Annotated in this window: 59 protein-coding genes and 4 tRNA genes (1 of these 63 cut by a window edge); 29 read left to right on the top strand and 34 right to left on the bottom strand. The window is 69.3% G+C overall.

The window, feature by feature from the left end; genetic code table 11:
* On the top strand, positions 1-287 hold the 3' portion of the coding sequence (locus BN39_RS10270; RefSeq protein ID WP_019202311.1) for a hypothetical protein. It extends 595 nt beyond the left edge of the window; the window shows 287 of its 882 coding nt (coding positions 596-882); its start codon lies beyond the left edge, outside the window; its stop codon occupies positions 285-287.
* A gap of 87 nt (positions 288-374) precedes the next feature.
* On the opposite strand, the gene tuf is transcribed toward BN39_RS10270, so the two are convergent.
* The 8 genes from tuf to BN39_RS10230 all read right to left on the bottom strand — a co-directional run bounded on the left by tuf (position 375) and on the right by BN39_RS10230 (position 8,121).
* Positions 375-1,565 carry an elongation factor Tu gene (gene tuf, locus BN39_RS10265; protein WP_019202310.1) on the bottom strand — a complete coding sequence of 397 codons (1,191 nt, stop codon included), beginning with the start codon at positions 1,563-1,565 and terminating at the stop codon, positions 375-377.
* Positions 1,566-1,712: 147 nt separating this feature from the next.
* Positions 1,713-3,818 carry an elongation factor G gene (gene fusA, locus BN39_RS10260; RefSeq protein ID WP_040766150.1) on the bottom strand — a complete coding sequence of 702 codons (2,106 nt, stop codon included), beginning with the start codon at positions 3,816-3,818 and terminating at the stop codon, positions 1,713-1,715.
* A gap of 89 nt (positions 3,819-3,907) precedes the next feature.
* Positions 3,908-4,378 carry a 30S ribosomal protein S7 gene (gene rpsG / locus BN39_RS10255; RefSeq protein ID WP_019202308.1) on the bottom strand — a complete coding sequence of 157 codons (471 nt, stop codon included), beginning with the start codon at positions 4,376-4,378 and terminating at the stop codon, positions 3,908-3,910.
* Complete coding sequence (gene rpsL / locus BN39_RS10250) at positions 4,378-4,752, bottom strand: 30S ribosomal protein S12 (protein WP_019202307.1); 375 nt, start codon at positions 4,750-4,752, stop codon at positions 4,378-4,380. Before rpsL ends, rpsG begins: the two co-directional genes overlap by 1 nt.
* A gap of 324 nt (positions 4,753-5,076) precedes the next feature.
* Positions 5,077-5,961, bottom strand: a complete 885-nt coding sequence (locus BN39_RS10245; RefSeq protein ID WP_019202306.1) for a DNA-3-methyladenine glycosylase — start codon at positions 5,959-5,961, stop codon at positions 5,077-5,079.
* 14 nt (positions 5,962-5,975) lie between these two features.
* The gene (locus BN39_RS10240; RefSeq protein ID WP_040766148.1) at positions 5,976-6,371 is read right to left on the bottom strand and encodes a DUF5313 family protein; all 396 of its coding nucleotides are present in this window, start codon (positions 6,369-6,371) and stop codon (positions 5,976-5,978) included.
* 50 nt (positions 6,372-6,421) lie between these two features.
* Complete coding sequence (locus tag BN39_RS10235) at positions 6,422-7,204, bottom strand: ABC transporter permease (protein ID WP_019202304.1); 783 nt, start codon at positions 7,202-7,204, stop codon at positions 6,422-6,424.
* On the bottom strand, positions 7,201-8,121 hold the full coding sequence (locus BN39_RS10230) for an ABC transporter ATP-binding protein (RefSeq protein WP_019202303.1): 921 nt from the start codon (positions 8,119-8,121) through the stop codon (positions 7,201-7,203). The genes BN39_RS10235 and BN39_RS10230 overlap by 4 nt, the downstream gene beginning before the upstream one ends.
* Before the next feature lie 117 nt (positions 8,122-8,238).
* On the opposite strand from BN39_RS10230, the gene BN39_RS10225 reads away from it, so the two are divergent.
* Positions 8,239-9,219: a hypothetical protein gene (locus BN39_RS10225; protein WP_019202302.1), complete on the top strand. Its 981-nt coding sequence runs from the start codon at positions 8,239-8,241 to the stop codon at positions 9,217-9,219.
* On the opposite strand, the gene BN39_RS23965 is transcribed toward BN39_RS10225, so the two are convergent.
* From BN39_RS23965 to BN39_RS10215, 3 genes are all read right to left on the bottom strand, one after another.
* Positions 9,181-9,303: a hypothetical protein gene (locus tag BN39_RS23965; RefSeq protein WP_019202301.1), complete on the bottom strand. Its 123-nt coding sequence runs from the start codon at positions 9,301-9,303 to the stop codon at positions 9,181-9,183. The two genes, BN39_RS10225 and BN39_RS23965, sit on opposite strands and share 39 nt — an antisense overlap.
* Complete coding sequence (locus tag BN39_RS10220) at positions 9,300-9,581, bottom strand: DUF2277 domain-containing protein (RefSeq protein WP_019202300.1); 282 nt, start codon at positions 9,579-9,581, stop codon at positions 9,300-9,302. The genes BN39_RS23965 and BN39_RS10220 overlap by 4 nt, the downstream gene beginning before the upstream one ends.
* Positions 9,582-9,745: 164 nt before the next feature.
* Complete coding sequence (locus BN39_RS10215) at positions 9,746-10,660, bottom strand: FAD-binding oxidoreductase (protein ID WP_040766144.1); 915 nt, start codon at positions 10,658-10,660, stop codon at positions 9,746-9,748.
* 32 nt (positions 10,661-10,692) lie between these two features.
* Between BN39_RS10215 and BN39_RS10210 the strand changes: the two genes are divergently transcribed.
* The 4 genes from BN39_RS10210 to BN39_RS10195 all read left to right on the top strand — a co-directional run bounded on the left by BN39_RS10210 (position 10,693) and on the right by BN39_RS10195 (position 15,237).
* Entirely contained in the window at positions 10,693-11,553 is an 861-nt protein-coding gene (locus tag BN39_RS10210) for an acyl-[acyl-carrier-protein] thioesterase (protein WP_019202298.1), read from the top strand.
* A gap of 179 nt (positions 11,554-11,732) precedes the next feature.
* Complete coding sequence (locus BN39_RS10205) at positions 11,733-13,064, top strand: MFS transporter (protein ID WP_040766142.1); 1,332 nt, start codon at positions 11,733-11,735, stop codon at positions 13,062-13,064.
* 15 nt (positions 13,065-13,079) lie between these two features.
* Complete coding sequence (locus BN39_RS10200) at positions 13,080-14,363, top strand: hypothetical protein (RefSeq protein WP_019202296.1); 1,284 nt, start codon at positions 13,080-13,082, stop codon at positions 14,361-14,363.
* Positions 14,364-14,397: 34 nt separating this feature from the next.
* Entirely contained in the window at positions 14,398-15,237 is an 840-nt protein-coding gene (locus BN39_RS10195) for an alpha/beta fold hydrolase (protein ID WP_040766141.1), read from the top strand.
* Here BN39_RS10195 and BN39_RS10190 read toward each other — a convergent pair.
* Positions 15,203-16,111, bottom strand: coding sequence for a phosphotransferase (locus tag BN39_RS10190; protein WP_159103239.1), 909 nt, complete (start codon positions 16,109-16,111; stop codon positions 15,203-15,205). The two genes, BN39_RS10195 and BN39_RS10190, sit on opposite strands and share 35 nt — an antisense overlap.
* A gap of 216 nt (positions 16,112-16,327) precedes the next feature.
* On the opposite strand from BN39_RS10190, the gene BN39_RS10185 reads away from it, so the two are divergent.
* From BN39_RS10185 to BN39_RS10175, 3 genes are all read left to right on the top strand, one after another.
* On the top strand, positions 16,328-16,879 hold the full coding sequence (locus tag BN39_RS10185) for a dihydrofolate reductase family protein (protein WP_019202293.1): 552 nt from the start codon (positions 16,328-16,330) through the stop codon (positions 16,877-16,879).
* 71 nt (positions 16,880-16,950) lie between these two features.
* Entirely contained in the window at positions 16,951-17,895 is a 945-nt protein-coding gene (locus BN39_RS10180) for a S9 family peptidase (protein ID WP_081585985.1), read from the top strand.
* 68 nt (positions 17,896-17,963) lie between these two features.
* On the top strand, positions 17,964-18,437 hold the full coding sequence (locus tag BN39_RS10175) for a hypothetical protein (RefSeq protein WP_019202291.1): 474 nt from the start codon (positions 17,964-17,966) through the stop codon (positions 18,435-18,437).
* Here the strand turns inward: BN39_RS10175 and BN39_RS10170 are convergent.
* Together BN39_RS10170 and BN39_RS10165 are read right to left on the bottom strand one after the other, a co-directional pair.
* Positions 18,434-19,096 (bottom strand): DUF1361 domain-containing protein, encoded by a 663-nt coding sequence (locus BN39_RS10170; protein ID WP_019202290.1) that lies wholly within the window; start codon positions 19,094-19,096, stop codon positions 18,434-18,436. The genes BN39_RS10175 and BN39_RS10170 overlap by 4 nt on opposite strands.
* Before the next feature lie 47 nt (positions 19,097-19,143).
* Positions 19,144-19,689 carry a hypothetical protein gene (locus BN39_RS10165; protein ID WP_019202289.1) on the bottom strand — a complete coding sequence of 182 codons (546 nt, stop codon included), beginning with the start codon at positions 19,687-19,689 and terminating at the stop codon, positions 19,144-19,146.
* A 70-nt stretch (positions 19,690-19,759) separates the two neighbouring features.
* Between BN39_RS10165 and BN39_RS10160 the strand changes: the two genes are divergently transcribed.
* Positions 19,760-20,386, top strand: a complete 627-nt coding sequence (locus tag BN39_RS10160) for a TetR/AcrR family transcriptional regulator (RefSeq protein ID WP_019202288.1) — start codon at positions 19,760-19,762, stop codon at positions 20,384-20,386.
* A gap of 27 nt (positions 20,387-20,413) precedes the next feature.
* Here BN39_RS10160 and BN39_RS22220 read toward each other — a convergent pair whose 3' ends face one another.
* A complete protein-coding gene (locus BN39_RS22220; RefSeq protein WP_081585984.1) occupies positions 20,414-21,340 on the bottom strand; it encodes an LppP/LprE family lipoprotein in 927 nt (308 codons plus the stop codon).
* 240 nt (positions 21,341-21,580) lie between these two features.
* Between BN39_RS22220 and BN39_RS10150 the strand changes: the two genes are divergently transcribed.
* The 3 genes from BN39_RS10150 to BN39_RS23465 all read left to right on the top strand — a co-directional run bounded on the left by BN39_RS10150 (position 21,581) and on the right by BN39_RS23465 (position 24,650).
* On the top strand, positions 21,581-22,114 hold the full coding sequence (locus tag BN39_RS10150; protein ID WP_019202286.1) for an SMI1/KNR4 family protein: 534 nt from the start codon (positions 21,581-21,583) through the stop codon (positions 22,112-22,114).
* 48 nt (positions 22,115-22,162) lie between these two features.
* A complete protein-coding gene (locus BN39_RS23210; protein ID WP_148281461.1) occupies positions 22,163-22,735 on the top strand; it encodes a hypothetical protein in 573 nt (190 codons plus the stop codon).
* A 1,120-nt stretch (positions 22,736-23,855) separates the two neighbouring features.
* Positions 23,856-24,650, top strand: a complete 795-nt coding sequence (locus BN39_RS23465) for a helix-turn-helix domain-containing protein (protein ID WP_159103238.1) — start codon at positions 23,856-23,858, stop codon at positions 24,648-24,650.
* 22 nt (positions 24,651-24,672) lie between these two features.
* Here BN39_RS23465 and BN39_RS10135 read toward each other — a convergent pair whose 3' ends face one another.
* Positions 24,673-25,425 carry an SDR family NAD(P)-dependent oxidoreductase gene (locus BN39_RS10135; RefSeq protein ID WP_040766139.1) on the bottom strand — a complete coding sequence of 251 codons (753 nt, stop codon included), beginning with the start codon at positions 25,423-25,425 and terminating at the stop codon, positions 24,673-24,675.
* A gap of 248 nt (positions 25,426-25,673) precedes the next feature.
* On the opposite strand from BN39_RS10135, the gene BN39_RS10130 reads away from it, so the two are divergent.
* Entirely contained in the window at positions 25,674-27,146 is a 1,473-nt protein-coding gene (locus BN39_RS10130; protein ID WP_019202282.1) for an aldehyde dehydrogenase family protein, read from the top strand.
* A 69-nt stretch (positions 27,147-27,215) separates the two neighbouring features.
* Here BN39_RS10130 and BN39_RS10125 read toward each other — a convergent pair whose 3' ends face one another.
* From BN39_RS10125 to BN39_RS10095, 7 genes are all read right to left on the bottom strand, one after another.
* Positions 27,216-28,445: a hypothetical protein gene (locus BN39_RS10125; RefSeq protein ID WP_019202281.1), complete on the bottom strand. Its 1,230-nt coding sequence runs from the start codon at positions 28,443-28,445 to the stop codon at positions 27,216-27,218.
* Positions 28,442-28,687: a hypothetical protein gene (locus tag BN39_RS10120; RefSeq protein WP_019202280.1), complete on the bottom strand. Its 246-nt coding sequence runs from the start codon at positions 28,685-28,687 to the stop codon at positions 28,442-28,444. Before BN39_RS10120 ends, BN39_RS10125 begins: the two co-directional genes overlap by 4 nt.
* Entirely contained in the window at positions 28,684-29,331 is a 648-nt protein-coding gene (locus BN39_RS10115; RefSeq protein ID WP_019202279.1) for a VOC family protein, read from the bottom strand. The genes BN39_RS10120 and BN39_RS10115 overlap by 4 nt, the downstream gene beginning before the upstream one ends.
* A 22-nt stretch (positions 29,332-29,353) precedes the next feature.
* On the bottom strand, positions 29,354-30,106 hold the full coding sequence (locus BN39_RS10110) for a maleate cis-trans isomerase (RefSeq protein ID WP_019202278.1): 753 nt from the start codon (positions 30,104-30,106) through the stop codon (positions 29,354-29,356).
* A 150-nt stretch (positions 30,107-30,256) separates the two neighbouring features.
* Positions 30,257-30,952 carry a TetR/AcrR family transcriptional regulator gene (locus tag BN39_RS10105; protein WP_019202277.1) on the bottom strand — a complete coding sequence of 232 codons (696 nt, stop codon included), beginning with the start codon at positions 30,950-30,952 and terminating at the stop codon, positions 30,257-30,259.
* A gap of 85 nt (positions 30,953-31,037) precedes the next feature.
* On the bottom strand, positions 31,038-32,576 hold the full coding sequence (locus BN39_RS10100; protein ID WP_040767309.1) for an FAD-dependent monooxygenase: 1,539 nt from the start codon (positions 32,574-32,576) through the stop codon (positions 31,038-31,040).
* A gap of 13 nt (positions 32,577-32,589) precedes the next feature.
* Complete coding sequence (locus BN39_RS10095; RefSeq protein ID WP_019202275.1) at positions 32,590-34,236, bottom strand: AMP-binding protein; 1,647 nt, start codon at positions 34,234-34,236, stop codon at positions 32,590-32,592.
* A 172-nt stretch (positions 34,237-34,408) separates the two neighbouring features.
* Here BN39_RS10095 and BN39_RS10090 point away from each other — a divergent pair, with 172 nt between their 5' ends.
* Positions 34,409-35,680, top strand: coding sequence for an aromatic acid/H+ symport family MFS transporter (locus BN39_RS10090; RefSeq protein WP_019202274.1), 1,272 nt, complete (start codon positions 34,409-34,411; stop codon positions 35,678-35,680).
* Between the two features lie 55 nt (positions 35,681-35,735).
* Here BN39_RS10090 and BN39_RS10085 read toward each other — a convergent pair.
* The 4 genes from BN39_RS10085 to BN39_RS10070 form a co-directional block, all read right to left on the bottom strand.
* Positions 35,736-35,812, bottom strand: a tRNA-Phe gene (locus tag BN39_RS10085).
* 45 nt (positions 35,813-35,857) lie between these two features.
* Positions 35,858-35,934: transfer RNA gene (locus tag BN39_RS10080), tRNA-Asp, on the bottom strand.
* 25 nt (positions 35,935-35,959) lie between these two features.
* A tRNA-Glu gene (locus tag BN39_RS10075) sits at positions 35,960-36,032 on the bottom strand.
* A gap of 108 nt (positions 36,033-36,140) precedes the next feature.
* A complete protein-coding gene (locus tag BN39_RS10070; protein WP_192814844.1) occupies positions 36,141-37,835 on the bottom strand; it encodes a GMC family oxidoreductase in 1,695 nt (564 codons plus the stop codon).
* A gap of 55 nt (positions 37,836-37,890) precedes the next feature.
* Between BN39_RS10070 and BN39_RS10065 the strand changes: the two genes are divergently transcribed.
* From BN39_RS10065 to BN39_RS10055, 3 genes are read left to right on the top strand one after another with little or no spacing between them, the layout of a single operon-like run.
* Positions 37,891-38,484 (top strand): TetR/AcrR family transcriptional regulator, encoded by a 594-nt coding sequence (locus BN39_RS10065; protein ID WP_159103237.1) that lies wholly within the window; start codon positions 37,891-37,893, stop codon positions 38,482-38,484.
* Between the two features lies 1 nt (position 38,485).
* Complete coding sequence (locus BN39_RS10060; RefSeq protein WP_019202271.1) at positions 38,486-39,925, top strand: NAD(P)/FAD-dependent oxidoreductase; 1,440 nt, start codon at positions 38,486-38,488, stop codon at positions 39,923-39,925.
* The gene (locus BN39_RS10055) at positions 39,916-40,539 is read left to right on the top strand and encodes a hypothetical protein (protein ID WP_019202270.1); all 624 of its coding nucleotides are present in this window, start codon (positions 39,916-39,918) and stop codon (positions 40,537-40,539) included. Before BN39_RS10060 ends, BN39_RS10055 begins: the two co-directional genes overlap by 10 nt.
* A 17-nt stretch (positions 40,540-40,556) precedes the next feature.
* Here BN39_RS10055 and BN39_RS10050 read toward each other — a convergent pair whose 3' ends face one another.
* Entirely contained in the window at positions 40,557-41,417 is an 861-nt protein-coding gene (locus BN39_RS10050) for a sigma-70 family RNA polymerase sigma factor (RefSeq protein WP_019202269.1), read from the bottom strand.
* Between the two features lie 79 nt (positions 41,418-41,496).
* On the opposite strand from BN39_RS10050, the gene BN39_RS10045 reads away from it, so the two are divergent.
* The 3 genes from BN39_RS10045 to BN39_RS10035 are packed head-to-tail and all read left to right on the top strand — an operon-like array spanning position 41,497 to position 42,725.
* Positions 41,497-41,883, top strand: coding sequence for a DoxX family protein (locus BN39_RS10045; protein ID WP_019202268.1), 387 nt, complete (start codon positions 41,497-41,499; stop codon positions 41,881-41,883).
* Between the two features lie 39 nt (positions 41,884-41,922).
* Positions 41,923-42,252: a helix-turn-helix transcriptional regulator gene (locus BN39_RS10040; RefSeq protein ID WP_019202267.1), complete on the top strand. Its 330-nt coding sequence runs from the start codon at positions 41,923-41,925 to the stop codon at positions 42,250-42,252.
* Entirely contained in the window at positions 42,249-42,725 is a 477-nt protein-coding gene (locus tag BN39_RS10035; protein WP_019202266.1) for an SRPBCC family protein, read from the top strand. Before BN39_RS10040 ends, BN39_RS10035 begins: the two co-directional genes overlap by 4 nt.
* Positions 42,726-42,762: 37 nt before the next feature.
* Here BN39_RS10035 and BN39_RS10030 read toward each other — a convergent pair.
* Both BN39_RS10030 and BN39_RS10025 read right to left on the bottom strand, forming a co-directional pair.
* A tRNA-Lys gene (locus BN39_RS10030) sits at positions 42,763-42,835 on the bottom strand.
* A 30-nt stretch (positions 42,836-42,865) separates the two neighbouring features.
* Positions 42,866-43,282 (bottom strand): VOC family protein, encoded by a 417-nt coding sequence (locus BN39_RS10025; RefSeq protein ID WP_040767299.1) that lies wholly within the window; start codon positions 43,280-43,282, stop codon positions 42,866-42,868.
* A gap of 100 nt (positions 43,283-43,382) precedes the next feature.
* Between BN39_RS10025 and BN39_RS10020 the strand changes: the two genes are divergently transcribed.
* Entirely contained in the window at positions 43,383-44,624 is a 1,242-nt protein-coding gene (locus tag BN39_RS10020; RefSeq protein ID WP_081586071.1) for a glycosyltransferase, read from the top strand.
* Here the strand turns inward: BN39_RS10020 and BN39_RS10015 are convergent.
* From BN39_RS10015 to BN39_RS10000, 4 genes are read right to left on the bottom strand one after another with little or no spacing between them, the layout of a single operon-like run.
* Entirely contained in the window at positions 44,538-45,608 is a 1,071-nt protein-coding gene (locus tag BN39_RS10015) for an ABC transporter ATP-binding protein (RefSeq protein WP_019202263.1), read from the bottom strand. The genes BN39_RS10020 and BN39_RS10015 overlap by 87 nt on opposite strands.
* Positions 45,609-45,651: 43 nt before the next feature.
* The gene (locus BN39_RS10010) at positions 45,652-46,962 is read right to left on the bottom strand and encodes an ABC transporter substrate-binding protein (protein WP_019202262.1); all 1,311 of its coding nucleotides are present in this window, start codon (positions 46,960-46,962) and stop codon (positions 45,652-45,654) included.
* Positions 46,963-47,000: 38 nt separating this feature from the next.
* A complete protein-coding gene (locus tag BN39_RS10005) occupies positions 47,001-47,780 on the bottom strand; it encodes a carbohydrate ABC transporter permease (protein WP_237741683.1) in 780 nt (259 codons plus the stop codon).
* 50 nt (positions 47,781-47,830) lie between these two features.
* On the bottom strand, positions 47,831-48,763 hold the full coding sequence (locus tag BN39_RS10000; protein ID WP_019202260.1) for an ABC transporter permease subunit: 933 nt from the start codon (positions 48,761-48,763) through the stop codon (positions 47,831-47,833).
* 236 nt (positions 48,764-48,999) lie between these two features.
* On the opposite strand from BN39_RS10000, the gene BN39_RS09995 reads away from it, so the two are divergent.
* The 7 genes from BN39_RS09995 to BN39_RS09965 all read left to right on the top strand — a co-directional run.
* Positions 49,000-49,287, top strand: coding sequence for a hypothetical protein (locus BN39_RS09995; RefSeq protein WP_019202259.1), 288 nt, complete (start codon positions 49,000-49,002; stop codon positions 49,285-49,287).
* Positions 49,284-50,234, top strand: a complete 951-nt coding sequence (locus BN39_RS09990; protein WP_019202258.1) for an ABC transporter ATP-binding protein — start codon at positions 49,284-49,286, stop codon at positions 50,232-50,234. The genes BN39_RS09995 and BN39_RS09990 overlap by 4 nt, the downstream gene beginning before the upstream one ends.
* Positions 50,231-51,052 carry an ABC transporter permease gene (locus tag BN39_RS09985; RefSeq protein ID WP_019202257.1) on the top strand — a complete coding sequence of 274 codons (822 nt, stop codon included), beginning with the start codon at positions 50,231-50,233 and terminating at the stop codon, positions 51,050-51,052. Before BN39_RS09990 ends, BN39_RS09985 begins: the two co-directional genes overlap by 4 nt.
* On the top strand, positions 51,052-52,197 hold the full coding sequence (locus BN39_RS09980; RefSeq protein WP_019202256.1) for a sensor histidine kinase: 1,146 nt from the start codon (positions 51,052-51,054) through the stop codon (positions 52,195-52,197). The genes BN39_RS09985 and BN39_RS09980 overlap by 1 nt, the downstream gene beginning before the upstream one ends.
* Positions 52,194-52,826 (top strand): DNA-binding response regulator, encoded by a 633-nt coding sequence (locus BN39_RS09975; RefSeq protein ID WP_019202255.1) that lies wholly within the window; start codon positions 52,194-52,196, stop codon positions 52,824-52,826. The genes BN39_RS09980 and BN39_RS09975 overlap by 4 nt, the downstream gene beginning before the upstream one ends.
* A 186-nt stretch (positions 52,827-53,012) precedes the next feature.
* On the top strand, positions 53,013-53,999 hold the full coding sequence (locus BN39_RS09970; protein WP_019202254.1) for an acyl-ACP desaturase: 987 nt from the start codon (positions 53,013-53,015) through the stop codon (positions 53,997-53,999).
* A gap of 115 nt (positions 54,000-54,114) precedes the next feature.
* A partial coding sequence (locus BN39_RS09965) for an acyl-ACP desaturase (protein ID WP_159103236.1) occupies positions 54,115-54,598 on the top strand: 484 nt, incomplete at its 3' end.

Raw genomic sequence — 54,598 nt, 5'->3', positions numbered from 1 at the left:
AGGAGGCGCGCGCCGAGGCACGGCGGTTCCTCGGGTCGGGCCGCGAGGTGCCGACGGCGGTGCTGGCGCAGTTGCACCGCGATGAGGAGGCCCTCGACGACGCGCTGGCGCTGGGCCGGATCGACCCGCGGGTACCGTCGCCGGGCGCTCCCCCGCCGTCCGGCCGCGAGTTGCGGGACCGGCTGCTGGAGCGGGCGGTGCTCGCGGCGACGATCGCCGGCGCGTACCACGACGTGGAGTCCGCGGTGTACGCCTGGACTTTCGCCCGGCACCTCGCCCGGGCCTGACCCCCGCCCCGAACGCAGAGCCCCCGAACGCAGAAACGGCGCCCCTCCCCGAAGGGAGGAGCGCCGTTTCTCGGCTGACTACCTAGATCACTTGACGATCTTGGTGACGCGGCCGGCACCCACGGTGCGGCCACCCTCGCGGATCGCGAAGCGCAGGCCCTCGTCCATGGCGACCGGCTGGATGAGCTTGACGCTCATCTCGGTGTTGTCGCCCGGCATGACCATCTCGGTGCCCTCGGGGAGGGTCACGACGCCGGTCACGTCCGTGGTACGGAAGTAGAACTGCGGACGGTAGTTGTTGAAGAACGGGGTGTGGCGGCCACCCTCGTCCTTCGACAGGATGTACGCCTGGCCCTCGAACTCCGTGTGGGGAGTCGTGGTGCCCGGCTTCACGACGACCTGGCCGCGCTCGACGTCCTCACGCTTGAGGCCACGGACCAGCAGGCCGACGTTGTCGCCCGCCTGGCCCGAGTCCAGCAGCTTGCGGAACATCTCGATGCCCGTGACGGTGGTCTTGGTCGACTTCTCGCGGATGCCGACGATCTCGACCTCCTCGTTCACGTTGATCACGCCACGCTCGACGCGACCGGTGACGACGGTGCCACGACCGGTGATGGTGAAGACATCCTCGACCGGCATCAGGAAGGGCTGATCGGTGGCGCGCTCCGGGTCCGGGATGGACTCGTCGACGGCGTTCATCAGCTCGACGATGCTCTCGGCCCACTTCTCGTCGCCCTCGAGGGCCTGGAAGCCCGAGACGCGGACGACGGGGGCGTCCTCGTCGAACTCCTGCGAGGCCAGCAGCTCGCGGACCTCCATCTCGACGAGCTCGAGGATCTCCTCGTCGTCGACCATGTCGCACTTGTTCAGGGCGACCAGGATGTAGGGCACGCCGACCTGGCGGGCGAGCAGCACGTGCTCGCGGGTCTGCGGCATCGGGCCGTCGGTGGCGGCCACGACCAGGATCGCGCCGTCCATCTGGGCGGCACCGGTGATCATGTTCTTGATGTAGTCGGCGTGACCCGGCGCATCGACGTGAGCGTAGTGACGCTTCTCGGTCTGGTACTCGACGTGGGAGATGTTGATCGTGATACCACGAGCCTTCTCCTCAGGCGCCTTGTCGATCATGTCGAAGGCCGAGGCCTCGTTCAGATCCGGGTACTTGTCGTGCAGCACCTTCGTGATCGCGGCCGTCAGGGTGGTCTTGCCGTGGTCGACGTGACCGATGGTGCCGATGTTCACGTGCGGCTTGGTCCGCTCGAACTTCGCCTTCGCCACTTGATGTCCTCCTGGACTTGCGTAGCTTGCGGGGCCGGTTGCCCCGCAAGGGGTTATCTTTCGGTTGTTTTCGACGCCGTGTCCGAGCCGTCGGCTCGGTGATGGGACCTCCCGGCCCCGGGCGCCTCGCTCCGGAGAGCGGGGAGATTACTCCCCGTTCACCTTCGCGATGATCTCCTTCGACACGTTCGCCGGAACCTCGGCGTACGAGTCGAAGACCATGGAGTAGTTCGCTCGGCCCTGGGTCTTCGACCGGAGGTCGCCGATGTAGCCGAACATCTCCGACAGCGGAACCTGCGCCTTGACGACGCGGGCACCACTGCGTTCCTCCATGGCCTGGATCTGGCCACGGCGGGAGTTGAGGTCGCCGATCACGTCACCCATGTAGTCCTCAGGGGTGGTGACCTCGACAGCCATGATGGGCTCCAGGATGACCGGTCCGGCCATCCGCGCAGCCTCCTTGAAGGCCTGCGCGCCCGCGATCTTGAACGCCATCTCCGAGGAGTCGACGTCGTGGTAAGCACCGTCGAGCAGCGTCACCTTGACGTTGACCAGCGGGTAGCCGGCGAGCACGCCGTACTGCATCGCGTCCTGCGCACCCGCGTCGACCGAGGGGATGTACTCCTTCGGCACGCGGCCGCCGGTGACGGCGTTGACGAACTCGTAGGTCGCGCCGTCCTCGGCCTCCTCGAGGGGCTCGAGCTTGATGATGACGCGCGCGAACTGGCCGGAGCCACCCGTCTGCTTCTTGTGGGTGAACTCGTGCTTGTCGACGGTCTTGCGGACCGTCTCGCGGTAGGCCACCTGCGGCTTGCCGACGTTGGCCTCGACCTTGAACTCGCGACGCATGCGGTCGACGAGGACGTCGAGGTGCAGCTCGCCCATGCCGCCGATGACGGTCTGGCCGGTCTGGTCGTCGAGCTCGACGGTGAAGGTGGGGTCCTCCTCGGCGAGCTTCTGGATCGCGACGCCCAGCTTCTCCTGGTCGGACTTGGTCTTCGGCTCGATCGAGACGTTGATGACCGGGTCCGGGAAGCTCATCGACTCGAGGACGATCGGGTTCGCCGGATCGCACAGGGTGTCACCGGTGGTGGTGTCCTTGAGGCCGATCATCGCGTAGATGTGGCCCGCGGCGGCGTCCTCGACCGGGTTCTCCTTGTTGGAGTGCATCTGGAACAGCTTGCCGATGCGCTCCTTCTTGCCCTTGGTCGCGTTGAGCACCTGGGTGCCCGGCGTGACGTGGCCCGAGTAGACGCGCACGTAGGTGAGCTTGCCGAAGAACGGGTGCACGGCGATCTTGAAGGCCAGCGCCGAGAACGGCTCGTCCTTGCTCGGCTTGCGCGCGATGATCTCCTCCTCGTTGCCCACGACGTGGCCCTCGATGGAGGGGACGTCGAGCGGGCTGGGGAGGTAGTCGATCACGGCGTCGAGCATGGGCTGCACGCCCTTGTTCTTGAACGCCGAGCCGCACAGCACCGGGTAGAGCTCGCGGTCGACCGTCATCTTGCGGATGGCGCCCTTGATCTCCTCGATCGAGAGCTCCTCGCCGGCGAAGTACTTCTCCATGAGGGCCTCGTCGGACTCGGCGACGGTCTCGAGCAGCTTCTCGCGGTACTCGGCGACCTTGTCGACCAGGTCGGCCGGGATCTCCTCGAAGGTCGGCTCGGCGCCGATCGCGACGGTGCCGCGCCAGGTGATGGCCTTCTGCTCGATGAGGTCGACGACGCCGTCGAAGGCATCCTCGGCACCGATCGGGAGCTGCAGGACCAGCGGCTTCGCGCCGAGGCGCTCCTCGATGGTGCGCACGGTGAAGTAGAAGTCGGCGCCCAGCTTGTCCATCTTGTTGACGAAGCAGATGCGCGGCACGTCGTACTTCTCGGCCTGACGCCAGACCTGCTCCGACTGGGGCTCGACGCCCTCCTTGCCGTCGAAGACGGCGACCGCACCGTCGAGCACGCGCAGCGAACGCTCCACCTCGACGGTGAAGTCGACGTGCCCCGGCGTGTCGATGATGTTGATCTGGTTCTTCTTCCAGAAGCAGGTCACGGCGGCGGAGGTGATGGTGATACCCCGCTCCTTCTCCTGCTCCATCCAGTCGGTGGTCGAGGCACCGTCGTGGGTCTCACCGATCTTGTAGTTGATACCGGTGTAGAAGAGGATGCGCTCGGTGGTGGTGGTCTTACCGGCATCGATATGCGCCATGATGCCGATGTTGCGGACCTTCGTGAGGTCGGTAAGCACTTCCTGTGCCACGGTGGTAAGCCTCGTTCTCTTGAGAGGATGGATGGTCTTCCGGTGACCCCGCCGGCCGGGCCTCGCGGTCCGGCCCGGCGGGGGTCAGATCACCAGCGGTAGTGCGCGAACGCCCGGTTGGCCTCGGCCATCTTGTGGGTGTCCTCGCGACGCTTCACGGAAGCGCCCAGGCCGTTGCTCGCGTCGAGGATCTCGTTGGCGAGGCGCTCGACCATGGTCTTCTCGCGGCGCTGCCGCGTGAAGGTCACCAGCCAGCGCAGCGCGAGGGTGTTGGCACGGCCGGCCTTCACCTCGATCGGCACCTGGTAGGTGGCGCCACCGACGCGGCGGCTCTTCACCTCGAGCGACGGCTTGACGTTGTCCAGCGCGCGCTTGAGCGTGATCACCGGATCGGTGCCGGTCTTCTCGCGCGTCGCCTCGAGGGCGCCGTACACGATGCGCTCGGCGGTGGACTTCTTCCCGTCCAGCAGCACCTTGTTCACCAGCTGGGTGACGACGGGCGAGCCGTACACGGGGTCATTGACGACGGGGCGCTTGGGCGCCGGTCCCTTACGAGGCATCAGCCCTTCTCCTTCTTCGCGCCGTAGCGGCTCCGCGCCTGCTTGCGGTTCTTGACACCCTGGGTGTCGAGCGAACCGCGGATGATCTTGTAGCGAACACCCGGGAGGTCCTTCACACGACCGCCGCGGACGAGCACCATCGAGTGCTCCTGAAGGTTGTGGCCTTCACCGGGGATGTACGCGGTGACCTCGACCGAGCTCGTGAGACGGACGCGGGCGACCTTACGGAGAGCCGAGTTCGGCTTCTTCGGGGTCGTGGTGTAGACGCGGGTGCAGACGCCACGACGCTGCGGCGAGCCCTTGAGGGCCGCCGTCTTCGTCTTGGCTGCCTTGTCCCGGCGGCCCTTACGGACCAGCTGGTTGATAGTCGGCATAGAAGCGCTGATTCCTTCTTCGTTTCGGCTTTGTGTAGTACTGCGGTTGTAGCTCCGGGCAAGTCCCGCGCTCTCGAGAGAGAACGAGACCTCCGCAGCGCGGCCCCACCTGCGATTCCGGCTCGCACCGTTTCCGCTGGTCAGTCCCGTTTCCGGGAAGTAGCTACCCGCCTCGCGCGTACCCCGAGGTCGGGCGTGTCGTGTGCCGCACGGTTGGTTCCGGAGGTCCGGCCTGACCATATGGACACGAGAGATCGTCCTGGCACACCAGGCACGGCGACCAAGCTTACCTGCATCAACTCACGGCGGTCAAAAAGGTTCCCGTCACAGCCTGCGGTAGTCCCGGACCGACACCCGCGGGCCCCGTCGCTCGCGGTCCGTACCGCCGCGCACCAGCAGGCGGATGACCCGCCCCCGCTGACCCGCGTAGGGCTGGAGCGCCTCCAGCATGCCCGCATCGTCCAACGCCTCGCCGACCAGGGCTGTTCCCACGATCCGCGGCAGGTGGTAGTCGCCCACGGGGACGGCGTCCGGGTCCCCGTGCGCCCGCCCCAGCACCTCGGCCACGGTCCACGGACCGATCCCGGGGAGGGCGCCCAGCCGGGCCGCCCGGTGTTCGACGGCGACGGCGCTCGCCCCGACCAGGGTGCGCATCCGGACCGGCTCGACGCCGGCGCGGTGCCAATCCCAGGTGGGGATCGCGGCCCAGTCCTCGCGGCGGGGCGGGACGACGAGCCGGGGCGCGCCGTCGACGTGCGGGATCGGGGCGGGCGTGCCGAACCGTCGTACCAGGTGGCGCCACGCGCGCCAGGCCTCGGCACCGACCACCTTCTGCTCCAGGACCGCGGGGACGAGGGCCTCCCAGACCCGGTTCGTGCGGGCGAGCCGCAGGCCGGGCGACGCCGCGACGGCGGCCTCGACGACCGCGTGCCGGGGAACGAGGGCCGACGGGTCGTCGTCCGCGCCGGCCATGGCGGGCGCGTGCTCCAGCAGCCAGGCGGCGCCGCTCCCCCACGCGTGCGCCGTGACGGCGTCTCCGGTGTGCCGTAGGCGCAGCGCGCCGGGGCCGTCGGGGGTGTGCACGGCGCGCCACAGCGCACCGTCGGGCGTCCGGGCGAACGCGGGGTCGTGCGGGCCCCGGCGGAGCACGCCGACGGTGCCGTGCAGGTCGAGGACGTGCCCCGGTCGCCATGTGCGCTGCTCGGTCACCCGCGCGAGCGTACCTACGCGGCGCGGTGCCGGTACTTGGCCTCGTAGACCCGGGCCTGGCGCTCGTGCTCGCGTCGCTGCGCCCCGCTCTCGATGTGCGGGTCGAGGTCGTTGTCCGCCAGCAACTCCTGCAGGTAGATGCTGCGCAGGCCGCCGATGAAGACCACGGCGGGCAGCAGCATCATGGCGACGAGCGCCACCTTGACCCACACGGGTGACGGGAGGAGCAGCGCGACCAGGACGAACGGGATGAACATCATCGCCCCGCGCGTGAAGTAGCGGCGGTTGTGGCCGGGGCCGGTGGCGTCCCGGATGACCCAGTCGCGCATCGAATCGGGCAGGCGCATACCCATCAGGTACTTCACCCGCTGGACGAGGTTCGGGGTGGACCGATCGGTTGAAGTGGACATGCCCTCAGGCTACGCCGCTGTGATTCGGCTCACAATCCCGTCGATCCACCCTACCGGGCGGCGCCGCGCCGGTAGGCCACGGCCCCGACGCTCCCGAACACGGCCAGCCAGACCAGCACGTTGACCACGGCCACGAGGATCGAGGTGTGCTCGCCGGTCAGCTGCCACCCGTCCGTGAGCGGGTACCGCGCGAGGGCGGCGACGCCGTACATCGGGGTGAACTGCGACGCGGTGAGCGCGGCGCCGGACAGTGGGAAGAAGACGTTCCCTGCGAACGCGAGCACCGTGAGCAGCAGGCCGGGCACGTGCAGCACGATCTCCGGCTTGAGCGCGAGGCCGAGGGCGAGCCCGAGCGCACCGAAGACGGCGGACCCGAGCCACGCCAGCAGCAGCGAGAACACCCAGACCCGCGCGTCGGCGCGCGCGCCCGTCGCCGCGCCGAGGGCGCCCACGATGAGCACGGGCAGCGCGGCGACGGCGAGCGCGCCGAGCACCTTGGTCACGATGTACGCCCGCGGCCGCAGCGGCGTGAGCCGCAGCGTGCGGACCCAGCCCGTGGACCGCTCGGAGGCGACGGCCGCGGCGGTCGTGGTGGCCGCGGCGGCGGCGCCGTAGAGGGCGAGGCCGATCATCATCCAGGCGGCGAAATCGCCGTGCGCGAACCGGGCGTCCACGCCGCGCTGCCGGAACAGGGCGAGATAGAGCACCACGGGCAGCACGGCGGTGATGAGGAGGGTCTGCCGGTTGCGGAACAGCCGGCGGACGTCGAGGAGCAGGTAGCGGGGAGTGACGCCGCCTGGCAGGGCGGTGTCGAGGGTGGGGTTCGCGGTCATCGGTGATCCTTCGTGAGCTGGACGTACGCGTCCTCGAGGCCGTGGGTGGTGGCCTCCACGTCGCGTGCGGCGGTGGCGGTGAGCAGGTAGCGCAGGGCCTCGTCGGAGGCGCCCGGTTCGGCGGTGAACACGGTGCGGTCGCCGCGGACCTCGGCGACGCGCACGCCCGGCACGGCGGCGAGGAGCGCGGAGGCGTCGTCGGGCCCGACCACGGCGGACAGCTGCCGGCCGGTGGCGGTCGCCCGGACGTCGGCGGTGGCCCCGTCGGCCACGATCCCGCCGGCGGCGATCATCACGACGCGATCGGCGAATTGATCGGCCTCGTCGAGGTAATGGGTGGCGAACAGGACGGTGGTGCCGCGCGCGGCGTCCTCGCGGACCGAGGCCCAGAACCGGCGCCGAGCGTCCACGTCCATCCCGGCGGTGGGCTCGTCGAGGATCAGCAGGTCGGGATCCGACAGCAGGGCCAGGGCGAACCGCAGCGCCTGCTGCTGGCCGCCGGAGCACTTCCCGACGGTCCGCCCGCGCAGCTCGTCGAGGCCGGCGCGGGCGATCGCGGCGGCGGGATCGGCGTGCGGATGCAGGGCGGCGATCAGCTCGACGGTGTCCTGCACGGTGAGGGTGGGCAGGAGGCCGCCGGTCTGCTGCACCGCGGCGACGCGGCCCCGTCGGACGGCCTCCTCCGGCGTCAGCCCGAAGACGGTGACGGCACCGGAGTCGGGCGGAACGAGCCCGAGGATCATGTCGATGGTCGTGCTCTTCCCGGCGCCGTTGGGTCCGAGGAAGGCGACGATCTCGCCGGGCCGGACGGCGAGGTCGATGCCGTCGACGGCGGTGACATGGTCGCCGGAGGGCGATCGATAGGCCTTGGTGAGCGCGGTGAGGGTGAGCGCCGGGGCGCCGGGTGGCGGGTTCATGCCGAGAACTGTGCCGCTGATCTGCGGCGGAGGGATCCACCCGCGGGTGGAGTCGGGGGTGGAGATCGGCGTTCGCAGGGCTGTGATTCACATCACAGCGGGCGTAGATTCAGGACCATGCGCTCACGGATCGCCCTGGCCGTCGCGGCGGCTGTGAGCCTGGCCGCCGCTCCCGCCGGAGCGGCCGCGCCGCCGCCGGGGTCCCTTCTGGGTCAGTTCGTGCGGAACCAGTTCCAGAACTGTTCGGTGATCTGCCCGTACGCGGCACAGGGCGCGGCGACGGTGCCTGCGGGTGCGGTGGCCGCGCCCGGCGCGTTCCTGGGCGCGGCGACGGAGTCCGGCGATCCGCTGGCGGCGCTGGGATCGGGCGCCTCCTTGATGACCGGGCCCGCCGACGCCGCGATGACGGGGATCATCGGGAACGACCTGAACCAGGTGGTGCCGCGGTTCCAGAACGGCGTGCTGATCGCCATGGTGGACCTGCTGCGGATCGGCGGCGGAACGGGGTCGGTCGACGGGCTGCGGTCCGACCTGCTCGCGGCGCTGCGGGAGCCGCTACCGCCGACGGCGCCGACCCCTCCCCCGCTCACCACGCCCCCGGTCTTCGGGACCACTCCGCAGCCGCGGGGTCCGGTCGAGGTCACGGCGGTCGAGGCCACGAACGTCTTCTTCGCGGCGGCGTTCTACGTCCCGGAGCTGTCGCTGCTCGGCGTGACGCAGACCGCCGACGCCGCCGCGTCCACGCTGGCGTCGACCGGGGACCCCGTCGCCGCGGTGGGCGCGGGCGCGGATGCCGCGCGGGAGGTGACGGAGGAGAACGTGCGGATCGTCGCGGACACCACATCGCGGGCGGCGTCGAACATCGCCGACGCGATGGAGACGCCCGCGCCCGCCGAGCGGCCCGCCCCGTCCGGGGAAGCGTCCGCGTCCGACGAGAAGGACGTGCCGGCCGAAACGTCCTCGACGGCAAGCGATTCCGATACCTCGGCCACGTCGGGCACCTCGGTCACGGACGGGCGTCCTACGGGCGACTCCGACGCCGGGCCCGCGGCGGGCGGATCAGCCGGGCAGACCGTCGACGAGGCGTCCGCCGGCTGAGGTGACCTCGACGGTGCCGTCGTCGAGCTCGATCCACCCGGCGACGGCGATCCTGGCAGCGATGGGCGACTCGAGTTCGGTCACCCGGCGGCGGCTTCTCGGGCGGCGATCCGGGCGCGCACTTCGGGACGGCGCAGCGGGGGCACCGTCTTGGGCGGCTGACGCCGCGCGGGCAGCAGGTCGAGCAGTTCCTCGGTGGCGGCGGTGACCTTGGCGACGGCGGTCTCGAACGCCTCGCGGTTGGCGTCGCTGGTCTTCTGGATGCCCGAGACCTTGCGCACGTACTGCCGCGCGGCGGCCTCGATCTCCTCGTCGGTGGCGGCGGGCTCGAGTCCCCGCAGTTCAGTGATGTTCCGGCACATGCCTCCACGGTACGTCCGATTCGCGAGGATCGGAACGGTTCTCCCCGCCCGCGTTCCCCCACCCCCGCGTTCCCCCTATAGGGCGGCACCTCTCCCCATGACCACGATCATGGGGAGAACACGCCGCCTCTGGGGAGACGCCGTCCCCAGAGGGAGTGCACCGGTCACACGAGGGCGGCGACCTCGTCCGCGCATCCCCAGCTGAGCGTGACACCCGCGCCGCCGTGGCCGTAGCAGTGGATGACGTCGCCCTCGCGTTCGAGGCGCACCGTCGGGCGTGCAGGGCGGAGGCCGACGTTGTGGCCGAGCACCCGGGCGCCGGCGAGCTCCGGTACGAGGGCGCGAGCGCGTTCGAGGATCGCGTCGGCGGTGGCGGGATCCACGGCGAGGTCCTCGGCGCCGTGGTCCTCGGTGCCTCCGACCACGATGTCGCGGCTGCGCGGAACGACGTAGGTCGTGACGCCCAGCTCGATCGCGGAATCGTCGATCCACCACCGGTCCAGCCCCACCTGCTCCAGGTACACGACCTGCCCGCGCACGGGCTCCATCGCGGCGTCGCCCACCAGTTCGCGGGCGCCGAGGCCGGGGGCGTTGACGACGGTGCCGCCGAACTCGGTCAGGGAGCGCACGTCCCGCTGTTCGACGGTGCCGCCCAGCTCGCGGACGCGCCCGAGCAGCCAGGGCAGGTACACGGGCATCTCGATGACCGGGGACACGAAGCTCCAGCCTTCGGCGTAGCCGGGGCGGGGTTCGTCGACGCGACGCACCTCGGGGACCGCGGAGGTCCACCACGGCTCGTCGACGGGTTCGCGGAAGATCTCGGTGCCGGGGGTCATGGCGACGCCGTCGGCCCCGCTGCCCGCGAGCCGGGTGAACTCGGTGAGCGCCGCCGCGGACCAGCCCGTGACGCGGTCCCGCGGTTCGGCGAGGTACGGGTACCAGACCGCGGCGGCCACGGCGGACGTCACGTGCGGAGGCAACTCTCGTCCGTACACCCGCACATCGTGCCCGGCCTCCAACAGCCGCACCGCGCACGACAACCCGACAACACCCGCACCCACGATCGTCACCTCGGCCACGCGCACAGTGTGTCAGTACTAGGGTCGGCTGCGTGACGAACCCCGGAGCCCGCCCGACACCGTCGACCTACGAATTCCTGCAGGAAACGCCTCCCGGCCCCTCGTTCGAGCGATCGTGGCCCGTCCGCACCGGTGACGTGAATCCCGAGCGCCGCGTACGGCTCGACGGGGTCGCCCGCTATCTGCAGGACATGGCCAACGACGAGATGTTCCACCGCGGCTTCGACGCCACCGACCCGTACTGGCTGGTGCGACGGTCGATCATCGACGTCCACGAGCCGCTGCACTGGCCCTCGGACGTGCACCTGCTGCGGTGGTGCGAGTCGACCAGCTCGCGGTGGTGCAACATGCGGATCACGTTGCGCGGCAGCGCGGGCGGGCACATCGAGACGGAGGCGTTCTGGATCCGGTTCAGCGCCGAATCCGGGATGCCGACGCACATCTCCGACGGCGGCATGGAGTACCTGCAGCAGTACGTGGCGGAGACCCGGCTGCGCTGGAAGGCCCTGAACACCGAGACGCCGCCGGAGCCCTCGGAGCGCGATTACGACGTGCGGCTGCGGGCCACCGATTTCGATCCGTATCAGCACTTCAACAACGCGGCGTACTGGCAGCTGGTGGAGGACGATCTGAACGGCGACCCGCTACTGGCGTCGCCGCACCGCGCGATCATCGAGTACCTCGCGCCGATTCCGCTGGGGTCGAGCGTGCAGGTGCGGTTCGTCCGGGACGACGCGGGATACCGGCAGTGGATCTACCTCCTCGACGAGGACGGGACGCCCGCCGCCAAGCCCGCCTCGGCCGTCTCCGTGACTCCGCTGCCGGGCGCGCCGTTCGCGCCGCCGAAGCAGTGGCCGCCGGAGCAGGTCGAACGGATCGAGTGGCGCGGCTGACGGTCCCGCACCGAGAACGGACATCGCCCGGCGCATGAGGCACCCTCACTCACCTGGGGCGATGTAACGATCGCGAAAATTGTTGAACAAATTCGGCGATACCTCTTCAATATTGTTCAACAATCGCCTACGTTGATCGCCAACCACTTCGAGCACTGCCCCGTGGAAGGCGATCCCTCATGACCAGCACCGAAAACGTGCCCGCGCGCTCACCAGGCGCGGTGAAGGCATACATAGCCAGCCTGACCGGCACCTCGCTGGAGTACTACGACTTCGCGCTGTACTCGGTCGCGTCGGCCGTCGTGTTCCCGTCGGTGTTCTTCCCGTCCGGCGACCCGTACATCGGCCTGATCCTGTCGTTCTCGACCTTCGCGGTGGGCTACTTCGCCCGCCCCATCGGCGGGATCGTGTTCGGCCGGCTCGGCGACAAGATCGGGCGCAAGAACGTTCTCGTCGCCACCCTGCTGCTGATCGGCGGCGCCACGGTGCTCATCGGCCTGCTGCCGAGCCACGCCACACTCGGCATCACCGCGTCCGCGCTACTGGTACTCCTGCGCTTCGCCCAGGGCATCGGCGTCGGCGGCGAATGGGGCGGCGCCGTGCTGCTGTCCAGCGAGTTCGCCGATCCGCGCAGCCGCGGCCTCTGGGCGTCCGCGGCCCAGATCGGCGTGCCGGTCGGCAATCTCATGGCCAACGGCGTGCTCGCCGGGCTGGCGGCGGTGCTCACGGACGAGTCGTTCCGCAGCTGGGGCTGGCGCATCGGCTTCCTCGCCTCGGCGATCCTCGTCGCCTTCGGTCTGATGATCCGGCTCCGCCTCGAGGAGACACCCGTGTTCCAGGCACTGCAGGAACGCGAGGAACCGCCCGCCGCACCGGTGATCGAGGTGCTCAAGACGCATCCCCGCGCCCTGCTGGCCGCCGCCTTCTCGCGGCTGTGCCCCGACGTGCTGTACTCGCTGCTCACCGTCTTCCTCGCCACGTACGCCACGAAGCAGCTGGGCTACGCGACCAGCGAGGTGCTGACCGCCGTGATGATCGGATCCGCGACGCAGATCGTGGTCATGCCGTTCTCGGGCTGGCTCACCGATCGCGTCAACCGGCGGTGGGTGTACGGCATCGGCGCCCTCGCCACCGCCGTCTGGGTCCCGATCCTGTTCGTGCTCATCGGAAACGACAGCCGGATCCTGCTCACGCTCAGCATCGTCGTCGGCATGATCCTGCACGCGCTCATGTACGGGCCGCAGGCGGCGTTCATCACCGAGCAGTTCCCCGCCCGGCTGCGCTACTCGGGCAGTTCGCTCGCGTACACCTTCGCCGGGGTCGCGGGCGGCGCCATGGCACCGCTGCTGTTCACGATGCTGTTCAAGAACACCGGCACCTGGGTCTCGATCGCGGTGTACGTCGCCGTGTCCGCCGCGCTGACCATCGCCGGCATGATGCTCGGCCGCGACCCCGATACCGACGAGGACCTCGAACTCCTGTCCGCCGCGCCGAAGCCCGCCGCCCAGTAGCACGGAAGGCCATCCATGCCCCGCACCCGCACGCCCCGCCGCGTCACCACCCGCGCCGCGGCCGCCGCCACAGTCTGCCTCGTCGCCGCCACTGCGGCCCCCGGGCTCGCCTCCGCCGCCCCGATGGGGCTCACCGTCGAAGAACAGCGACTCACCACGACGATTCCCGGAACCGACCGGCGCGCCTCCGCGGCGTTCATCGAGGCCGACGGCCTCGATCAGGACGTGGCCCGATTCGTCTCCCGGCTGCGTGACGCCTCCCCCGGCGAAGCGCGGCGCCTCGCTCCGGAATCGGGAGCGGCCCTGTGGAAGAAAGCCGTGAGGGCGGTCCAGTCCGAACACGCGACGACGGCCGGGGATCACGACGACCGCGGGCTCTACTGGGCCCGGCTCGCGATGACCTCCGCCCTCAAGTCCTGGGCGGGAGGGGATCCCGCCCGCGCGGCGGCGCTGCCCGACGCGCTGCACGCCCTCGACTACGCCTCCCGCGGGATCACGGACACGGGATTCCCGAGTGGCCCCGGGACCACGCGGATCATGATGTCGGGCTTCGACCCGTTCATCCTCGACGAGCAGATCCGTCGCTCGAATCCGTCCGGCGCGATCGCGCTCGTCATGGACGGCAAGACGATTCAGACACCGAACGGCCCCGCGGTGGTGCAGGCGGTCATGCTGCCCGTCACCTGGTCGGAGTTCGACAAGGGCATCGTCGAAGACGCGTACGGTCCGCACCTGTCCCGCGGCGCCGCGGACGCCGACCTGGCGATCACGGTCAGCCAGGCGCGGAAGTCCTTCGACATCGAGCAGTGGGCGGGGGCGAACCGCGGCGGCCGCAAGGACAACCTCAACGAGGAGATCAGCGGTCAGGTGCCGTTGTCGCCCCGGTGGGCGCAGCCGGCGAGCAACCCGCAGTTCATCGAGACCACGCTGCCCTGGCGGGCGATGGTCGCCGCCGGGACGGGCCCGTTCACCGTGCGGCTCAACCCCGACGCATGCGGGCGCGACGGTGCGGGCCCCGCGTCGTGCACCGACGACGGGCCGAAGCCGGGTTGGACCGCGGTCAAAGGTGGCGGAGGGGACTACCTGTCGAACGAGTCGATGTACCGGGTCAACCGGCTGCGGACCGCGCTGGGCCGCACCGATATCGGCGGCGGCCACCTGCACACCCCGGCCATCGAGTACGACTCCCTCACCGGACCGGAGCTGTCCACCGCGGCGTTCGCGAAGCAGCGCCGGGACATCGTGCACCAGGCGGAGGCCCTGATCGCCGCCGCGGCCGCCGCGCGCGGGATACGGTGATGACAGTCAGCTGAGCCGGACGGCGGGAGGGGCCATGGAGATCCTCAGCGCTGGTGCTGTGGAGCTGGCGGTGGACCGGCACGGCCCGCGGGGCGCGCCGGCCGTCCTCCTCATCGCCGGCGGCGCGCAGTCGATGGGGTGGTGGACGACGGAGTTCTGCACCCTGCTCGCCGACGATGACCTCCAGGTGATCCGGTACGACCATCGCGATACGGGGCAGTCGTCCTGCTCGCCTCCGGGGCGTCCCGAGTACAACGGCACCGATCTGGCGACCGACCCGCTTCGCCTCCTCGATGCGCTCGCGATCGAGCGGGCGCACCTGATCGGCATGTCGATGGGCGGCGGGATCGCGCAGTACCTGGCGGCGCACCACCCGCACCGCGTGCTGACGTCGACGTTGATCGAGACCAGCCCTGCCGGGGGCGATCACGGTCCGCTGCCCGCGCCGACGGACACCGTCGCCGCCTCCTGGGAGGATCCCGAACCGGAGATCGACTGGTCCGACGAGGCCGCCGTGATCGACTACCGCGTCGCCGTCGAACGACCCTACGCCGGGCCGGGCGGCATCGACGAGGAGCGGGTGCGCACGCTCGCGGCCGCCGAGGTACGACGGAGCCGGAACATGCAGTCGTCCATGGGAAACCACTTCCTGGTCGAATCCGCGGAGCCGACAGATCCCGCACGCATCACGGCGCCGACCCTCGTGGTCCACAGCGTCGACGACCCGATGTTCCCCATCGGCCACGGCGTCGCCCTCAGTCGCATGATCGCCGGTTCGCGCCTGATCCGACTCACCGGCGTCGGCCACGAGATTCCGCCGCCGTCCACGTGGCCCGCGCTCATCCCCGCGCTGCGCCGCCACCTCCTTCGCTGAGTTCCGCGGCGAGATCGTCTGCGGCGGAGGCCCAGCCTGCGGGATCGGCACCGGCCGGGATCATCGCCAACGAGGTCCAGAGGGTCGCTATGTCCAGCCACGCCGCCTCCTCCCGTGTCAGCGGGCGCTCGCTCCGGTAGGCGGCCAGGAAATCGGATCTCGCGGCACCCGACAGCGGTGCCCAATCGTGGTACCGGGTCCCGAGTAGGACGGCGGAGCGCGCGACATCGGTGACCGCGTGGTCCACGGCGAGCTGCTCGAAGTCGAGGACACCGGTGATTCGTGCTCCCTGGCAGAGCAGGTTCGCCGCGCGGAAGTCGAAATGGACCAGTTGCCGGGGCAGATCGTCGGACGGCGCGGCATCGATCAAACGTCCGAGTTCCGCGCATGCGGCAGCGGGCGCGTGCGCGGAACGCGCGGCGAGCCACTCCCCGACCCTCTCGCTCAGGGCGCGGGGACGATCGGTCTCACCGGCGCGACCGTGTATCGGTCGGCGAGCGAGAGCCCGATGCAGCCGCCCCAGCATCCGACCAGCCGCGCGGACCGCCGCTGGATCTGCGACGTCCAGGAGGTGGCCGGGTATCACGCGCTGCAGGCCGAGGCGATCACGCTCCCGGTGAACCGCACCCGTTCGCGTCAGCAGTGGCGCCGACACAGGGATCCCGTCCGCACAGACCGCGGCGACGGTTTCTGCGACCTCCCGTAGGTGCTCGGTCAGATCGGCGGCGACGCACCACTTCGCGATGAGTGCCCCGTCGTCGGTATCGAGCCACGCGAGCGCGTTGGCACTGCTCATCACTATTCTGTCGCAGGCGCGAACCGTGATCCCCCAGTCTTCGTGGACGACCGCGGTCAGCCACCGCGCCGCGTGCACGGAATCGTCGAATCCGAAGCGTGCCGTGATCACCGACTCGGGATCGCCCTGCTCCCACAGCATCTCCACGGCCGGCCGTGATGTTCCCGCCACACCACCATGGTGCCCGAATGCGCGGCACAATGTCATCTCCTCGCAGATCGATGAGTTTCCGGCTCTCGGAAGGTCTACACAGGGAAAGGGCGGTCGACGGGCCGCCCGGGAGAGGAGAGCATCATGCGCACGTTGGCGATCACCCAGAACATCACCCTGGACGGCCGGATCGAGATGCTGGACGATTGGTTCGACCCGACGGCGGAGGCCCCGGACCAGCTCGCGGAGATCCACCGCCAGGACGAACACTGTGACGCGGTCCTCCTCGGGCGGCAGACGTTCGAGGACTTCCGCGGCTACTGGCCCGAGCAGACCGATGACACGACGGGCATCACCGACCAGCTCAACGAGGTGCGGAAGTACGTCGTGAGTTCCACGATGACCGATCCCGGTTGGCGGAACTCGGTGGTCCTCTCCGGTGACCCGATCGACGAGGTCCGCGCGCTCAAACGCGCGGACGGCGACGATATCGTGGCAACCGGGAGCATCACGCTGTGCCACAGCCTGATCGCCGCCGGCGTCGTCGACGAGTACCGCCTGTTCGTGTACCCCGCGGTCCAGGGCCGAGGCCGCGGCCTGTTCCCGGACGACGTCCGGGTCGATCGCCTGGACCTGCTGGGCGCCACCGGATTCTCGAACGGTGTGACCTGTTTGCGGTACCGCGTCCGCGGCTAACCCTGCTTGTCCGCTATCTGCGGTTTGCGAATGTTTGTCGCACACGACCGATTTGGGCTAGATTGCGACTCATGGTCAGTCGCGGTCGAACCGGGCTCGTGATCGGGGTGGCGGCGGTCGTCGTGGCGGCGCTCGCGATCGTCGCCGTACTGCTGGTCCGCCCCTGGGAGCCGGCGACCCGGGCCGCCGAGACCGGGGTCAGCGAGAGCGCGCACGTCTACGACCCGGCGACGGCGGACGCAGCGGACGACCTGACCGGGTACCTGTACCGCCCCACGCCCCCGCAGGCCGCCGGCGGCACCCCCGTCATCGTCCTGATCCACGGCGGCGGCTGGCTCAAGGGCCCCGACGCCTCGTACGTGGCTCCCATCGCGCGCAGCCTCGCAGCAGAGGGCTACGTGGTGTGGAACGTCAACTACCGCAGGGTCGGCGAGGGCGGCGGCTGGCCCACGACCTTCACCGACCTCGCGCGGGGCGTGGACCACGTGATGAAGCTCCGCGACACGGCGCCGGAGATGGACACGAGCCGGATCACCGTGGTCGGCCACTCCGCGGGCGGACAGCTCGCGGCGTGGACCGCGGGCAGGCACACACTGCCCGACGGTGCCCCGGGGGCAGCTCCCGCCGTCCGCCCACATGCCGTCGTCACCCTCGCCGGCGTCCTCGACATGCGGCTGTCGCTCACCAAGAACGACCACGTCAAGCGCGCCCTGGGCGGAACACCCGACGAGGTCCCGGATCGCTACGCGCTGGTCGACCCTCTGGAGCGCCTCGATCCCGCGATCCCGCTGCTCGCGGTGACCGGCACGGGCGACACCGTGGTGCCGCCCCGCGAGGCCGCCGAGTACGTCGAGAAGCACCGGGCGCGTGGCGGTTCCGCCGCGCTCGTGGAACTACCGGCGATCGGCCACGGCGAGGTGATCGATGTGCACAACAAGTGGTGGCCCACGATCAACTCCCTCATCACCACCGTCGCGGAACACGGCCCGCGCGCCGTCGTCGCACCCCGCCCCTGACGCGGCCGGACCACGCCCCGAGGACCGTCCAGACCACGGCGGGCCCGCACATCACGAGAGGAACCGCCATGACCACACGCACATCGATGAAGGCACGATCCGCGCTGATCGCCCTCGCCGCCGTTCCCGGGCTGGCGCTGGCGGGATGCTCGGGCGACGACGCGACCCCGGCACCGTCGTCCGCCCCGAACAGCGGCGTCACCGGTCAGGCCCCGTCGGGCGAGAACGGAGGCGCGGGCGCGGGCCACGGAATGACGGGCGAGCAGGGCCACCCCGGTGGCCACGGCGGCACGGGCGGGCAGAAGCAGACTCCCGGCCACACCACCGCCGCACCGAAGCCCCACGCCACCGCCCCGAAGGCCACGCCGGGCGCCACCCAGCCGCGACAGCCCGACGCGGGCGACGACATCCCCGAGCCCGCCCAGGGCCAGCCGACCTTCACCGGCCCCGGAGGTGACGGCGACGTGCCCGAGCCCGCCCAGGGGCAGCCGACGTTCAGCGGCCCGGGCAACGACGACATCCCGGAGCCGGCGGGCGGTTAGGACGCCGGCTGGGCGGCCTTCGCCTCGGGACGAAGGCCGCTCAGGGCCCACACCGTGAGGTAGGCGAGGCCGAAGAACGCGGCCACCGCGACGGCGACCCCGGTCGACTGCACGGACGACAGCGGGGCCCGCACCCAGTCGAAGGTCGCGGAGACGACGGCGTCGGGACGCGTGACCAGGTCCCAGGAGTTCCACCGCTGGAAACGCCCGATCACCACGCCGACGGCGCACAGCGCGACGGACAGCGCGACGGCGGCCCAGCCCCACGCGGCCCCCACGTCGCGGTCGAGGCGGCGGTGCACCAGCAGCATGGAGACCACGCCCAGGAGGATGCCGGTCCACGCGGCGAACCCGTACTGCAGCACGTGCCGCCACAGCTCGTACCCCTCGCCGAGGTGCACCAGGTCGGTCACCAGATACGGCGCGTTCGGCAGGAACGCGAGCCACCCGAGGCCGAGAGGGACCAGCCACACGCGGCGGCGCACCATCGCGAAACCGACGGCGAACACCATGGGGATCCACGCCAGGAAGAGGTTCCAGATCAGGAACCTGCTCGGATAGGACAGCGGCGCGGCCGGATCCTTCGTACCGAGCGCGACGGTGAGGGCCGTTGTGGCAGCCAGCGAGCCGAGCAGCACGAGGGCGTGCACTTTCGTCATCCGACCATAGTGCCCGATTTCGACGGGACGGTGCCGTGGCCGCCGCGTCAGGCGGGCTCGGACACCCGGTCGGGCATCCGGATCGGCGGACGGGGAATGCGCCTGGCGCGGACCAGGATCGCCACCTCACGGGTCAGGCTCATGCCGAGCGCGGCGAGCAGGAAGAAGGCGCCTACCCCGTCGGGCCCCCCGTGCACGGCATCGAGGAACTCCCCGAACCGGGTGGCGAACGCCGGGGACCGCTCCAACGCGGCGACGAAGACGCAGCGACCCCCGAGGACCAACAGCCAGATCCCGAGGTAGGCCCAGCCCGCCCGGGTGTACAGGCGGCCGCCGCGCTCGGGATCGCGGCGCACGTCCATCACGGGATTGAGCGCCAGTCCGAACATCACGCCGGCCGCGGCCCCGGCGATCGCGAGCGCACCGTCGCCGGAGACGTAATGGTGCTCGCCCGTCCCGAGGATGAGGTAGCCGATGATCGCGCTGGTGACGAAGGGCATCACGGCGAGGAGCGTGGTGTGGCGGCGGTAGCCGATCTGTGTGGTCAGGACGATGGCCACGAAGATGGCCCCGACGATGAGAGCGTCCGTCATCACGTCTCCGTTCTTATTTAGCATGACTGTGCCAAATAAGAAGATAGCATCGTGATGCTATAAAGAGAAGGTGCCGAAGATCGTGGATCCGGAGGAGCGGCGGGCCGCCATCGCCGATGCCGTCGTGACCGTGATCGCCCGCGGCGGCACCGACCAGGCGACGTTCGCCAACGTCGCGAAGGAGGCCGGACTCGTCGTCGGCTCGGTCCGCCACTACTTCGACAGCCAGGCCGCGATGCTCGGGTTCGCGATGCGACGCTTGGCCGAGGGGATCCGCGGCCGGGTCCTGCGCACGGCGGAACCGGCGTTCGCCGCATCAGCCGCCCCGGATCTGCGGGACCGGCGCGCGATCACGGTGCAGATACTCTGCGAGACACTGCCGCTCGACGAACCCCGCCGGCGCGAGACGAGCGCGTGGCTGGCGCTCAGCATCAGCGCGCTCACGAGGCCCGAACTCTCCCCCATCGTCGACGAATTCCACTCGGGCGTACGATCTCTCGTCCGCGAGGTCCTCACCCGCGTCCGGGAGGCCGGTCACCTCGCCGGCGGCGACGCGGAATTCGATCTCGACGTGGAGGGACTCTCCGCGCTCCTCGACGGCCTCGCCACCGACGCGGCGCTGCGCCCCGACCACTACTCGGCGGACCTCCTGGAGGGCGTCGTCCGCAGACACCTGGAGCGACTCGACGGCCGGTGACGCGGTCGGCGCCGGAGCGCCGGACACTCAAGAGCAGCCGAGCTTCTCGGCCGTCGCCGCGGGGACGCCCTTCTCGGTGCAGGAGAAGCCGCTGCCGAACGCCACGCCGCTCCAGCCGCCGCCGGTGTAGCGGAACAGCAGTCGCGCGTTCTGCGGGTACGCGTCGCGGGCGGGGATCCGCGCCGTCGCCCACTCGTCGGCGCACCGCACGTCGTCCACGGTGAACGGCTTGGCGATCCGGTCGCCCCAATTGGATTCGGCGTTGGAGCGCAACGTCTCCGGCGTGGCTTCGGGGCAGTGCGAAGCGGGCCTCGCGGTCGTGGTGGTCGTCGCCGTCGGGGACGCGCCACCGTCGAACACCTCGGGCGGAACGTCGCGGTCGGGGGTGACGGTGCGCCCGATCAGGCTGTAGTTCACCGTGACGGGGCCGCCGGAGACGCCCGCGGTGGTGTCGCCGGGCCGCAGCCAGCGGTACTGGACCGAGACGGTGTCCCCCGCGTTGCCGGTGACGGACGTGAACGAGACGTACCGGTCCGTGGCGGTGCCGAGATATCCCCGCCGGTCGAAGAACAGGACCCACTCGGGCGAGCTGCCCGTGCCGCCCCGCAGGTAGGCCTGGGCCCACATCAGCTCCGGGCAGGCGCCCTCCCGCGCGTCGGTGCCGCGCAGAGCTGTGTACCCGACACCGCGGAACGACGGCAGCTTCGCCACGGCGTCGGTGACGACCGGCGACGCCAGATCCAGGCACTTCCCGCTGCCCGCCGACGCCGGCCGTTCGTCGGCCGTCGCCCCGCTCGCGGCGGTACCGGTTCCCGATGCGCCGGTGCCCGGCCGTGCGGTCGTCTCCGGGCTCGAGAAGGTCGACGGTGCGCCATCCGTGGTTCCGCCGTTCCCGCACGCGCCCACGAGCAGCGCCACCGAGACCAGCGCGAGGATTCCTGATGACCTGGCCATGCGTCCACCTCCACGAGGAGCGCGCTCGAACGGCACGCCATGTGCTTTGGTTCGGCAACCACCACACACTCGTTACACCGGGGATACCGGACTCCGGCACAGGCCCGGACTGAGTCCGAGGCCACAACACCGCCTCACGTCGACCGATCGTCACACCCGCATACATCAAATCGTCAACATTTCGATCAACACTCGCTCGCCTCCACAGAATCTTCATGCGGGCAAAGTAGGATGGCGGGTATGGATCTCTGGCGACTCTGGCAGCACCCGCCGCTCGACGGCTACCTTCAGCCGATGCTCACGGTCGAGGCGCTGCGCGAGACCGAGCGCGAGCTGGGCGTTCGCCTGCCCGAACCGCTCGTCGGGGCCCTGGGAATCCAGAACGGCGGACTCACCCGCTTCACCTTCCCCGCGCCGCGGAACTTCGACGTTCCGCACAGCGTGATCCGCGGGATCGGCCCCGGGTTCTGGGCGATCCGCAAGGGCGCGTGGTGGCACACGGACCCCACCTTCGCCCCGTCCCCCGACGGCGCGGAGTGGCTCATCCCGTTCGACGGTGGCGGCCACTGGGACCTCTGCCTCGACTACCGGCGATCGGCCGCCGACGACACCGGGCTGCGGACCGCACCGTCGGTCGTCGTCGTGGACACCGACCGCCGCGACGGCGGCATCGAATCCCTCGTCGCCCCGACCTTCGACGAGTACCTGTCGCAGCTCGTCCTGGCCGGCGCCGTCGGCCCGGTGCCCGCCGGAGCAGCGGCCTTCTCCGCCTGAGCCCCGGACCACCACTACACACCCGCGACATCCCGGGGTGATCAAAATATGACCGGCTCAGTAAATTGGGGCGACTACGAGGAATACACTGTAATCTCTCCCACACGCCCAGAGGATGACACACGCGATGGAGCGCGAGCCCAGTACGAGAACTGGCTTGCACAGAAGCCCCAACGCAAGCAACAGTTCCGCAAGCTGCTGGAGCTCAACGGTATCCCAACCGGCACCGACGACGCGTCGATCCAAGCGGTCAACGACTGGTTCATCGCCAACGTCGAAGGCCACAATCCACCCATCCCTGAAGCTCCTGGAATGCTGTCATCTCGCTGGTACTCCGTTGTTATCGATATCGCCATCTATCTCGGCGACATCATCATCGATCGCTACCCGAATCTTTATTGGCAGTTCTTTACCCCTGACGACGAGAACTACTTTGGTTATCAAAAGCCCGTGATCCGTGGATTCACCAATCACGGAAAAGGGCTTATGAAGAACTACGTGTTTGATCTTGCTGGAGCGAAAGGGGGGCTCGGCCATGCGATCGTCTCGGGCGATCCGTTATCTGAGCGGGATCGTCGCGACTTTCTTCATACCCTAGACCTTGCCGACTCCTTCCATTAGTCGTCGGTAATGATGAGTCTTTAGGCCGCACTAGGACTCACTGCTGCGGTCGCCGCCATCGGCATGTACACCCGAGATGACGTCTCCGATCGCGCCTGAGCGATGGCCGAGGCCTACGAGAGGCCGGACTTCCCGCTAGTGCGAGCACTCGGGGTCCGTTCACCCGATCTGGCAGACCCAGCCGTTGGTGTCGTCCGAGTACACGTAGGTGCCTGAGTCGCCGTTGCCGGTAGTGCATGGCTTCCCACCCGGATCGTCGTCGCGCTGCTCAGGCGCGGAGGCGGAACCGTCGCCGCCGTTCTCCCCGGGAACAGTGCCAGCGCCGTGATTCGGGTTCGTGCAGACCGTGCCCTGATCGGGCCCGGTGCAGGGCACGTCGTACGTACCGCCGTTGCCGGGCGCCAGGGGCTTTGTGGGCGTGGCGTTCGTCGTCGCACGCGCGGGCCCCGGATGCTGAGTGACGGTCTTCGTCGGGACCGCTCCCCCTCCGTTCCCCACCCCCGGTCGCGCGGACTGCTCCCCAGCGGGGTTCTGGTGGTGAGTGACTGCGGAACTCGACGGAGCCGTGGACGAGGTCGTCGAGCTCGGCTCAGCGTCATTCGCGCATCCCGCGATGAGCAGCACGAATGCGGCAACGCTCCCAATCACCGCCGCGGATTTCCTGCGCGCCATAGCATTTCCCTTTCCTTGGTTCTTATCTCGCGTGGTCCGACGCCGAGCGTGGCATCACCGGCATACGCTCCCGGCCACGCCGGGTCCTGCGAAACCGCCGCGCGCGACGACGGCGATCACAGCGCTGCCACTCCGGCGGGTTCATCGACGTAGTCGCACCACCACCGGTGATCGCCGGGTGTCACGTTCGCGACCGACGACCCTGTATCCACGCCGCCCCCTCTTCCAAGAACGCGAAAATTTGCCCCTCCTAACATATCTCGGCTCACCCATAACCACATGCCCTCGAGAGCGAGTTGGTGACGCAAATAGTGAACAGTTCGATTGCCTACAAAGATGCCGCCCGATTGCGCCCCGGCCCGAACACGGAGGAGCCGGACTCCTATGGCGACAAACGCAACCCCGACTCCGACGAGTCACCCCGGTCGACAACGACTACTCTGCGATGATGATGCCTTCACTGGATGTCACTTTCGTGCGCCAGCGGTTCTCGAAATCGACGGTATGGCACTCCGCTGGCACGAATCACGAAGTCCTGGTTTGGCGCCGCGGAACGGCCAGGTCGAAGGAGTACGAATTCGAACAGGGACCGACAGGTAGGTTCACCCCGGCCCCCGGCCACGTGTGGGTGGTCCCCGCGGGAGTCAGATCCGCAGCAACAGCCTGCGATGTCTCGTGCGATTTCGCCCGGATCGTGATCCCGACGTCGTCCACGACGCGGCTGGAGCTCCAAGCGTCTGCAGGCAAGCAGGACCGGCTGGTACACCACATGATCGAACGAATCGCGAGTACCGCCGCCCGAACAGATCCCGCGGGCCGACTACTGCATGACACGCTGATCGAGGCACTGCACCTTCACATCGTCGACGTGTACGGCCGGCGCCGCCCGGCCCAGCACCGGGCGGCTCGCGTACTGAGGCCCGAAGTGCAACAACGGGTCCTCGAGCGCGTCCACGACGATCCGGACGGGTCCGCCTCGTTGCAAGCCCTCGCCGACGTCGCGGAGATGCACGCCGACGAGTTCGGCCGCGCGTTCCAGGCGACCTTCCACACGACGCCGCATCAATTCGTCCTTGCACAACGCATCGGCCGAGCCCGGCACCTCCTGCGCACGACGACCCTGTCGGTCGCGGAGATCGGCCGTGTCACGGGCTTCTCCAGCGCCAGCCACTTCGCGACATCGTTCAGACGCCATACCGGTACAACCCCGAGCCGCTACCGGACCGACACGAGCGGAGGCTGACCCGGGCGGCCGCCAGCGAGCGTCACAGGCGGACGAGGCCGCCGTCCGCCATGATCGTCTGCCCGGTGACGAATGCGCTGTCGTCACTGCTGAGAAAACAGACTGTGCCCACGATGTCAGCGGCCACGCCACCGCGCTTGATCGCCTGCATCGATGCGACGCCGTCGAGGACGTCGCCGGCGATGTTGGCCTCCCCTCCGGGGGTACGTGAGGCCGTCGGCGCCACGGCGTTGACGGTGATGCCGTACGGCGCGAGGTCGGTCGCCAGACCACGGGTGAAGCCGACGACCCCGCCCTTGCTGGCCATGTAGTGCGAGAGCGCGGGCACCGCCAGGCCAAGCGAATTCGATGCCAGGTTGACGATCCGCCCCCACGCGCGATCCCGCATCGACGGGGCGAAAGCACGCGCCGTCAGGAACTGCGAGTCCAGGTTGATCGCCTGGATCGTGCGCCAGTAGTCGAAGTCGACGTCGAAGAAGTCTCGGAACGGATACACCCCGGCGTTGTTGACGAGGATGTCGACGTGGCCGAACGATCCGCAGATCTCCTCCCCCGCAGCAGCGACGGAATCCGGCTGGGCGACGTCGGCCTGCACGCCCATCGCACGCGTGCCGAGCGCCTCGATCTCCGCCACCGTCTCCGACGCGTCGTTGAGGTCGATCACCGCGACGTCTGCACCCCGTCGGGCGAGTTCCACGGCGATCGCCCGGCCGAAGCCCTGACCTGCGCCCGTGACTACTGCAACCCGCCCCGCGTGCGTTTCGACAGAACCCATGTCCGTTGCTCCTTCGTTGACTGCCACGCCTCTCCGACGGGCGACGATCGCAACACTAAGTCGCGACTGAGCAACTGTCAACAGTATTGTTGGTTAATTGACATTGATGTTGAAATGGGTCAGGCTGAGGTCCGGAAGTGTCACGGGTCACACGGCGCGCACGCGCGTCGAACGCGGATCGGTGCCATTCCCATTCCACAGACGGCGGTGTCCAGTGCACCGGCTCGTACGCATGAAAGGTGAACCCCATGACAACCGACTCCATCACCGCGACATCACAATCGGTCGGCCGTAACCTCATCGCAGGGCGATGGAGCGACGCCGGCGATCGCCTCGAGACCATCAATCCCTCGACGGGCCGGAGCATCGGGACCTACGCCGATGCCGGCGAACCCGAGGCGCGCATCGCGATCGAGGCGGCGCGCAGGACTTTCGATGAGACCGACTGGTCCCGCGATCCCCGGCGCCGCTCCCGCGCCATCAGTGAGCTCGCCGACAATCTGGAGCGGCGCGTGGACGAGATCGCGCTGAGCCTGTCCCGCGAGAACGGGAAGCGGATCGGAGAGACTCAGTGGGAGGTGTCCACGACCGTGGACTGGCTCCGTTACGCCGCCGCTTCGGCGATCGTCCTGGACGGTGGGCGGGCGTCCGAGGTCGCACCCGGCGTGTACTTCCAGACCGGCCGCGAGGCGATGGGAGTCATCGGCATCATCACGCCGTGGAACTCACCGGTGATCCTGTCCATGCGATCGATCGGGCCCGCACTGGCCGCCGGCTGCACGATGGTCGTGAAGATGCCGGGCCAGACGGCCCTCACCAACACCCTTGTCGCCGAGGTGATCGCAGAGACCACGTCCATACCCGCGGGGGTCGTGAGCATCCTCACCGAAGGCGGCAACGCCGTCGCTCCGGCGCTGGTGGACTCGCCCGACGTCGATATGATCAGTTACACCGGCAGCACCCATGTCGGTCGTGCCATCGCCAAGGCGGGCGCGGACACACTCAAACGGCTGAGTCTCGAACTCGGCGGCAAGACACCGCTGGTCGTGTTCGACGACGCCGACCTCGACGTGGTGATGCAGAACGTCGTGGCGGCGTGCACGCTGATGAACGGTCAGTTCTGCCTCACCGGATCCCGGCTCCTGGTCCAGCGCAGCATCGCAGACAAACTCCGGCCCATGATCGTCGAGGCTCTGAGCGGCCTCCGCGTGGGTCCGAGCGAGGACCCGACCAGCGACCTCGGTCCGTTGATCGATGCCGCGAGTGCGCAGCGGGTGGACGGTATCGTCGCGGCCGCGGCGTCGTATGGAAGCATCCTCGTCCGTGGTGGCGTCGTGGACGACGCCGATCGCCCCGGTGGGGCGTACTACCAGCCGAGCCTGGTCGAGGTCGATCGCCTGGACGTACCTCTCGTGCAGGACGAGTTGTTCGGCCCAGTACAGACTTTCGAGATCTTCGAAGACGAGGCGGACGCGGTGCGATTGGCGAACGGCACGTCCTTCGGTCTCGGCGCCGCCGTGTTCACGACCGACGAGTGGCGCGCGCGCCGCGTGACCCGCAACATGCGTGCCGGGTTCGTCTGGACCAACTGCTGGGGCGTGATCCACGAGGCGTTCGAGGAGGGAGGCCTCAAGCAGAGTGGATACGGCCTGTTGTGCGGTCCGACTGCCATCACCGAGTTCCAGGACACCAAGCTGTACGCGCAGGTCGCTCCCCAGTAGGAACCCGATCCACCGACGCGGAAGCGCCCATGTCCAGCCGGACATGGGCGCTTCTCGTACCGCACGGATTCAGGTCACGTCCTGCAACCAGCTCTCGATCTCGGCGCCGGCGAGTACCGCCGCGGTCGGCTCCTCCGCAGTGAGCGCCGCACCGAAGTGCTTGCCCCGCACTCGAACATGACGCACCTGGTCGGTCCCGATGGCGTCGACCATCGCCGCTGCATCGCAGGGAAAGCAGGCCTGATCGCCGGTGATCTCGATGAACAGCGTAGGCACCCGGACAGCGGGTGCGCACCGGAGGAAACCTGCACGGCTGCTCAGGGCCGACCACGTGGACAGCCACGCCTCGGGCGTGGTCAGCCTGCCGAAACCGACGACGCCGTAGTCGGTGAGGTCGGGACGCGACCCGAACAGTGAGCCGTACGGGCGGTCATTGGGATCCAGGCTGAGATCGACGCACCGCGCGTCGGCGTCCGTGCGGTACACAGTGATCAGCTCGGTCGAGAGCGCATCCCGGCGGTCTGCCGGCTCCCCGGTCTTCTTGTACCGTCGCTGCGCCTCGCGCGCGCGGGCCACCCGCTCGCGCGCGACGGCGTCGATCCGCGCGACCCGCGCGCGCTGCGCCGCCCGGTAGCGGTCCAGGAACTCGGGGGAATAGGAACTCGTTTGCGGCGCCGGGGCGAACCCGTTCTCCTCCGAGTACAGGTTCAGCGCCGGGTCCACCGAGCGAGGGTCTGCCTCGTCCGTCACGGACGGGTCGATCAGGCGCAGCAGCAATTCGCCCTGCCCGGGGTGCGGTGCCATCAACACCATGAGGTCGGCGAGCGGCATCTCGGCATCGGCGAGGGACACCGGCTTCCCGCCGGGAGTGGCCACAAGCCTCTCCGACGGTGCCAGCCCGGCCTGCTCGGCGTAGAACGCAGCAAGGGCGCCGCCGCCCGAATGCCCCACGGAGATCACGGTTTCGAATCCGCCGTGCCGGAGGAACACGTGGCCCGCCGCCATGTCCAACAGCGCCTGTTCGTGGAGCAGCGTCAGATCGTTTCCCATCGTCCTGCTGCCCTGCGTCCATACCGCGACGCCGCGACGCAGGAACTCCGGCACCAGTACGTGGTGGCTGAAGTCGTTGCGCGGGTGCATGAGGAAGGCCACAGCCGTCGCTCCCGGCACCGTGCGCAACAGCCCCGCCACAGTGGCCCCGTCGGACGTGGTGAGCTCGTGTGCGGTCACCGTGGTCTCGGCCGGCGCTTCGTCGGCACTCAGGTACCGCCCCGCTCCCACCCTCTCGCCGAAGCTCATCGCGCCACCACGCGGAGTGCGTTCTTGTCGTGCTGAACGATCTTCGAGCCCTCCAGGCCCGCAACGGCGCTGTACCACACCGCATGCCGGCATCCGGTGGCTCGCCTGTCGATCTCGATGTCTCCGTCCGCCGAGAACCGGAAGTACGGTCCTACCCTGTCCACCGTCACCGCGCGATCCGCGGACGCCACCTTGACCACACCCTCGTTCTCGGGGACGTCGAGCACGTACAACCTGCTCACCGTTCCACCTCCACCGCGTGCGTTCGCGCCCACGACTCCGCCCTCTCCACGATGAGCTCGGCCTTGCGAGTCAACAGGGAGTCGAGCGAGGCGGAGCCCGCCGTCACCACGTCGCACAGGGCGTCCAGGGTGAGCTGAGCGTCGAGGTCCTCCTGCGCGGTCACGGGGCGAAGCGCCCGAGTGATCTCCAGCATGTACCCGTTGGGGTCGTGCGTGTAGATCGACTCGATCGTCTCGTGCATCACCTGCATCTCGCAGGGCCACTCGGACTCGTCCAGGCGCCGACGGTATTCGAGTAGGTCTTCCTCACTGTCCACGTGTATCGCCAGGTGGCGCGAATTCCGGAAGAACACAGGCACGTCCTGGGCGAACCTCGCCCACGAATCGCCCGGGGCGGACTGATCCCCGTAGGGCTCGAGTCCGAAGTAGTAGAAGAACGCCATCCGGTCGCCATTGCCGATGTCGAAGAAGAAGTGAATGAAGTCCGGATGCTTCTCCGGGCCCCATCCCGCGGCACAGATAGAGTGCACGACAGGGAACTTCAGCACGTCCCGATAGAACCTGACAGTGCCCACCGGGTCGAAAGTCGGGAACGCGGCGTGGTCCACCCCACGGACCCTGTGCGCCTCATCGTGTTCAGTCATACCCTCGCTCCTTCCGGTTCGTTCAGGGGGCTTCCAGAGCCACGTCGGCACGCAGCAATGAACCCGCCCCTGGGATGTCGACGCGGGCGTCCACCGCCCGCAGGATCTGATACGCGCCCGCCGTCGCGGCCGTGATAACGGGGATTCCGAACTCGTCCTCCGCCGCCTGCACGAGGTCAAGCGACGGCATCTGGACGCACGCCGAAAGGACCAGGACGTCAACACCGGTCAGGTCCAGGCTCCGAGCCGCCTCCATGACCCTGTCACCCGGGATGCAGCCGACCTCCGCGTTGTCGGAGACCTCCAGCGCGCGCCAGTCCGACACCTCGACCCCCTCGTTCTCGAGGTAGGCCACCACCAGCTCCGCGAGGGGCCGCAGGTACGGCGTCACGACGGCGACCCTCTCGGCCTCCATGTCGTTCAGCGTGTCGACCAGCGCTCCGGCGCTCGACAAGGCCTTCGCCTCGGAGCCCCCCGTCGCGAGCTGTTCCGCGACTGCGAGCTCCGCCTCACGATGCGCGCCCGGCCCGGTCGACATGATGGCCACGAGGCATGCGTACAGGACCACATCGATACCGGCGTCACCGAGCTCGATCACGCAGCGTTCCCGCTGTGCGTTCATCGCACGCAACTGTTCCGGTGAGACCTTCTGCATGCGCATCCGGCTGGCGTGGAACGTGAATTCGGCATCCGGATGCCGTCCCAGGATTCGTGGCATCTCCGTCTCGACGGTGACGTTCGAGCTGGGGACGACCAGGCCGATGCGTTTGGTCATGTGGTTCACGCTGCTCCTCCGAGGTGGTGGTGACACGACCAGTATTCGACGTTACCGTTGAATTGTCAACATTCACGTCACGGCGCGTTCCGCAAACACGACGGCGGCCCCCAGATGGGGGCCGCCGAGTCGGTGGTTCGGAGCATCGCGCTACAGCAACGGCTCCAGCCGGTCGAGCCGGTCACGAATCTCCTGGACCAGGCCGGGAGCGCCACCAGCCGCCTCCTGCGCGGGGATGCACAGCATGCGGCCGACGAGCGAGTCCACGGTCGCGACGATCGCCTCCACCCGTGCCGCATCGTCGGGCCGTGCCCACCAGGCGACCCAGTTGCACATACCGATGAGACTGAGGGCTGCGGTGCGGGAATCCGTGGGCACGAACACGCCCGCGCGCACTCCCTCGTCGATGATCGTCACGACCTCACGCAGGATGCGTCGCTTGGCCTCCGCGTGATCGGTGCGGGCGGGTTCCGGAAGGACACTCTCGGACCTGTCCAGGATGAGGAAACGGCCGGGGTGCTGAACCCGCTGGCGGACAAGCTGCTCGGTGACTCGGGAGATCTTCTCCGCAGGCTCCAGATCGGGGCGCTCGCGCAACTCGCTCAGCACGTCGGCGAGACTCTGCGACACCCCTTCCACCAACATCACGAGCAGGTCTTCCTTGCTGCTGAGGTAGTGGTAGAGCGCCGGACGGGAGACGCCGACGGCGTCCGCGATGTCCTGCAGACTCGTGGCGTCGTAGCCCTTCTGCACGAACAGTTCGGTCGCGGCGTCGAGGACTTCGCTGACGATCAGTTCTCGGCGCTTCGACGTGGCTCCCTTGGATGTCTTCTCCGCCGTCGGCATGGAATCACCGTACCCCTGCCCTCGCGCCCGAGCGGATCGCCGACACACGGGCAGGGATGCCCGCCGGATGGCGACCACGACCGATTCAGTCCGTCAGGATCGCCGCGTCGACCCGACGGGCGGCAACGGCGGACGCGGCCTCCGAACGGGCCGTGGCCGGCATCTCGACCACCACCGTGTGCCGGCCGGCCCAGCGCACCCGTTCCGCGATGTCGATCCTGGCTCCCACCGATGCAGCAGTGCCGTCGCCACCCAGCACCAGGATCCGTTCCGCAGCGCCGCGCAGTTCCTCGACCGCCGCGTCGTGCTCGGCGTTCCACGCGTCGCCGCCGGTCCACTGCCACCGCCGAACAGTCGTCTCCGGCAGATCGACGACCTTCACGATCCGCGAAGGAGCCGAGAACTCGTCGGTCTCGAGCGGCCGCGACAGCACCCAGTCGTCGAGTCGTTCGAGCTCGTGCACCGGAGCGTCACCCAGGTACGCCAGAGCGATGCGCGCGTTGTCGGGGTACTCCCGGGCGTAGTCGGCGACGCCGATGTTGCCGGCGCGGGTCATGTACGACAACGCGATCTCCTCCGGTCTCCGCGCAGAACGGTCCCGGAAGCTGGACCACCACGCCTGCGAGCGAGCGGCGAGGTGCTTGAACTTCTCCACTCCGGGCCTCCGCGCGGCCTCGTACGCTTCGAACGCTGCACGGACGTCGGCGTGGGTGCCGAGCGCGTCGGCCAGCGAGATCGCATCCTCGAGCGCCAGCTTGGTGCCGGATCCGATCGTGTAGTGCGCGGTGTGCGCGGCATCGCCGAGCAGCACCACATTGCCCGCGGACCATCGGTCGAGGGAGACCGTGGGAAACTGCGCCCATCGCGTTCGGTTCGCCAACAGAGGGCGCCCGCGGAGTTCGTCGGAGAAGACGTCCTCGAGCAGGTCCAGACTGCGTCGGTCGGATTCGCCCGGGGCCACCTGGCGGTGATTTTCTGCGAGCCGCGCGCTCTCCCACGTGTGTGCGTCCACTTCGATCAGGAACGTGCTGCGGTCGTCAGTGTACGGATACGCGTGCACCACGAACAGACCGTCGCCTCGGGTACGCCACGTAAAGTGCGCGTTCTCCACCGCGAAATCGGTTCCGCACCACATGTAATGGAGCGCTCCGTACGCGACGTGGACCCCCAGTTCCGCTTGCAGCTTCTCCCGCACGGCGCTGCGAGCGCCGTCGGCCGCAACGATCACGTCCGCCTCGAGCTCGGATTCGTCGACTCGAGCGCCCATCCGGATGCTCACTCCCACTTCGCGTGCGGCATCGGCCAACACCTCGAGGAGGATAGCCCGGCCGATGGCGAGGTTCCGCGCGCCGTGGAGGTGCACCTCCTCGGAATCGGTGCGCAGCACCAGGTTGTGTCCGGCATGACTCGCCGATCGCATGCGCTCCGCGAGATCAGGATCCACCGCGGCGACGTTGCGCATCGTCGCCTCGGTCAGCCCGACCCCGAATCCGAATGTGCCCGTGCTGGAGTCGGCCCGCTCGTACACCGTCACCGATGCATCCGGCGAGCGCAGCTTGATCAGTCTCGCTGCAGCGAGGCCCGCGGGCCCGCCACCGATGATCGCCACCGTCCTGCAGGTCATGTCGTCGTCCTCTCTACCGGGCATCCCGGGCCGCATCGGCACGCAGTTTGTCAGCGATCCTCTCGCGCAGGTCCTTCTTCGAGACCTTGCCGACGTTCGAGAGCGGGAACTCGGAGACCACTTCGACCCGTTCGGGAAGTTTGTATTTCGCGAGGCCCTGCGCCAACAGAAACTCTCCCAGCGCCGCTACCGTGATCCCCGCAGCCCCCGGCTCGAGGATGAGGAAAGCACACGCGCGCTCACCGAGCACGGGATCGGGCATCGCGACCAACGCGGCGTTCACCACATCCGGATGACGCAGAATGATCTCTTCGACTTCTTCGGCGTGGATCTTCTCGACACCACGGTTGATCACGTCCTTGATTCGCCCCTCGATGGAGTACATCCGGACGCCGTTGATCTCGTGTGCGCGCGCGAGGTCGCCTGTGCGGTAGAAGCCATCGGAGCTGAACGCGTCCCGGTTATGCTGCGCAGCACGGTAGTAGCCCCGGATCGTGTACGGGCCGCGCGCGCAGAACTCACCGATTTCACCAACGGCGACTTCATCGTCGCTTCCGATCGCCGCGATTCGGACCTCGTCGGCAACCGACACGGGTGCCCCGACGGTGCGGTGACGCACGTCCTCTCCCGCCCCATCGGGCGTCACGAGGAACATGCCCTCGGCCATCCCGAACATCTGCATGACGGCGATACCGAGTTCGTCCCGCAACCGCTGCGAGACCCCTTCGGGCAGCGCCTGTCCTCCGACGATGAACTGCGTGATGCAGCTCAGATCCGCACCACGACTCCGCGGCTCCTCCAGCATCCGGACCGCCAGAGCAGGGGGTACGAGAGGAAGGGACACGGGTCGTTCGGCCTCGATCAGATCCAGCAACGGTGGGACGGCCGCAGAGGGCGCGAGAACCAGGGTGGCGCCGGTGAGTAGTACTGGCTGCACCGCGAGCGCGATACCGGCGTTGTGCATCACCGGAAGTGGGTAGAGGACTCGCGTGGAGGAGTCCCAACCGAGCGCCTCCGCCCATGCGCGAGAGTTGTACACGTACTCCTCGTGCTGTCGCGGCGCCACCTTGGGCAGTCCGGTGGTCCCGCCGGACAGCTGGTACACCGCGATCTGCTCGGGATGCACCGGCGCGGGCGCGGGTCCGCCGGCCCCATCGGCGACGAGTTGTTCCAACGTCGGGCCTCCGCCGATGGCCTCGCCCCGAGCGACGATGATCGTGTCGAGCACGCCCTCCGCGTGAAGCTCGCGGGCGACCTGCGCCGGCTCTCCTCGGCCGTGATCCGCCTGCAAGACGGACGCGCGCGCACCGACATGCTGAGCAAGCAGTCCGATCTCGCGGACTCGGTGCTGAGGGAGGGTGCACACCGGGCGCAGTCCCGCGACGAGGGAGCCCAGGTAGGCGACCAGGGTCTCCGCCACATTGCCCATCTGGAACATCACCGGTTCGCCGACGGCGAGGTCGGTTCCGGCCTGAATCCCCGAGGCGAACGACCGCGCCCTGCGCGCCAGATCGGAGTAGCTCCACCGAACCTCAGGGGTGACGAGGGCCGGACGGTCGGCGAAGCGATCGGCGGCATCGAGAAGTTCGTCCGGCAAGGAGCGACCACACCAGTAGCCCTGTTCCCGGTACTTCGCCACGAACTCGGCCGGATAGGGCACGAGTCCGGCGTCAGCAGGGGGGAGAGCCGGGCGAGAGGTAGGTGTTGACATGCGAGTCAATATATCAACATGAATGTTGACAAGGCAAGGTTTTCGCCGTTTGATCATGGAGAGCGGCATCTCAGGAGTCTCGCCGCGAAGCCCTTCCGCCCCTTGAGGAGTCCCGATACCCATGCACCCCCACGACCACTCGAATCGCCGCTTCTTCGTGGTGGCGGTGTGTTTCGCCGCCATCGTCTTCGACGGATACGACCTGATCGTCTACGGTTCGACGCTGCCCGCATTGTTGGATTACGACGCGTGGTCACTGTCGAAACAGCAGGCCGGCGCAATCGGCAGTTACGCACTGCTCGGCATGTTCTTCGGCGCGATCCTCGCAGGGACCCTCACGGACCGGTTCGGGCGACGCCGCCTGTTCATGGCCTGCTTGATCTGGTACTCGGTCGCGATGATCGCCGTGGCGCTGGCGCCCACCCCCGAGCTACTCGGAGTGTTCCGATTCCTCGCGGGGCTCGGTTTCGGCGGTGTCGCCCCGGTCGCCATCGCGCTCGTCGTCGAGGTCGCCCGGCCGCAGGAGCGGAACCTCCTCAACGCCCTGATGCTCTGCGGGCTGCCCGTCGGCGGCGTGATAGCCGCGGTGTTCGCGCTGACGTGGGGCGACGACCTGGGCTTCCGCGGTTTGTGGGCACTCGGCGCGTCGGCGCTCGTCCTGGTGGTGCCGGTGGCCTGGCGGGTGATCCCGGAAACGACACACGCCGCGACGGCCGCCACCGCAGAAGGAAACCACCGAGGAGCGCTTCGCGAACTCGTCGGAAGCAGGAGGGCGGCGCTCACGCTCTGCCTGTTCGCCGCAGCCAACTTCGCCGGCTTCCTGCTGGTGTTCGGGCTGAACACCTGGCTGCCCGAGCTGATGCGGACCGCGGGCTACAGCGTGGGATCTGCGCTGACCTTCCAGGTACTGCTCAACGCGGGAGCCATCGTCGGCGGGCTCGCCGGGGCGGCCCTGGCGGACCGATTCGGCAATCGCACGGTCGCGGCGGGATACTTCGTCGTCGCGTCCGTAGCGATCGCCGGGATGGCGATGACCCCTTCGACAACGGTGATGTACTTCGTCGTCGTGCTCGCCGGAGCCGGCTCGATCGGGACTCAGATCGTGCTCTTCGGTTACGTCGCCACGCATTATCCGATACAGGTTCGGGCATCGGCTCTCGGTATCACCACGGGTGTCGGACGTCTAGGTGCAGTGACGGGGCCCCTCGCGGGCGGCGTGTTGCTCGGCGCGGGGGCGACGTTCGGAGGGATCGCCGTCGCGTTCGGAGTCGTCGCGCTGATCGGAGGCATCGCATGCCTCACGGTGCCTCGCGCGGCCACGATGGGCGCATCGCCGACCGAAGATCGGGCGACACCGGCGCAAGGAGGTTCCGTGGTCACGCGATCGCGATGACGAACGTCCGGCCGGCCCGCGGACACAAGAAAACCCCCTGCGATGAGGGGGTTCTTGGTGGCCAGGGCCGGGATCGAACCGGCGACCTTCCGCTTTTCAGGCGGACGCTCGTACCAACTGAGCTACCTGGCCGTCCGATGCCGGCTGTACCGTCACCGCCGAGTCCTAGAACTCGGATGGCGACCCTGACGGGACTCGAACCCGCGACCTCCGCCGTGACAGGGCGGCGCGCTAACCAACTGCGCCACAGGGCCATATGCAATTTTGCGTCTTGCGACGTACCCCCTACGGGATTCGAACCCGCGCTACCGCCTTGAAAGGGCGGCGTCCTAGGCCACTAAACGAAGGGGGCTCGCTTCGGGCGACCGAAGCCGCTCTCCGCACCGCTTCCGTGTTCCGTTGGGAGCTGGGATAGCCTATGACAGATAGTACCAAGTTCCCAAATCGGCAGGTCAGCTATCTATTCACGGACCTTCGGCGACGGTAGGAGCAGGGCTCCCGGTGCGCTTGCGGGCACAGCCGGTCTGACGGGCGGCACCGCGTCGATCCGACGGTACGCCCGCCCCGGCGCCGGCCGCGGGTCGACGTCGCCCCGGTTCGGCCAGAAGGACATGGCCCGTTCCGCCTGCGCGGTGATGGTGAGCGACGGGTTCACGCCCGGGTTCGCGGTGATGGCGGAACCGTCGGCGATGTGCAGGCCCGGGTATCCGAACACCCGCTGGTACGGATCGACGACGCCGTCATCCGGTCCCTCCCCGATCACGCACCCGCCGATGAAGTGCGCCGTGAGGGGCACGCCGAACATGCCCGCGGTGGATCCGCCCGCCGCGCCGCCGATCCGCTCGGCGAGATCGCGGGTGACGGAGTTGGCGACGGGGATCCAGCTGGGGTTCGGCTCGCCCTCTCCCTGCCGGCTGGTCATCCGGCCGAACGGGCCGCGGCGCAGCGACGTGGTGATCGAGTTGTCCAGCGCCTGCATCACCAGCACCACGACGGTCTGCTCGGCCCACCGGCGCGGATCGTGCAGCCGCCACGCTCCCCGTAGCCCCAACTCCCGATAGGCGCGCAGGATCGCACGCAGCGTCCCCACGCCGGGTTCGGGATCGATGAGCGGCGCGTTCATGAGCGACAGCGCCCCGGACCCCTTGCCGTACCGGACGAATTCGACGTGGGTGTGGTCGTCGGGGTGGAACGACGAGGTGATCGCGACACCGGGCGTCACGTCGCGGTCCCGGTCGAACGAGCGGGCGCCCAGCACCGCTTCGGAATTCGTGCGGCTGAGTTCGCCCACGCGGCGCGAGAGCCGCGGCAACGACCGGCGCCGCAGCCGGTGCAGCAGGTTCTGGGTGTTGAGCGCGTTACCCGCGAACACCACCTCCCGAGCGGTGAACACCCTCCTGCGCAGAGGGTTTCCCGTGGAACGCGCGCGGATCACGTAGCCGTCCGGCCCGGGCCGCACATCCGTGACGGTGGTCAGCGGATGCACCACGGCACCGTTCCGTTCGGCGAGGTGCAGGTAGTTCTTGACGAGCGTGTTCTTCGCCCCCACACGGCATCCCGTCATGCAGGCGCCGCATTCGGTGCACGTGGTCCGCTCGGGACCGGCGCCACCGAAGAACGGGTCACCGGCGGGCGCGCCCGGCCGTTCGCCGAACAGGACTCCCACGTCGGCCGGGTGCAGCGTATCCGCGACCCCGGCGGCCGCGGCGGACTCCTCGATCAGCGCGTCGGCGGGCGAGCGGCCGGGCCACGTGGTCACCCCGAGCATGCGCTTGGCCTGGCCGTAGTGCGGTGCGAGTTCGGCCCGCCAGTCGGTGATGTGGCGCCACTGCGGGTCGGTGAAGAACCCGTCGAGCGGTTCGTACAGGGTGTTCGCGTAGACCAGTGAGCCGCCGCCCACGCCGGCCCCGCTCGCGATGAGGACGTCCTTGAGCAGCGTGATCCGCATGATCCCGAAGCACCGCGCCCAGGGCGCCCAGAGGAACCGCCGGACGTTCCAGGAGGTGCGCGGCAGCTCGTCGTCCGCGAACCGGCGCCCCATCTCGAGGACGCCGACGCGGTATCCCTTCTCGGTGAGCCGGAGTGCGGAGACCGAACCACCGAAGCCGGAACCGATCACCACGACGTCGTAATCCACGTCACGTGTGCGTGCCATGGACGCAGAGTAGGCCACTATTGACACAATGACAATAGTGCGGGACGCTGCCCTCGTGACGCGCACCCGACTCGACCCCGAAGAACGCCGCCGGCAGATCCTCGACGCGGCGCGCGAGCTGTACCGGGACCGCCCCTACGAGTCGGTGTCCACGCAGGAGCTCGCCGACGCGGCGAACGTGAGCCGCAGCCTGATCAACCACTACTTCGGTGACAAGCGCGCCATCTTCCTGACGGTGATGCGCGAGGCCGTGATCATGCCCCTGGCGCCGGTTCCCGATCTCGGCGATCGCCCACTGCCCGAGGCGGTCCGGGGCGTCATGGAGTGGATCCTGGACGCCGCGGCCACCTTCGGACAGGACTGGGTGAACACCAGCGGCGGCGTCGACCTGCACGGCGATTCGGACGTGCAGGCCGTGATCGACGACGCCGACGACCGCGCCGCCCGCCTCGTCCTCGACGCGGTGGGCCTGCCCGACGACGCCCATCTGCGGGCCCGGCTACGGCCCGCCGCCGCGATCACCAAGGCCGCGTGTCGCGAGTGGCTCCAGCGCGAGACCCTCTCCCGCGACGAGGTTCTCGACATCGTGACCGGCACCGTCGTCCACATCCTCGGCCCGCACGCCGGGACACCACGGGAAGGCTCCTGACATGCCCTCGATCGGCATCATCGGTTCCGGCTTCGGCGCGCTCGCCGTCGCGATCACCCTCCTGGAGGACGGCCACGACGACATCCGGCTGTGGGAGCGCTCCGACTCGATCGGCGGCGTCTGGCGCGACAACACCTACCCCGGAGCCGCGTGCGACGTCCCGTCGGCCCTGTACTCCTTCTCCTTCGAGCCCTTCACCGGGTGGGCCTCGCGCTACGCCCACCAGCCCCAGATCCTCACGTACCTGCGGCGGACCGCGGCGAAGTACGGCGTGACGCCGCGGGTGCGGACCGGCGCCACCGTGGTGGCCGCGACGTTCGACGAGGCGCGCTCGCAGTGGGAGGTCGGGCTCGCGGACGGCACCGTCGACCGGGTGGACGTGCTGGTGAGCGCCGTCGGGCAGCTGTCCGATCCGGCGCTTCCGGCCATCCCCGGCATCGACCGTTTCCGCGGCATCGCGTTCCACTCCGCCCGGTGGGACCACTCGGCACCGTTGTCCGGCAAGCGGATCGCAGTGGTGGGCACCGGGGCGAGCGCGATCCAGTTCATCCCGCACCTCGCCGACCGGGCCTCGGAACTCCTCGTGTTCCAGCGCACCCCGTCGTACATCCTCCCCCGCCCCGACCAGCGGTACGGGCGCCTGTACCGCGGCGCGTTCCGGAACGTCCCGGGCGCGCTGCAGCGGGAGCGGGAGACGTTCTGGTCCATCGCCGAACAGTTCTCCCGCGGTCTCGACGACGACTCCCGCGCCGGCCGGATCATCCGCGCACTCGCGCTGACGCATCTGCGGCTGCGCGTGCGAGACCGCGCGCTGCGGGAGGCGCTCACCCCGGACTACCCGGTGGGCTGCCGCCGGATCCTGTTCGCCAACAGCTTCTACCCCACGATGACCCGGCCCCACGTCGGGCTCGTCACCGCCGCGGTCGGCGAGGTCACCGAGACCGGGCTCGTCGCCGACGGCGTCCACCACGAGGTCGACGCGATCGTCTTCGCCACCGGCTTCGACGCCCAGAACTTCCTGTCCTCCATGCGGATCGAGGGCACGGGCAGCCGACTGCTGGCCGACGCGTGGGCCGACGGTGCGCGCGCCCACCTCGGCATGCACGTGCCCGGCTTTCCGAACTTCTTCGTCGCCTACGGCCCCAACACCAATCTGGGCGGCGGGTCGATCGTCTACATGCTCGAGGCCCAGGCGCGCCACATCCGGGACGTGCTCCGCCGGATGCGCGACGGCGGTCACCGCAGCGTCGCGGTGACGCGGGAGGCTGCGGACCGGTTCGACCACGCGGTGCAGCACCGCCTGGAGCGCTCCGTGTGGGGGCACTGCGAGAGCTGGTACCGCCACCCGTCGGGGCGCATCACGTCGAACTGGCCGGGCAACACCCGCACCTACGCAGACGCCACCGCGCGGCTCGCTCCCGAGGAGTTCTCATGGACGTGACCTACCCGCCCGAGCCCTGGCACCTGACCGGCCACTGCCTCGTCAGCCTGTTCCTCGTGCCCGGCGACGATGCCCCGGATCCGCCGCTCCCGTCGGGCGCCCGCACGCTCACCGTCTTCGGCCGGCGCATCGTGGCCACCGCGTTCTTCGTCTACGAGCCCCCCAGTCCGCTCACCTACAACGAGATCATGTGCACCACGGTGAGCGTGCGCCGCCTGCTCCCCTTCGTCACGATCCCGTTCATCCAGGTCGACAGCGCCGCATCGCGCGCCGGCGGCCGCGAGCTGTGGTCGATCCCCAAGGAGCTCAACGGGTTCGCGGTGCGACGGCTCGACCGGTACGCCGCGGAATCGGTCGCCACCGCGCGTCTGCCCCGGCCGCCCCGGTGGGTGCTCCCGTTCCTGCCCATCGCCTTCCGGCTGCTCCAGGGCGACGACGCCGGCGGGGCGCGGACCCCGGTGGCGGGCCTGGTCCGGGCGCGGCCCGTCCGCGCGGAGTGGGAGTTCGACGGTGCCGGCCCCCTCGCCCACCTCGCCGGGCGCCGCCCCGTGTTCTCACTGGCGGTGCCGCGTTTCCGCCTGCGGTTCGGGGGCCGGCGCACGCGGCGGTGGTGAGCGCACCGTCGAAACCGTCAGAGGGAGGGCAGCTCCATCGCGGCGAGCCGGCGCGAGTCCACGATGGACTCGAGGTCCACGATCACCCCGCCCACCACGGTGCAGGCCATGAGGGCCAGCGGCCGCCCCGCCGGGCTCCACACCAGGATCCCGGGCGCGCCGTTGACGCTGACCCGGCGCGCCTCGATCTGAGCGCCCGCACCGCGCCGGGCGAGCGCCAGGACCTCGTTCGCCCCCGCCGACGTGATCCGGCCGCGCGCGGTGTGCCGGGTCCACGTGACGTCCGGGTCGAGCACCGCGAGCAGGGCGTCGAAATCGCCGTCGCGGGCTGCGGCGAGGAAGGCGTCCACCACCGCGCGCTGCTGCTGCCTGTCGATCGACGGTCGCGGCTGGTCCTGGACCCGGCGACGGGCCCGGCTCGCCAGCATCTTCGCCGCGTCGGGCGACCGGCCCACGATCGGGCCGATCTCCGCGAAGGGCACGGCGAACATGTCGTGCAGCACGAACGCCAGGCGCTCCTCGGGCCGCAGCGATTCCAGCACCACCATCATCGCGAGGCCCACCGCGTCGGCGGCCACGGCCGCGTCCTCGGGGCCGTCCACGTCCTCGGTGACCACCGGGTCGGTCGCCAGCCCGTCGAGGCCGGTCTCGGCGCGCGAGGCGCGGCGGCGCAGCGCGTCGATGCAGATCCGGCCCACCACCCGGGTGAGCCAGCCGGCGAGATTGTCGATGGGCGCACCGTCGTACGCGGCGAGCCGCAACCAGGCCTCCTGCACGGCGTCCTCGGCGTCCGCACGCGAGCCGAGCGCGCGCGTGGCGACCGCGAGGAGCCGGGGCCGGTGCTCCTCGAACCGCTCGGCCAGAGCTGGTCGTTCCATCGTCGTTACCTTTCCACGTCGTGATCCGTCATCACAGTGACGAGCCCGAACGGGCGAACGTAACGAGGAGGGAATTCCCATGAACACCGCACTGTGGATCATCACCGGGCTCCTGGCCGCCGGCTTCGTCGCGGGAGGTGGCGCCCTGATCCTGCTGCCGCGCGAGCGGTACCGGGCGCTGGGCGCGAACCAGCACTGGGTCGACGACTTCGGCGACGGGCACCTCAAGGCCATCGGGGCGATCAAGGCGACCGGTGGGGTCGGCCTCGTCCTGCCGCCGCTGGTGGGCGTGGCCGAGGTGCTCTCGCCGCTCGCCGCGTGCGGGCTCGCGCTGTTCATGGCGGGCGCGGCCACCACGCGTTTCCGCCGCGACGAGTGGGCCTACATGGCCGGCGACGTGGTGTTCATCGCCGCGTTCGCCTTCATCGCGTGGGGCAGGTTCGCGCTCGCCCCGTACGGTGGCTGACCGTTGACGACACAATGCGTAAGTAGTAACTTACGCATTGTGTCCATCACCGCCGACCCCTGGTCCGCCCTCGCCGATCCCACCCGGCGAACGGTGTTCGCGCGCGTGGCCGCCGGGCCCTGCTCGGTCACCGCGATCGCGCGGGACCTCCCCGTCAGCCGGCCCGCCGTCTCGCAGCACCTGCGCGTCCTCCTGGACGCGCGCCTCGTGGACGTGCACAAGCAGGGGCGCGAACGCCTCTACCGCCCCCGCCCCGACGGCCTCGCCGCCATGCGCCGCGAGCTCGAGAGTTACTGGACACAGACGCTGACCACGTTCAAGCAGCTGGCCGAACAGGCCTACTCCGAGGAAGGGAACCCACCGTCATGAGCGCGACATCCGAACGCACCGAGTTGCGGGTCGACATCACCGTCGACGTACCGATCGACTTCGCCTTCCGGGTCTTCACCGAACGGTTCGACGAGATCAAACCGCGCGAGCACAACCTGCTCGCCGTGCCCATCGAACGGACCGTGCTCGAACCGCACGCGGGCGGCACGATCTACGACGTCGGGACCGACGGCACCGTGTGCACGTGGGCGCGCGTGCTCGCCTGCGATCCGCCGAACACGCTGACGTTCACCTGGGACATCAGCCCGCGCTTCCAGATCGAGACCGACCCGTCCCGGGCCAGCGAGGTGGAGATCCGATTCGTCGCCGAGGCCCCGTCGCGCACCCGGGTCGAGGTCGAGCACCGGCACCTGGACCGGCACGGCGAGGGCTGGCAGGCCTTCGACACCCTTGACGGCGCGAACGGCTGGCCGCTCTACCTCGAGCGCTTCCGCGCCGTCGCTGAGGCCTGACTCGAGCAGCGCCGTTGCGGGCGCAGCCGGGGTGTCGTACCCCCCGTGGGACTCGAACCCACAACCAGCGGATTAAAAGTCCGATGCTCTGCCAATTGAGCTAGGGGGGCGCCGCCGGAAATCGTAGCAGCGGGATCGCGCTACGACGCGGCGGCGTTGACCATCCAGTGGACGCCGAAGCGGTCGGTGCACATGCCGAACGTGTCGCCCCAGGGAGCCTTCATGAACGGTGCGGTCACGGTGCCGCCGGCGGAGAGCTTCTCCCACCAGCCGGTGAGCGTGTCCAGGTCGTCACCGGACAGCGACACGGAGACGTCGTCGCCGACGGTGCGCGCCATGCTCGACGGGGTGTCGGCGCACATGAGGGTGAAGCCGTCCGGCGTGGTGAGCATCCCGTGCATCACCTTCGTCGCCTCGGACGGATCGATTCCCATCTCCGGCGGCATTCCCTCGAACGTCGAGATCTCGAGGTCACCCCCGAACACGTCACGGTAGAACTCCAGGGCCTCGCGGGCGGTGTCGGCGAAGCTGATGTACGGATTCAGGCGAACGGTCATGGACATGATTGTGCGCGCGCAGGCCCGTGCACGAGAACAGTTCGCCCACATGATCCCGCACGTTCACCCCGCCGTCCGCACCCCCGGGCAGCCTGGCCCCATGCACATCGTCCAATTGGCGAACTTCTACGGCCCGCGCTCGGGCGGCCTGCGCACCGCGGTCGACCAACTGGGCGCGGGCTACGTCGCGCGCGGGCACGCCGCGACCCTCGTCGTGGCCGGCGCGCGGCCCGCCGACGAGGTACTCGACTCCGGTGTTCGCCGCATCACCGTGCCCGGCCGGCAGTTCTTCCAGGTGCAGGGCTACCGCGCCGCGAGCCCCGTCCGGATCCGCCGGCTGCTCCCCCAGCTGGGTGCCGACAGCCTCGAGGTCTCCGACCGGCTCACTCTGCGAGGCATGGGCCCGTGGGCGAAGGCCCGGGGCATCGGGTCGATCATGATCAGCCACGAGCGGCTGGACCGGATGATCGAACTGGGCGCACCACCGGCCGTCGCGACATGGGCTTCCGACGTGGCGAACCTCGGCACGGCGCGCAGCTACGACACCGTCGTCTGCACCACCGGATTCGCGGGCGAGGAGTTCGCCCGGGTGCACGCGCCCAACGTCGAGACGGTGCCGCTCGGCGTGGACCTCGACACCTTCCACCCCGGCCGGGCCACGCCGCGGGCGCGGGAACGGTGGGCGTCCGGGGCGAGCCCGGGCGAGGCGCGCCCCGCCGACATCCTGCTCGTGCAGTCGTGCCGGCTCTCGATGGAGAAGCACCCGGCGCGGGGCATCGAGGTGCTGCGCGCCCTGGTGTCCGACGGTGCCCGCGCCCGCCTGGTGATCGCGGGCGGCGGCGCGATGGAGGGTGAACTCCGCAGGCAGGCAGCAGGATTGCCCGTCACCTTCACCGGGCACCTCGACGACCGCGAGGCCCTCGCCGACCTCCTCGCCTGCGCCGACGCGGCGATCTGCCCTGGGCCGCACGAGACCTTCGGCCTCAGCGCCATGGAAGCCCTGGCCTCGGGGACGCCGATCGTGGTGTCCCGCAACAGCGCCCTCTCCGCCGTGGCCGGCGCGGGCTGCGGGCTCCCGGCCGCGGACACGGGCGCCGCATTCGCCGCGGCGGTGCGGGCCGTGGTGGAGCGCGGTGACTACGGGGCCGCCGCGCGGGCGTGCGCCGAGGAGTACACCTGGGACCGCGCGGTGGAGACGATGCTGCGCCTGCATCGGCGCACCGCCGACCGCCGGAGGTTCCTGCGGCGCACCGGATCAGCGCAGGCGGTCGCCCGATTCCGCGTGGAAGAACAGCGCCTGCTCGGCGGCGGGGATGAGCCCCGCCTCCTCGCCGGCTCGTAGCGTCGTCGCGCGGTCCACGCGCGCCACGACCGGCTTGTCCTGCCCGTCCACGGTCACGTACACCAGCGCCTCAGCGCCCAACTCCTCCACGAGGGCCACGGTCCCGCGCGCGGCGCCGGCGGCATCCGGGGACACCACGTCGAGCGCCTCGGGCCGCAGCCCGACGGTCACCGTCTCCCCCGATTCGACGGTGCGCGGCACCGCCACGGTCGCGCCCGCGATCTGCGCGCCGGCCTCCGTCCGCGGCACCGTCAGCAGGTTCATGCCCGGCGAGCCCAGGAAGCCCGCGACGAAGGTGTTCACCGGATCGTCGTAGAGCTCGCGCGGCGGCGCCACCTGCTGCAGCAGGCCGTCTTTGAGGACGGCGACCCTGTCGCCCATCGTCATCGCCTCGACCTGATCATGGGTCACGTACAGGGTGGTGACGCCGAGCCGCCGCTGCAGCGCCGAGATCTGCGACCGTGTCGAGACCCGCAGCCGTGCATCGAGATTCGACAGCGGTTCGTCCATGGCGAAGACCTTGGGATGCCGGACGATGGCCCGCCCCATCGCGACGCGCTGCCGCTGCCCGCCGGAGAGCCGCGCGGGCTTCCGGTCGAGCAGCGGCTCGAGCTCCAGCATGGCGGCGGCCTCGGCCACCTGCTTCGCCGTGTCCTCCTTGGACACACCGGCGTTACGCAGGGCGAAGCCCATGTTCTGCGCCACCGTCATGTTGGGGTAGAGCGCGTAGTTCTGGAACACCATGGCCACGTCGCGCTTCTTCGGCGAGACCGCGGTCACGTCCGCATCGTCGATGAGGATGCGGCCGTCGGTCACCGCCTCGAGGCCGGCGAGCGCCCGCAGGCTGGTCGACTTGCCGCACCCGGAAGGGCCGACCAGCACGACGAACTCGCCGTCGGCGATGTCCAGGTCGAGCGAGCTGACCGAAGGCCGGTCGGCTCCGGGGTACTGGACCGTCGCCCCGTCGAAACGCACCGTTGCCATGGTGTTCCTTGACTCCTCGTTACTCCGCTACGAAAGCTGCCGGCTACTTGGGCAGCTTCGGGGTGATCTGCGAATCGATCTTTCCCTGGATCGTCTTCTGCAGGGCGCCGAGCACCGCCGCCGCGTCACCGCCGGTGGCGATCTGCTGCAGCGCCTGCCCGATGTCGCGGCCACCGCCCGGCACGAACACGCGGGCGTTGTCCTGGACGCGGGTGTGCGGCAACTGCTGCACGGCCGTACCGAAGTTGGGGTTCTTCTCGATGAAGGCCTTCATCGACGGATCGTCGACGGCCGCCTTGCGCACGGGCATGTAGCCGGTCGCCTGCGAGAACTTGGCCGTGTTCTCCGTGTTCGTGAGGAACTCGATGAACTTCACCGCGGCCGCCTTGCGGTCGTCGGCGATATCGGCCGCCACGGCCACGCCGGCGCCGCCGGTGGGGCAGGACTTCCCCTGCGGGCCGGGCAGGAACGCGGTGCCCAGCTCGAACTTCGCGGTGGTGCTGATGGTCTTGAGCGACCCGGTGGACTGCAGTGTGACGGCGGCCAGCCCGGCGCCGAAGTCGTTCTCCGGCTTGCTGGTCAGGCGGCCCCACTTGCCGACCACGTCCTTGAGCTGGTTCGCCGCGGCGACCGACTCCGGGGAGGTGAACGTGAGGTCCCAGCCGTCCGAGTAGGCGCCGCCCTTCGACCAGTTCCAGCCCTCGAAGACCCAGTCGATGTAGTTCGCCGAATCGGCGAGCACGATGGCCTTCTTATCGCCGCCGATGGCCTCCTGGATCCGCGGCGCCCAGGAGACGAACTCGTCCCAGTCCTTCGGGCCGCGATCCTCGAGGCCGGCCTTCTTCCACACGTCCTTGTTGTAGTAGAACAGCGGCGTCGAGCGGGCGTAGGGCACCGCGTAGTGCTTGCCGTCGAACTTCGTGTCCGCGAGCAGCGAGTCGACGTAGTCGCCCGGCTTGAGGTTCGCGCCGGCGAACAGGTCGTCGAGCGGCGCGATCTGCTTGTTCAGGGCGAAGTTGAACCAGGTGACGTCGGAGACCACGATGATGTCCGGCTTGGTGCCGCCGGAGAGGGCGGTCTGGAACTTCTGCGCCACCTCCTCGTAGTCCTTGCCGCCGTCGAGGAGCTCGATCTTGATGCCCGCGTTGGCCTTCTGGAACGCGTCGATCAGCTCCTGCTCCACGGCCTTCGAGCTGCCGGGATGATTGGTGAGGAAGCGCAGCGTGATGTCGCCGCCGCTCCCGCCGGAGTTCGACGAGCCGCCGGATCCGCCGGAACCCGCGCAGGCTGCCGCGACGGCCGCGGTGGCGGCGAGTCCGGCCGCGAGGAAGCCGCGTCTGGTGAGGTCGACCATGAGTTTCTCCCTTGGTTACTTCTGGTGGTGGATCCCGGTCAGCCCTTGACTGCGCCGGACGTGAGGCCCTTGATCATCTGCCGTTGCAGGATCAGGAAGACGATGAGCATCGGCAGCGCGGTGAGCAGCGTCGCCGCCATGACGGGCCCCCAGTTCACGCCCTGCTCGGTGTTCTGCAGCAGCGTGAGGCCGACGGGCAGCGGGGCCACGGCGGCGTTGTCCGACATGAGGAACGGCCACAGGTACTCGTTCCACTCGTTCACCAGGGTGATCACCGCGAACGCCACCATCGTGGGGATCGAGATGGGCAGGATCACCCGGAACAGCAGCCGAAGGTGGCCCGCCCCGTCCATCCGCGCGGCCTCCACGATCTCCTTGGGCAGCGAGAGGAAGTGATTGCGCATGAGGAAGGTGCCGAACGCCACGCCCAACAGCGGCAGGATGATGCCGCGGAAGGTGTTTCGCATATCGGCCATCAACGCGTAGTTCGAGATCACCGTGATCTGGTTGGGCACCATCAGCGCGGCGATGATCAGCACGAACAGCGCCTTCTTGAACGGGAAGCGCAGGAACACCAGCGCGTACGCGCTGGTCACCCCGAGCACGAACTTGATGCCGCCCGTGACCAGCGTGATGACGGCCGAGTTCTTCAGGTAGTCCCAGTACGGGATCTCCTGCGTGACGTAGCTGTAGTTGTCCGGGTACCAGGTGGGCGGCCACCAGGTGGCGGGCGAGACGAAGATGTCCGGCCGGTCCTTGAACGAGGTGATGAAGATGAAGTACACCGGCACGACCACCAGTGCCAGGGCGGCGAGCATCCCGGCGTAACCGATCGCCTTCTTACCGATGTCGCTCGTGGGCGAACCGCTCACTTGTCGTCCCCCCGATCCATCATCCGGACCTGGATCACCGTGACGATGAGCAATGCGATGAACATGATCGTCGCGATCGTGGCCCCGTAGCCCGCGCGCTGGTTCCGGAAGGTCTGCCAGTAGATGTCGAAGACCATCGTCGTGGTGCCGCCCTGCGGGCCGCCGTCCGGGAACATGATGTTGACGATGTCGAAGACCTGAAGGCTGTTGAGCAGCACCGTGATCGACAGGAAGAAGGTTGCCGGGCGCAGCTGCGGCAGTGTGACCCGCCAGAACTTCCGCCAGGCCGGCGTCCCGTCGATCGCCGCCGCCTCGTCGAGGTCCTTGTTGAGCCCCTGCAGCGCCGCGAGGTAGATGACGAAGGTGTACCCCAGGTTCTTCCAGACGTAGGTGAACGTCACCAGGAACAGCGCCCACCCCGGTTCCTGATAGAAGTCCGGACTCTCGATGCCGAACCAGCCCAGGATCGAGGCCGCCGCACCGAACTGCGGGTTGAACACGAAGTAGAACGCGGCGCCGATCGCGGCGCCCGAGATGACGAACGGCGCGAAGATCGCGGACCGAACCAGGTTGCGGCCCTTGAGGTTCTGGTCGAGCAGCATCGCGAGCGCCAGGCCCAGCACCATGGAGAAGACCAGCGCGCCGATCGTGAAGATCAGCGTGACGGTGACGACCTTCCAGCTCTCCGCGCTGGTGAAGAACTCACGGTAGTTGTCCAGCCCGATCCACCTCGCGGGATCCGCGCTGGCGAGCGACCACTCCTGGAAGCTCAGCCGCACGTTGTCGATCAGCGGGCGGTAGGTGAAGACGGCGAGCAGCGCCAGGTTGGGGACCACGAACAACAGGAAGAGCAGATTGTCCTTGGGCACCAGATTGGCGGCCAGCCCCTTCTTGGGTGATGGCTCCACCCGTTCGGTCGTGGCGGTCACCGCCGTAGCGTGCTGCACTTCGGCGTCCGGCGGACGAAAATCAGGTTGAGATTCGGTAACGAATTCGTGATCGCATGGGGCGCATGCCACGCGGGCGGACGCCGGACACCCCGGAACCGCAGGTCCGGGCCCCGTCGGGCGGCATGACGAATGTCATGACGAAACGGTGACAACCCCGGCGGAACCGGTGACAGCGGGCACTACGGACGGCGCCGGATCCGGGCGAGGCTTGAACCATGAACGCCAACGACCTCCACTCCCTGTCCCACACCTCCTCCGAGACACCCCGCCGGACCGAGTCCCGCGGCGGGGCGCACGACCTGCTCATGGACTCGATGCGCCTCGGCCCCGCCCCGACCCGGGCCCGGGAGGGCGCCGTGATCGTGACCTCGGTGCTGTTCCTCGCAGCAGTGATCGCGATCCTCCAGCCCCCGGTGATCGCCGCCGCGATCGTCTCCGGCGTCGTCGCCCTGCACCTCGCGGTGCGCTGGGTCCTCGGCACCCGGAAGTGGGGCGCCGCATGACCGCCCCCGTCATCGCCGCCACCGGCCTGCGCCGCACCTACGGCTCCGGTGCGAACGCCTTCGAGGCCGTCCGCGGGATCGACCTGGACATCCGGCCCGGTGAGGTGTTCGCCCTGCTCGGCACCAACGGCGCCGGCAAGACCTCGACCCTGGACCTGCTGGAGGGGCTCGCCGAGCCCACCGCCGGCGAGCTCGCGGTGTTCGGCCTGGACCCGCGCCGCGACCGCCGGAAGGTGCGCCCGCTCTGCGGCATCATGCTCCAGTCCGGCGGCCTCCCCTCCGACCTCACCGTCCGCGAGACCCTCGAGATGTGGCGGGGGACCTGCTCTAACCCCACCACCTCCGACGTGGTGTTGGAGAAGGTTCGCCTCACCGAGCGGGCCGACGTCCGAGTCGGCTCACTCTCCGGCGGAGAGCAGCGCCGCGTCGACCTGGCCTGCGCCCTGGTGGGCCGGCCGCAGCTGCTGTTCCTCGACGAGCCGACCACGGGCCTCGATCCCGAGAGCCGGCGCTCCACCTGGGAACTCCTCGCCGAGCTCAAGGCCTCGGGCGTCACGATGGTGCTCACCACGCACTACCTGGACGAGGCGGAGGCCCTGGCCGATCGCATCGCGATCATGCACCGCGGCAGCATCGCCCGGCTCGGCACGCTGCGCGAGATCGTCGAGGACCACCCCGCGCAGATCGCCTTCGAGGATCCTCGCGTGCCGCTGCCCCACCTTCCCGGTGCGCTCGTCGCCACGGCGGCGAGCGGCCGCACCACGATCAGGACGCACCGCCTGCAGCAGGACCTGCACACCCTGCTCGACTGGGCCGCCTCGCACGGCGTCGCCCTCGCCGACCTCCAGGCGCGGCACCCCTCGCTGGAGTCGGTGTTCCTCGCCGTCGCCGACGAATCCTCCTCCGCCCCCGACGCATCCCCCGAGACGATCGGAGCCGCACGATGACCACCGCCACCGTCACGCAGAAGGGCGTGGGCTACGGCCGGCACCCACTGCGCGCCCTCGCCAAGGCCGAGTACCTCCAGTTCCGCCGGAACAAGACACTCATGTTCATGGGAACCGTCTTCCCCGTGGGCATGCCGCTGCTGATCTTCTTCGTGGGCCGCGGCGGCGCGGAGCCGAAGCCGATGGGCACGTTCATCACCTTCGAGCTGTTCGCGCTCAGCGCACTGTTGTTCGTGCAGTACTACTCGGTGCTGTCCATGGTGACCACCCGGCGGTCCGAGGGGGTGCTCAAGCGGCTCCGCACCGGCGAGGCCACCGATCTCCAGATCCTTACCGCGCCCGCCATCCCCGGGGCCATCCTCACCCTCATCGGCACCGCGGTCGTGGCCGCCGCGGTGTACGGCTCGGGGGCGCCGCTCCCCGTGAACGCCCTGCTGATGCTGCTCGCGCTCGCCGCGGGCATCGTGATCTTCACTCTGCTCGCGCTCGCCACGAGCGCGATGACCAAGAACGCCGAGGCCGCGCAGATCACCTCGATCCCCGTGATGATGATCGCGATGCTGGGCATGGGCACGATCCGCCCGATCCTCCCCGACCGGCTGTCCACGATCGCCGACTGGACTCCGTTCGCCGCGATCTCCGACCTCGTCCGGCTGGGCCAGGCCGGCCTCGCGCCGGGCGCCGCCGACGACGCCGCCGCGCTCGACTTCGCGGCGACCTTCGGCGCCACCGGGCGTCCGCTTGCGACACTGGCCCTATGGACCGTGATCTCCCTGGCACTCGCGTACCGGTGGTTCCGCTGGGACGATCGCGGCTGATGCCCAGCCCCGTGGGCCGCTCCCTCGACTGGTGGCACGCGAAATCCGGGCCCGAGAAGTTCCGCCTGTACACCCGGCTGGTACTGCAGAGCGTGCTCGTCGCGATCGTGTTGTCGGTGGTGATCTCCGGCAGCAGCGCCTTCCCCGTGGTCGGCGTGGTGATCGCGGGGATCGGGGCGCTCGCGGGGCTGGAGGCCCAGCCCGAACTGTCGGTCCGCGCCACCGAGCGCCAGCGCCACTACGCGTGGTGGTTCGCGGTGGCGTGCCTGGCCGGCGTCTGGATCGTGTCCCTCGTGCTCGCCCGGCGGGACACCGTCGACGGGGTCGACGCGAAGGCCACCGCGATCTTCGCCGTCGGCATGGCCGCGATGTCGGTGCTCCCGTTCATGCGGAACCGGTGGTGGTGGCTCCTCGCGACGGCGGCCGTGACGGGACTCCTGCTCGGCGACACCAGGTTCGTCGTCGTCATTCTGGTGATCGGGGTGTTCCTGATGTGGACCTCGCAGGCCACGGTGTGGAGCCTGCAGGTGCTCACGGAGCTGGAGGACAGCAAGAAGGTCGCCGCCGAACTCGAGGTCGCCGAGGAGCGGCTGCGCTTCTCCCGCGACTTGCACGACGTGGTGGGCCGCGCGTTCGCCGCGGTCGCGGTGAAGAGCGAGCTGGCCGCCACGCTGGCCCGCGCCGGTGCCGCGGACCGGGCGGCCACCGAGATGGACGAGGTGAAGGCCCTCGCAGTCACCTCGCTCGAGGACGCGCGCGCCCTGGTGCGCAGCTACCGCGACATCGACCTCCGCGTCGAGGTCGAAGGCGCGCGCTCGCTGCTCTCGGCCGCGGGCTGCCGGCTCCGGCTCATCGGCGGCGCCGACGAGGTTCCGCCGCGGTTCCACGAGGCCGCCGCCTGGGTGGTCCGCGAGGGCACCACCAACATCGTCAAACACTCCTCTGCCACCGAGGCCGTGCTCACCCTGAGCCCCGCGGGCCTCGTGCTGCGCAACGACGGCGTGCACCGTCCCGACGGGGAGGACGGCGCACCGTCGGGCATCGAGGGCCTGCGGGGCCGCCTCACGGCGACCGGAACCGTACTCGACGCGCGCCGCACCGGAGACGAGTTCACGCTCAAAGCCACCTGGGAGGAACAGCGATGACCGGCCCCATCGAGGTCATGATCGCGGACGACGAGCACCTGATCCGCACGGCCGTCGCCGCCCTGTTGCGGCTCGAGGACGACATCGACGTGGTCGCCGAGGCCGCGTCCGGCACCGAGCTGATCGCGCTCTGGGACCGCCGCGCCCAGGAGGGGCTGCCGCCGGCGGTCGCGGTTATCGACCTGCAGATGCCCGGTCCGGACGGCATCGACACCGCCGCCGAGCTGCTGCGGCGGACGCCCGGCGCCGCCACGCTCATCGTGACCAGCCACGGCCGGCCCGGCTACCTCAAGCGCGCCCTGGCCACCGGGGTGCGGGGCTTCCTGCCCAAGACGGTCCCGGCGGCGACCCTGGCGCAGGTGATCCGCACCGTCGACGGGGGCGGGCGGTACGTCGACCCGGAGCTGGCGGCGGAGGCGATCAGCGCGGGCGATTCGCCGCTCACCGCCCGGGAGGCCGACGTGCTGGAGTTCGCGGCCGACGGGGCGTCGGTGGAGGAGATCGCGAAGCGCGCGCATCTGAGCCCCGGCACCACGCGGAACTACCTGTCGTCGGCGATGGCCAAGCTCGACGTGGGGAACCGGTACGAAGCGGTCGTCCGGGCCCGCGAGCTGGGTTGGATTCTTTAACCTCGAATTCGCCATAGCGACATCCAGACGTTATCTATACCACATAATTCACTTTCCTGGCCGTATCCGGGATGGGGGCGTAACACTGGAGCGGACGCCCTCGATACAGCTCGACGGTGGAGGCACGGAATCCACAACGCACGGTACGACTGACCAGGAGCCGTGAAACACGGCCGACGGAGGATAATGCAGCGCGAACTCACCCAGCTCGAGCTCCTACAGGAGCTCTCGGGGGTAGCCGAGCAGAACGTCAACCGGCACCTGTCGATGACGAAGAACTGGAACCCGCACGACTACGTGCCCTGGGAGGAGGGCCGCAACTTCGCGGCGCTGGGCGGCCAGGACTGGGACCCGTCGCAGTCGCAGCTCTCCGACGTCGCGCGCGCGGCGATGATCACCAACCTGCTGACGGAGGACAACCTCCCCAGCTACCACCGCGAGATCGCGGAGAACTTCTCCATGGATCACGCGTGGGGCCACTGGGTGGGCCGCTGGACCGCCGAGGAGAACCGGCACGGCATCGCCATGCGCGACTACCTGCTGGCCACCCGCGCCGTGGACCCGGTCAAGCTCGAGCAGTTCCGGATGACCCACATGGGCAACGGCGCCACCTCCGAGGGCCACACCGGCGCCGGCCTCGACGACCGCAGCCTGCTGCACCTGGTCTCCTACGTCACCTTCCAGGAGCTGGCCACCCGCGTCAGCCACCGCAACACCGGCAAGGCGTGCAACGACCCGATCGCCGACAAGCTGCTCCAGCGCATCGCGGCCGACGAGAACCTGCACATGATCTTCTACCGCAACATCTGCGGCGCGGCGATCGACCTGGCGCCGGATCAGGCGCTGCGCGCGGTGACGGACATCGTGACGCACTTCGAGATGCCCGGCCTCGGCATGCCCGACTTCCGCCGCAACGGCGTGCTCATGGCCAAGCACGGCATCTACGACCTGCGCCAGCACAAGGACGAGGTCGTCATGCCCGTCCTGCGCAAGTGGAAGATCTTCGAGCGCGACGACTTCGGCCCCGAGGGCGAGAAGGCGCGCGAGGAACTGGCCGTGTTCCTCGACGAACTGGAGGTCTCCGCGACCAAGTTCGAGGACATGCGCAACCGCTCCCTGGCCCGCGAGGCCGCCAAACAGGAGAAGCGCCAGGCGGCCGCCGCCAGCGCCTGAGGCACCGATGCCTCACACCAGCCGATGGCTCACACTCGGCCCGGTCACGTTGAGTACCAGGGGCGATTTGCGTAGGCTGGGCAGATAGTTTCGCGATTCACACGTCGGAAGAGGAATGATGTCGACCCGTCAACTGACCCAGCTTGAGCTCCTCAAGGAGCTGTCGGGCGTCGCCGAGGACAACGTCAATCGCCATCTCTCGATGACGAAGGACTGGAGCCCGCACGACTACATCCCGTGGTCCGACGGCAAGAACTTCGCCGCGCTCGGTGGTCAGGATTACGACCCCGAGGAGAGCCGGCTGGACGAGGTGGCCAAGGCCGCGATGATCACCAACCTCCTCACGGAGGACAACCTCCCCACCTACCACCGGGAGATCGCCGCCAACTTCTCCATGGACGACGCCTGGGGCCACTGGGTCGGCCGCTGGACGGCCGAGGAGAACCGGCACGGCATCGTCATGCGCGACTACCTGACCGTCACCCGCGGGGTGGACCCGGTCAAGCTCGAGCAGGCCCGGATGATCCACATGACCAACGGGTGGGACCCGCAGGGCAAGGTGGCCCAGCACACCGAGCAGAAGATGACGATGCTGCACT

The organism is Tsukamurella sp. 1534 (genome assembly GCF_000312385.1).
Classification (GTDB): Bacteria; Actinomycetota; Actinomycetes; order Mycobacteriales; family Mycobacteriaceae; genus Tsukamurella.
The sequence above is the reverse complement of the archived record's forward strand: the minus strand, read 5'-3'. Positions and strand labels throughout refer to the sequence as shown.

What these genes read in the sequence shown, in the direction of transcription:
- rpsG (WP_019202308.1), bottom strand. Translation starts at nt 4,378, where the DNA reads ATGCCTCGTAAGGGACCGGCGCCCAAGCGCCCCGTCGTCAATGACCCC.
- rpsL (WP_019202307.1), bottom strand. Translation starts at nt 4,752, where the DNA reads ATGCCGACTATCAACCAGCTGGTCCGTAAGGGCCGCCGGGACAAGGCA.
- BN39_RS10240 (WP_040766148.1), bottom strand. Translation starts at nt 6,371, where the DNA reads ATGTCCACTTCAACCGATCGGTCCACCCCGAACCTCGTCCAGCGGGTG.
- BN39_RS10235 (WP_019202304.1), bottom strand. Translation starts at nt 7,204, where the DNA reads ATGACCGCGAACCCCACCCTCGACACCGCCCTGCCAGGCGGCGTCACT.
- BN39_RS10230 (WP_019202303.1), bottom strand. Translation starts at nt 8,121, where the DNA reads ATGAACCCGCCACCCGGCGCCCCGGCGCTCACCCTCACCGCGCTCACC.
- BN39_RS10225 (WP_019202302.1), top strand. Translation starts at nt 8,239, where the DNA reads ATGCGCTCACGGATCGCCCTGGCCGTCGCGGCGGCTGTGAGCCTGGCC.
- BN39_RS10220 (WP_019202300.1), bottom strand. Translation starts at nt 9,581, where the DNA reads ATGTGCCGGAACATCACTGAACTGCGGGGACTCGAGCCCGCCGCCACC.
- BN39_RS10205 (WP_040766142.1), top strand. Translation starts at nt 11,733, where the DNA reads ATGACCAGCACCGAAAACGTGCCCGCGCGCTCACCAGGCGCGGTGAAG.
- BN39_RS10200 (WP_019202296.1), top strand. Translation starts at nt 13,080, where the DNA reads ATGCCCCGCACCCGCACGCCCCGCCGCGTCACCACCCGCGCCGCGGCC.
- BN39_RS10195 (WP_040766141.1), top strand. Translation starts at nt 14,398, where the DNA reads ATGGAGATCCTCAGCGCTGGTGCTGTGGAGCTGGCGGTGGACCGGCAC.
- BN39_RS10185 (WP_019202293.1), top strand. Translation starts at nt 16,328, where the DNA reads ATGCGCACGTTGGCGATCACCCAGAACATCACCCTGGACGGCCGGATC.
- BN39_RS10180 (WP_081585985.1), top strand. Translation starts at nt 16,951, where the DNA reads ATGGTCAGTCGCGGTCGAACCGGGCTCGTGATCGGGGTGGCGGCGGTC.
- BN39_RS10175 (WP_019202291.1), top strand. Translation starts at nt 17,964, where the DNA reads ATGACCACACGCACATCGATGAAGGCACGATCCGCGCTGATCGCCCTC.
- BN39_RS10170 (WP_019202290.1), bottom strand. Translation starts at nt 19,096, where the DNA reads ATGACGAAAGTGCACGCCCTCGTGCTGCTCGGCTCGCTGGCTGCCACA.
- BN39_RS10165 (WP_019202289.1), bottom strand. Translation starts at nt 19,689, where the DNA reads ATGACGGACGCTCTCATCGTCGGGGCCATCTTCGTGGCCATCGTCCTG.
- BN39_RS22220 (WP_081585984.1), bottom strand. Translation starts at nt 21,340, where the DNA reads ATGGCCAGGTCATCAGGAATCCTCGCGCTGGTCTCGGTGGCGCTGCTC.
- BN39_RS10150 (WP_019202286.1), top strand. Translation starts at nt 21,581, where the DNA reads ATGGATCTCTGGCGACTCTGGCAGCACCCGCCGCTCGACGGCTACCTT.
- BN39_RS23210 (WP_148281461.1), top strand. Translation starts at nt 22,163, where the DNA reads ATGACCGGCTCAGTAAATTGGGGCGACTACGAGGAATACACTGTAATC.
- BN39_RS23465 (WP_159103238.1), top strand. Translation starts at nt 23,856, where the DNA reads ATGATGCCTTCACTGGATGTCACTTTCGTGCGCCAGCGGTTCTCGAAA.
- BN39_RS10135 (WP_040766139.1), bottom strand. Translation starts at nt 25,425, where the DNA reads ATGGGTTCTGTCGAAACGCACGCGGGGCGGGTTGCAGTAGTCACGGGC.
- BN39_RS10130 (WP_019202282.1), top strand. Translation starts at nt 25,674, where the DNA reads ATGACAACCGACTCCATCACCGCGACATCACAATCGGTCGGCCGTAAC.
- BN39_RS10125 (WP_019202281.1), bottom strand. Translation starts at nt 28,445, where the DNA reads ATGAGCTTCGGCGAGAGGGTGGGAGCGGGGCGGTACCTGAGTGCCGAC.
- BN39_RS10115 (WP_019202279.1), bottom strand. Translation starts at nt 29,331, where the DNA reads ATGACTGAACACGATGAGGCGCACAGGGTCCGTGGGGTGGACCACGCC.
- BN39_RS10110 (WP_019202278.1), bottom strand. Translation starts at nt 30,106, where the DNA reads ATGACCAAACGCATCGGCCTGGTCGTCCCCAGCTCGAACGTCACCGTC.
- BN39_RS10105 (WP_019202277.1), bottom strand. Translation starts at nt 30,952, where the DNA reads ATGCCGACGGCGGAGAAGACATCCAAGGGAGCCACGTCGAAGCGCCGA.
- BN39_RS10100 (WP_040767309.1), bottom strand. Translation starts at nt 32,576, where the DNA reads ATGACCTGCAGGACGGTGGCGATCATCGGTGGCGGGCCCGCGGGCCTC.
- BN39_RS10090 (WP_019202274.1), top strand. Translation starts at nt 34,409, where the DNA reads ATGCACCCCCACGACCACTCGAATCGCCGCTTCTTCGTGGTGGCGGTG.
- BN39_RS10070 (WP_192814844.1), bottom strand. Translation starts at nt 37,835, where the DNA reads ATGGCACGCACACGTGACGTGGATTACGACGTCGTGGTGATCGGTTCC.
- BN39_RS10060 (WP_019202271.1), top strand. Translation starts at nt 38,486, where the DNA reads ATGCCCTCGATCGGCATCATCGGTTCCGGCTTCGGCGCGCTCGCCGTC.
- BN39_RS10055 (WP_019202270.1), top strand. Translation starts at nt 39,916, where the DNA reads ATGGACGTGACCTACCCGCCCGAGCCCTGGCACCTGACCGGCCACTGC.
- BN39_RS10050 (WP_019202269.1), bottom strand. Translation starts at nt 41,417, where the DNA reads ATGGAACGACCAGCTCTGGCCGAGCGGTTCGAGGAGCACCGGCCCCGG.
- BN39_RS10045 (WP_019202268.1), top strand. Translation starts at nt 41,497, where the DNA reads ATGAACACCGCACTGTGGATCATCACCGGGCTCCTGGCCGCCGGCTTC.
- BN39_RS10035 (WP_019202266.1), top strand. Translation starts at nt 42,249, where the DNA reads ATGAGCGCGACATCCGAACGCACCGAGTTGCGGGTCGACATCACCGTC.
- BN39_RS10025 (WP_040767299.1), bottom strand. Translation starts at nt 43,282, where the DNA reads ATGACCGTTCGCCTGAATCCGTACATCAGCTTCGCCGACACCGCCCGC.
- BN39_RS10020 (WP_081586071.1), top strand. Translation starts at nt 43,383, where the DNA reads ATGCACATCGTCCAATTGGCGAACTTCTACGGCCCGCGCTCGGGCGGC.
- BN39_RS10015 (WP_019202263.1), bottom strand. Translation starts at nt 45,608, where the DNA reads ATGGCAACGGTGCGTTTCGACGGGGCGACGGTCCAGTACCCCGGAGCC.
- BN39_RS10010 (WP_019202262.1), bottom strand. Translation starts at nt 46,962, where the DNA reads ATGGTCGACCTCACCAGACGCGGCTTCCTCGCGGCCGGACTCGCCGCC.
- BN39_RS10005 (WP_237741683.1), bottom strand. Translation starts at nt 47,780, where the DNA reads ATGCTCGCCGCCCTGGCACTGGTGGTCGTGCCGGTGTACTTCATCTTC.
- BN39_RS09995 (WP_019202259.1), top strand. Translation starts at nt 49,000, where the DNA reads ATGAACGCCAACGACCTCCACTCCCTGTCCCACACCTCCTCCGAGACA.
- BN39_RS09990 (WP_019202258.1), top strand. Translation starts at nt 49,284, where the DNA reads ATGACCGCCCCCGTCATCGCCGCCACCGGCCTGCGCCGCACCTACGGC.
- BN39_RS09985 (WP_019202257.1), top strand. Translation starts at nt 50,231, where the DNA reads ATGACCACCGCCACCGTCACGCAGAAGGGCGTGGGCTACGGCCGGCAC.
- BN39_RS09980 (WP_019202256.1), top strand. Translation starts at nt 51,052, where the DNA reads ATGCCCAGCCCCGTGGGCCGCTCCCTCGACTGGTGGCACGCGAAATCC.
- BN39_RS09975 (WP_019202255.1), top strand. Translation starts at nt 52,194, where the DNA reads ATGACCGGCCCCATCGAGGTCATGATCGCGGACGACGAGCACCTGATC.
- BN39_RS09970 (WP_019202254.1), top strand. Translation starts at nt 53,013, where the DNA reads ATGCAGCGCGAACTCACCCAGCTCGAGCTCCTACAGGAGCTCTCGGGG.